Genomic DNA, 44,123 nt, shown 5'->3' on the forward strand with positions numbered 1-44,123 from the left:
GCTGACCAGCGACAAGTCAACCTGGCCGCGCGCGGCGGCCTCAGCGATCATCCCGTCCATCAAGACCTGGAAGACGCCCTTGAGCGCCCAGGAGTAGCTGGGGCTCCACCCGGACCGGCCGGACGCCGGCGAGGACGAGGCCGGCGATGACGGACGTGTGCGCGTCCCGACCAACGAGCAGTTCCTCGTGCGGCCCGGTCGTAGGAGCGCTCGCCCTTTGGCGGCGTGTCCGGTGACGGCCTCGGCCAGGCCTGGGGCGGGGTCTGGCCGATGAGGTACTCGATGCGCGGGCCGTGGACACGCCCTACTGCGGGGTGGGGGCGGTCAGCGGGGCGAAGGTCTGCCGGAGGTCGACGACCGTGGTGGGGCCCTTCACCCAGGCGAGCGGGGCATGGTGCACCCGGACTCCGGCCGGTTCCCGGAGCAGCGCTTCGCCGGCCGCGTTCTGCGGCCACTCCACCGAGCCGGTGGCGGTCCGCGCGGGGATGAGCCAGTAGTCGCCCCGGGTGTATTCGCCGCCCGGCCGGAAGTACACCTGGACGCCGTCCTCCAGGTCGAGCCAGGCGCCCTCCTGGAGCTGCAGGGCGCCGCCGGCCAGCGGCAGGGCGTCCCGGCCGCGGGGCGCCCGGTGGTCCCAGCGGCGCAGGAACGGGTGGCGCTCGGCCAGCCGCCCGACCTCCGGCACCGGTTCGGCGGACAGCCGCACCCGGCGCCCCGGCAGGTCGGTCTCCTCCACCTGGAGCAGGTTCGCCGCCTCGCCCCGGCTGACGTACGCGCTGTCCGCGACCTCGACCCAGTCGCCGACCGAGAGGCTGAGCTTGTCGTCGTCGCCCAGTGTGGTGAGGTCGGCCCAGACGCCCTCGATCGAGGCGATCGGCAGGACGACCGAGCCGTTCTCCCGGGACCACTTGAACGTGGCGCAGCCCTCCGCCGAGCCGCCGTGGTGGACCTCCACCCGGTACAGCTGGTTCTCCGGGCCCCGGTAGCCGGCCTCGGGGTGGGCCAGGCACGGGTCCTCGCTCGCCCGCTCCGGCCGCCGGGCGCGCGCGGCCAGCAGCCCGCCCGGCCGCTCGTGCGCTTCGGCCCACGCGTCGAAGGCCTCCCGCACCCGGGACGCCCCGCCGTCCGGAACGCTCAACTCCGAGGCGGGCAGGGCGAGTACCTGCCAGACGAGCTTGGCCCGGGCCGCCGTGTCGGGCATCGCCGCACCGAGCGCGACCTCGCGGATCTCCGGGTCCTCGACGGCGGTGACGCTGCGCTCCCAGACCTTCAGGTAGACCAGGAACGGGAATTCGCCGGGCAGCCGGTCGCCGTCGCGCTCCTGGTCCCGGTAGGCGTCCGGCTGGTCCCAGTACGTCCAGCCGGCGGGTGCCTCCCGGGCGTCGCCGCCGTCGCCCTGGCCGCCGTCGTGGGGCACGGCGATGCCGGGCTCGGGCCGGTCGGCCTCGCACAGGATGCCGTCCACGTAGTAGCGGCCGCCGCCGATGGTGAGGTCGTCCACGTCGTGGTTGCCCGGCAGGTAGCCGATCGCGAATCCGGCCGCCGCGGCCGGTCCGCCGCGGCGGCCGATCAGGTCGGCGGCGAGCGTGCGCAGTTGGTACCGCTCGATTGCGGCCTGCTCGTTGGCGTCGGCGTCGAGCTGGACCCGGCCCTGCTGGGTCAGCACCGCGGAGTAGTGCTTGCCGGGCCGGAAGGTCAGGCGCGAGAAGTCTGCGTGCACGGTTTCCCTTTCGGATTCACTCGGGGCGGGTCGTCGGAGCGGGTCAGGAGGCGTGGAAGATCCCGGCGTCGGTGCCGGCCGGGGTGTACTCGGCCAGCCGGGCCCGCAGGTTGTCCTCGCGCTGGGGCTGGAACAGGTCGTGGAAGGCCCCGAGTTCGGAGCGGTCCTCGGCGCCGCGGGTGATCTCTGGCGCGCACCCGGCGGCCAACTGGCCGTAGCCGGGCGTGCCGTACCGCAGGCTGGTGAACAGCGGGCGGACCCGCTCGGCCTCCAGCTCGCGCAGCCGGGCGGCCTGCGCCGGGTCCAGCTCGCCGCGCTCGACCAGCTCGGTCACCGCCGAGCGCACCAGGTCCGGCTGGCACTCGTACCGGCGCGGGGTGCGCGAGCACGGCGGGACGTAGCAGAACCGCAGGCAGCCGAGCGAGCGGCGGGCCACCCGCAGCCGCCCGGTGAACACGCAGTCCTCGGCGATCGGCACCGCGTGGGTGTGCACCTCGCCGACCACCGTGGACCGGTGGGCGTGCAGCAGGGCGTAGGCGTGCTCGCAGTCGGGCCCGGAGAGCGCCGGGCGCTCGGGCCCGGTGGCGTCCAGGATGCTGTCGGCGAGGTGGATCTCCAGCGGGTCGGTGTCGACCTCGTCGCCGACGACCTGGATCGTGCCCAGGATGCTGCGCTCGATCGTCACGCAGGCGGTGGTGTGGTCCAGCACGAGGCTGGGCTCCTGCGGCGAGTGCGGTTCGCAGTGCGGCTCCAGCGACCAGCCCGGCACCAGGGTGCAGTGCCGCAGGGTGACGGAGGCCAGCGGTCCGGTGACGTTGACGCCGCGACCGGTGATCAGCAGCCCGTCCAGGACCAGCCGCCCGCCCGGGCGGACGCCCCGGACGTTGAGCGCGTCCGGCCGGTTGCTGTACCAGTCGAGCAGCCGGATCACCGGCCGGGTGCCCTCGGCGGCGCGCAGTTCGAGGCGGTCGTCGGCCGCCAGGTCGAAGTCCAGCTGTTCCTGGTAGGCGCCGCTGTGGGTGATCTCGATGATGGCGGCGCCGCCCGCGCTGCCGGACTCCTGGTCGGCGCGCCACTTCTCGTAGGCGTCGTTGATCCGCTCGTACGGCCCGCCGGGGCCGACCCGGTAGACCGTCCGGTGCCGGGCCTCCGGGCGGTCGCGCGGGTACTCCCCGCCGCCGGTGTCGTCGCCGGACGCGTAGTGGTAGTCGACCCAGACGCCGCGGCGCGGGGCGGAGCGGGCGCCGAATGCGATCCGGCCGAGCAGCGGGTCGACGGCGACCTGCCCGCGCTTGGGCCGGTACGTCCAGCCGCTCAGGTCGGCCACCGTGATCTCGGCGGGCGGGACCGGCTCCTGGGCGCCGTCGCGCCAGATGGCGAAGCTCTTGCCCGGCCCGTAGTAGTCGGCCAGGCGCTCGGAGAGCTGCCGGCGCCGGATCGGGGCCGGCACGTTGTCGATCGTCGCGAGGTGGGTGGTCGACGGCTCCGGCTCGGGTTTGGTGACCAGCTGGGCGTCGTTGCCGAGGACCGAGAAGGTGAAGAGGTTCCTGGCCCGGTCGATGCAGTACGCGGGCGCCCGGGTGACCGGGTACGGCTTCAGCCGCCAGACGTACAGGGCGACACCGGCCGGCGTGTAGCCGCCCTGGCGGCGGGTGGAGGCGGCCCGGCGGACGTCGGCGGTGTGCGCCTGCCCGTCGAAGGGCCCGCCGAGCAGGTCCAGCTCGGCGCCGCGCCGCACGTCGACCAGCCGGCCCCGGCTCAGCCGCTGACGGTCGGCCGGCTCCTCGTCCGGGCGCAGCAGCCGCACCGGCTGGGTGTCGCCGAGCAGCCGGGAGAGCTCCACGGCCCGGGCCGGCCAGTCGGCGACCGAGGCGGACAGTTCCTCCAGCAGGGCGAGCGTGCCCTTGCGCCGGCGGTTGGCGACGGTGTTCGCGACGTCGTGCCGCGGCGCCAGCCGGGCGGCGAGCCGGTCGCGGGCCGCGGCCCGCTCCGGGGAGGCCCCGCCGTGCAGGCCGGTGGCGAGCACCTCCTCGTAGCCGGGCAGGATCCGGTAGCCGACCAGGTCGCCGAGGTAGGCGACGGCCCAGTCGGCGGCGGTCTCCACGAACCAGTCCTGGTAGCCCTGTTCGACGCCGCTGCGGACGACGTCGACCTGCTCGGCGATGACGGCCAGCAGGGCGCGCAGCGGCTCGCCGGCCTCGGCGTCCCGCAGCCGGTGCCACTGCGGCAGCAGCTCCACCAGTTCGTCCGGATCACGACTCATGCGCCCACCTCGCTTCGCTCGGCAGGGGCATTCGCCCACACGCGCCTCTTGACGGTTCGCTCTCCCCCGGCCTCCGGCCGGGGGGACCCCCACCGCTCGCTCATCGGAGCACCTCCTTGAGGATCAACGTGTCGGGCAGGTTCGGTGACAGCAGGGCGAGTTGGGCCGGGCGGATGCCGCGGAACACCGTCACCACGCGGCCGGGCGGCAGCGGCCGGGTGTCGGTGACGGACGGGTTGAGGCGCAGCAGCTCGGCGACCGAGACGCCGTTGCGGGCGGCGACCTCGGTGAGGGTCTCCGCTTCGGGGCCCCGCACCCGGTACCGCTGTTCGTCGAAGCGGGCGAGTCGGGCCGGGACGGTCGGCTGCGGCTGGGCGAGCTGTTCGGACAGGTGTTCCAGGCCCTCCGGGGTGAGGCTGCCGGGCACGCCCGTGAAGGCGTCGGCCTCGACCCAGTCCACGCCGGGGACGGCCTGGGCGGCGGTGAGCACCTCGGACAGGTGGGCGCTCTGGCCGAGTCGGCGCCCGGCGTAGCCGAGCCGGTCGAGCAGGGCGCGGCGCAGCGCCGGTTCGACCAGGTCCCAGGAGTGGTCCGGGTCGACCTTGACGCTCAGGGCGACGACCAGCAGGACGAGTTCGCGCGGCGCGACCTCGACCGGCAGCTTCGGGTCGCCGTAGGTGGTGAGCGAGGACCGCAGGGTGCGGATCAGGTCGGAGTCGGCGGTGAGCGGGATGTCGTCCACCCCGGCCACTGTGACGTGGACGAGCTCCCGCCTGCCGTCCGAGAGCCGGGTGGCGCTCGCGCGCCCGATGCCGGCCCGCGAGCGGGTGAAGTCCTCGTAGTCGGGCACCGAGACCAGCCGGTCCAGGGCGGTGACGGCGAGCGGGATGGTGCGCCTGGCCAGGCCCGGGCCGTCCGGTCCGGCGCCGCCGGTGGCGGGCAGCGGGTTGACGACGGCGGAGACGCCGAGCGGGCGGGTGGTGAGCTGGGTGATCCGTCCGGCGCCGACGTTGCCGCTCTCGCCGATGCCGATCCGGTAGCGGGCGCGGACGTTCTCCCGGCCGGTGGGCAGGCGTGAACCGTGCACGCCGTCGCCGAAGGTGACGGTGGTGCGGCCGTCGGTCGTGGTCGCGCTGACGTAGACCTGTTCGTCCGGGCCGCGCCCGGCGAGGCTGTCGACCTCGTGCCAGCGCACCCCGTCGACCCGGACCTCCAGGGTGCTGCGCGCGCCCCTGGGGGTGTCGGCGGCGAGCCAGGTGAGCGGCGACTGCCAGAGCGTGAAGCGCTGGCCGGGGATGCCGGCGTCGCCGCTGCCGATGGCCTCGTCGCGGGTGGCGCCCTGGGTGGCGCGGACCACGTTGCCGAGGACCTGGACGGTGTCGCGCCGGTAGCGGAAGGCGAGGCGGGCGCTGAGCGTGATGGCGGTGCGGACGGTGTCCCCGGGCAGGCGCGGGTCGACGCTCTGCCCGACGCCGGCGATCATGGCGAGTTCGGTGCCCCGGACCCCGGTGGTGTTCGGGATGTCGGTCCGCTCGCCGCTGACCGCGATCCACCGGCCGGGGGTCAGCCCGTCGTAGAGCCGGGCGAGTTCGATCCGGTCGCCGTGGACCTCCTCGGTGACGGGCTCGTCGGCGAGTCGCAGCGACTCGCCGCGGGCGTAGACGGTGGCGTCCCGGATGTCCGAGAGCTGGGTGTCCTTCTCGTCCAACCACGGCTGCTGCAGGGACAGTTCGGTCACCTTTCCGGTGATGCCGAAGTCGGCGCGGGAGATCACGCGTACGTCGGTCACCCGGGTGATGACCTCGGCGAGGTCGCGGCTGCCCGGGATGCCGCCGTCGATCCCCTTGCGCGGGCGCTGGATGACCACCCAGCTGCCGGGCGCGATCTGGTCGTACACGGCGTCGAGGGCGAGGACCGTGCCGGAGACCGGCTGCAGCTTGGTGGTGAACACCACCTCGACCGCGGGCGGCGACTCGTCGGTCGCGGTGTAGCGGTGGACCCGGACGTTCAGCTCGCCGGACTCGCCGGTCTTCTCCTGGCCCGGGTCGAGCTGGTAGTCGAGCGCGGCGCCGGGCCCGCCGTCGACCTTCACGTGGATGCGGCCGTCGGCCTGCGGGCGGGACACGACGACGGTGCGCTCGGGCAGCTTGGCCAGGAACTTGGCGCTGACCCCGGCCTCCTGGTCGGGAGCGGGCACGGCGGCGCGCACGGCGGCGGCGTGCGGATTCGGCGCCGGCGGCTCGGTGGTGACCACCTTGACCTGTCCGGGCCCGAAGGGGAAGGTGTGGTCCCACGGCAGCGAGAAGGCGTTGTGCGTCAGGCTGCCGGCTTCGACGTACGTGAAGTCGGCGGTCTTCGGGACGGTGCCGGCGGTGTCGAAGCCGACCCGGACGCCGATCAGCGTGCTGCCGGAGAGCGGCCAGTCCACGTAGCGGTCGATCCGGCCGTCGTTGCCGTAGACGGGCTTGAGCGGCGCGGTGGCGCCGAACGGGGTGGCGACCACCCGCATCGCCTGGATCTCGTGCACGGCGAGCGGCGCCGTCAGGTCGACCCGCCGCCAGGCGGGGTAGAGGCCGTCGCGCAGCCGGGGGTCGAGCGCGGACAGCAGCTGCACGCCGAGGTCCGAGCCGGGCGCGAACAGGCGCTGCGGGTCGCGGGCGAGGTCCCGGGCGCTCAGCGGGGGCCGGGTGGGGGCGGTGCGCAGCGCCGCCAGCACCGAGCCGAGTCCGCGGACGGCCGGGTCGGCGGTGCCGATGCCGGGAGGGTGCGGTCCGGGCTTGTCGGGAGCCTGCGGCGGCTCCAGCTGGTGGCCGCGGTCGCGCAGGCCGGACAGCTCCTCGCCGAGGCGTCCGAACCAGTCGGCCACCGGCTGCTGGGAGCGCGCCAGTTCGGCGGCCTCGGCCGACCGGGAGATCACCGGGGCGAGCCGCTCGGCGAAGTCCGCGGGGGTGCTCAGCGGGCCGGACGGCCGGTCGAGGTCGGCGCGCAGCGGGGCCAGCACCTGGTCGTCGAAGTCCCGGACGATCCGGCTGTGCCCGGGCCTGGGGTTCGGAGCGTTCTCGGTGACGGTGATCCAGTCCGCCAGCTCGGCGCGCAGGTCCTTGAGGGTGCGCAGGTCCCGGGGCAGCCCGATCACCGTGACGTCGTTCTCGCGGTCGAGCCGCACCTCGGGCACCAGCCGCAGCACCCGGTGGACCGGGTCGGCTGCCTTGTCGGCGCTGAACACGAACAGCAGCCGGTCGCCGGGCTTGATGTTGTTGGCGGTGCCGGCGGCGAACAGCTCGGCCCGGCCGCCGGGGTTCAGCTGTCCGGGCGTCAGCTGGTACGGGCGGCGGCGCAGCACCGCCAGTTCGTTCCAGGCGGAGCGGGCGGCGAGGTCCTCGGCGGTCTCGAAGGACTGCGGGTCCTCGCCGGGGCCGGGGACGCTCTGGCTGCGGGCGCCGCGCGGGATGGTCACGGTCGGGTCCTCGGCGGCCCGCGGGTCGTGGTCGAGCGTGTAGGCGAGGTAGGTGTCGGCGGCGACGCCGGGCCGGGGCCGGTGCCCGACCAGCCGGCCGAGCAGGGTGAGCGAGCCCTCCTCGGTGGCGGTGCGCAGGTAGCCCTCGTTGGCGATCCGCTCCGAGTAGAAGGTGAGCACGTCGGCGAGCACGGCCCAGGAGTCCAGCAGCGCGATCGCCGGGTCGTCCGGGGTGCGGACGGTCAGGTCGCGCAGCGCCGGGTAGGCGGGTCCGGACAGCCGGGCGAGCAGGCTGTCGAGGAACTCCCCGTAGCCGCCGACCCGGTAGCCGATGGCGTCGAGCCCGGGCGGGTTGAACAGCGGTACCGGCGTCGCGGTGGCGGTGCCCGCGCAGCCGCAGGTGCACTGGCCGCTCATCGGCCACCTCCGATCACGATCGAGAGCCGGCCGTTCTCCGGCCAGTCGGAGTCGTTGTCGCAGCCGGCGATCTCCAGCCCGCCGAGCCGCAGCAGCCCTTCGGCCAGCTCGCCGTCGTCCCGCCCGAACTGCCGCCGCAGCCGGGTGACCCGGGCACTGACCACGCCCGGTACGGCGGCGGCCGCGGCCACCAGCCGGGAGACCCGCACCGGCTCGCCGAAGCCCAGCGCGTCCGGGTGGAAGAAGCCGAGGCGGCCGTCCGGCAGGGCGCGGTTGCTCAAGCCCCGCCGCAACTCGGCGAGCACGTGGCCGCGTTGGTAGCCCGGGGCGGCGCAGACCTGCAGTTCGAGGTCGAGCGGCACCACCAGGGCGGGGCGGACGACCAGGTCGTGGCCGATCCGGCGGTACGCCTCCAGGCCGTGTCCGACCGCTTCGAGCAGGGCGGTGTCCGCGGTGGCGTGCCCGTACGGCTCGACGGCGACGTGGACCTCCTGGACGCTGCCGGTCCAGCGGAGTTCGGCGGCGGCCCGCCGGACGCCCGGCAGGGTTGCGGCCAGCTCCGCGTAGTCGGCGGCGGTGACGGCGCGCAGCCGGGTGCGGCTCAGCGCGAGCGGGGCCGACTGCCGTACCTGGTCGAGCGGTTCGGGATCGGTGCCGCCGCTCGCGGGCATCGGGTTGCGGACCCGGAGCAGCGCGTCCTGCGGCGGTACGACGGTGCTGCGCCCCCTCGGGTGGGGCGGCTGGTCCTGGCAGACCACCAGGTGGTTGATGGCCTCCGCGCCGACGTTGCCGGCCGTGCCGTTGCCGATCCGGTAGGCGACCCGCAACTCCGCGCCGGGCCGGGGCGGCTGACCGTGCCGCCCGTCGCCGAACCGCAGCGCGAGGTGGCCGTCGTCCTCCGGCTCGCCGACGAAGTGCCGGTCGCGCGGGCCGTCGGCGAGCAGGTCCCGGCGGGGCGTCCACTCCTGGCCCCCGGCGGTGGCCCGGACGGCCGGCAGTGCGGCACGAGGGTCCTGGACGGCGATCCCGGACGCCGGGCCGGCCAGCGCGGGGGAGTCGGGGTCGAGCCCGGAGGCGTACCGGCCGCCCCAGCTCTGCGCCACCTCCCAGACGCCGGGCCGCCGGAGCACCCCGCCGGAGCGGGCCCGGGCGGTGAGCACCTCGAGGCGGCGCAGTTTGGCGGCGAGCAGGCGGGTGCGGCGGGCCAGCAGTTCACGCAGCCCGGCGGCGGGCCGTTCGGCGAGGTGCAGCTCATGGACCACCTGGGCCCCGAACAGCAGGGTCAGTTCGGCGAGTTCGGCGCGGGAGAGGGGGTGGCCGCAGTCCGCCCGGTGCCACAGCTCCTCCAGCCGCCGGCGGACCCGTTCGGGGATGCCGGCGAGCAGGGCGGCCTGCCGGGCGCAGACGTGCGCCCGGTCGGGGTAGGCGGCCGCCTGGGTGACCGGCGCGTAGCGCAGCACCGGCCGGAAAGGCTGCGGCAGGACGGGGTAGCGGGTCTGGTCGAGCAGCGTCTCCAGCGTCGCCGCCTGGGCGTCGGCCGTGGGCGGCTCGACCACGCTGCCCTGGCCGTCCTCGCCCTCCGCGCTCGCGCCCGGCGCGAGCTGGATGCTCAGCCCGGCCCGCCGGACCGCCGCCTCGCCGAGCAGCGCGTACAGCTCGCGGACCTGCTGCGGGCCGAGCTGGCGGCCGGTCCTGGTCCGGTCGAGCAGTTCGTGGATCGCCTCCGCGGCGGGGCTGCCCCCGGTGCGGTCCGCGCAGCCGGATCCGTCCGGCCCGCAGGGTGCCACCCGGACCGGCTCCGGCGGCACCGCGAAGGTCTCCGGGGCTCCGCCGCAGAAGGTGAGCGAGCGGCCGTGGTCGACCAGGACGACGTTGCCGCGGGCGACGCTCACGTCGGTGATCGGGCCGCAGTCGCTCCCGCCGTGTGCGGACAGGCAGACCGGGAAGGAGAGGGCGTCCTCCGGTGCCCACTCGACCTCGACCACGGGCTGCCGGTACAGCTCGTCGACCAGGTGGGTGACCGAGGTGAGCCGGACGGCCTGGCGGTGCGCGGGGTCGGCGTCGGCGGCGGCGCCGGTGCGCGGGCCGAGCACCTCCTCGACGACCAGCAGGTCGCCGGGGCGCAGCGCCAGGTGCCGGGTGCGGTCCTCGGGCCGGTCGGCCTCGTGCCAGTCGTCGCGCAGGGTGGCGGAGGTCGCGCCCTTCGGCAGGACGCAGTCCTGGTCGCCCCAGGTCCAGAACCGGATGGTGTTGTGCTCGGGGCGCAGCACCAGGTCCGTTCCGCCGAGCGGCTCGAACACCTCGACTGCCGCGGTCCGGCTGAGCGCGTCCAGTTGCTCGTCGGGGATCACCGTGGACAGCTCCGGGCGTTCCTGCGGGCCGAGCCGGCTGACGTCGACGGCGGCGAAGCGGAAGCCGCCGGGGTGGAGGGTGAGCGGGCGGTCCGTCGCCAGGGCGACGAACGCCCGGGCGTTGCAGCCGTCGTGCACGGCGTAGTCGATCAGCCGGACGTGCCGGCGTACCGAGACCCGGCGTCGGGCGGTGTCGAGGTACGCCTCGGTGGCCACCGCGTCCTGCTGGTAGGAGAGCTGGTCGGCGGTGTGGGCGAGCAGCTCGACCAGGGTGATGCCGAGGTCGGGCAGGTGCCGCTCGGTCCAGCCGGGGGTGGTCAGGCTCATCCGGTCCAGCACGAGCCGGCGCAGGCTCTCGTAGTCGCGGGCGGTGTAGTCGATGACGGCGGACGCCGGGGCGGAGGGCGGGCAGCTCTCCTCGGTGCGGCAGTCGTAGGGCGAGGGGCAGTCGGCGCCGAAGGAGAACCCGGTGCTCGCGTACCTCGGGTCGAAGCCCGGGTACGGTCGGGTGCCCGGCCGGCCGTAGGCGTCCGCCTCGACCACGGTCAGCCGGTAGCGGGAGGTGTCGCCGGCCCGGTCGAGGGTGACGTGCATCCGGTCGTCCAGCTCCGGGTCGTCCGCGCGCTCGATATCGACCGCGAGGGCGCGCAGTCCGGTGATCCGGCGGCCGCCGTCGACGCGGATGTTCTCCAGGCCGAGCTCGCCCGGCGCCCGGCCGAGGAAGGTCACGGTCAGCGTGCGTCCGTCGTCCTCCGGCTCGGCGCCGTCCAGGCCCAGCAGGTGCGCCGCGCGCACGTCGGCGCGCCGCGGGTCCGCCCCGCACTGTGCCGTCGGGCGTTCGGATCGCCCGGTCATGCCGCCACCCCGCCCTCGAACACGTCGTGCCGCTGCGTACCGGTCCGGCGGACCACGTAGGCCAGCTCGACCCGCACCACGTTGTCCTCGCTCTCCACGTCGAGCCCGGCGACCTCGATGACGTCGCCGAGCCACCGCTGCAGCGCCGCCTGGACGGACAGCTGCAGGGTGGCCGCCAGCTCCGGGCTGTTCGGCGCGAAGACCAGGTCGAGCAGCCCGCAGCCGAAGTCCGGGTGCATGACCCGCTCACCGGGGCTGGTGAACAGCAACTGCTCGATCAGGTCGCGCACATGGTCGTCGTACGCCGCCTCGGCGGTGCGCCCGCGGCTGTCGATCCGGAACGGGAACGCGAGGTCCGTCCGGGCCGGACCGGGCAGCGGAGCCGTCGGCCCGGCGCCGGGCCCGGGCTGCTGTGCGGCGTGCGCACCCCCGGTGTCCATGGGCCTGGTGTTCATGGGCCTGGTGTTCATACGCCCTCCGCCCGCTGCTGGACGACGGTCACGACCGGCGGCCCCTGCGGGACCTGCTCGGCGCTCTGGCACAGCCCGATGGCGGACTGCGGCAGCGCGGGGGAGCCGTTCACCCGGATCCGGGCGGACGGCAGCACCCAGCGGACCGTCACACAGGGCTGCGGCTTGCCGGCCACGTTGAACGGGCAGCCGGTCACGGTGTACGGGTCGGCCGTACTGGTGACGGCCTGGCCGGCGACCAGCACCCGCGCCTGGGCGGGCCGGGCCGTCGCCTGGGCGCCGTGCGGGCAGGTCACCGTCGCATTGACGTGCAGCAGATTTCCGGTCATGACGTTCTCCCCCGTCAGGTCACGCTCAGGGCGTCCTGGTTGATGGAAACGGTGGCGCCGACGAGCGAGATCGAGGCGCCCTGGCCGTTGCTGATCTGGATGCCCGAGTCGTTGATCACGATCGAGGCCCCGCTCGGGGTGCGGAGCGTGATCCCCGTGGTCGGGTCGTCGGACAGGACGATCACCCGCCGCCCGGTGGTCTCCAGCACCGTGTTCGGCGCCCCCGGCGGGCCGGTCGTCGCCTCCACCGGGACCTCCGAGGCGGAGCCGTACCAGCAGCCCGTCCAGATCGGGTAGCTCTGGTCGCCCTGCTCGAACTCCACCCACACGCCCGCCCCGACCGGCGGGACCGCGTAGTGCCCCATGCCCGGACCGGCCACCGGGAAGCAGGGCATCGCCCAGGTCGACACGGCCTCGCCCAGCACGTCGGGCACCTGGGCCTGGATGCGGCCGATCCCGAGCGGGTCGGCGTTGTTCACCACCGTCCCCCGGAACTTGCCGAGGTAGCGGGTCGGTTCGGCCATGCGGGCAACTCCTGCTGCGGTGTTAGGGGATGACGGTCGGCTGGAGGGCGATCAGGCCCTCGCGGGTCAGGGTGAAGTTCTGGGTGTACGAGCCGCGCTTGAGGTTGTGGGTGACGCTCTTGACGAAGTAGAGGCCGTCGTAGGTGAGCCCGGCGCCGCGGACGCCGACCAGCTCGCGCGGGCGCAGCACGTGCCCGTAGCGGACGACGTCGAGCTGGCCGGAGCCGGAGACGGCGTCCGCCGACTGCATCGCCTTGGCGATGGTCTCGGCGACGGCCTGGGTGGTGTCCTTCTTGGCGGTGTCGGCGATGACCTTCTTCTTCAGCGCCGGCGCGGGCTTGAGCGCCAGCGGCGGGCGCAGGACGCTGACCTCCGGCACCGGCAGGACGGAGGACACCTTGGTCGCCGGGAGCTGGATGCGGGCCTCCGGCTCCTCGCGGGCCGTGCCGTCGAAGGCGAAGGTCAGCTGGTCGACGTTGGACAGCGCGTCCATGTTCACGTTCAGCGCGTGCTGCGGGACGCCGAGCCGGTTCTCCGGCCCCCAGTAGGCCCGGCTCATCCCGGGGACCGGGCCCGGGTCGAGGTAGAACACGTAACCGTTGGCCTTCGCCAGCTCGCTGACGTACCCGAGGTCGGTGCCCTTCTGGAAGTCGATCCGCCGGGTGGGCATCGGCGTCTGCGGCACCAGCTCGGGGACGACCAGCGGCAGGATGCCGTACTGCCCGTACTTTCCGATGATCGCGGCGACCCGGGCCGCCGGGGACATCGCGGGGAAGGGCACCCCGGCCTGCTCCTCCAGGTCCATCAGCACCGTCAGGTCCTCGCCGGTGACGGTGAGCGTGGACTGGCCGGGCTGGTTGCTGATGCCCACCTCCTGGCGGATGATCACACCGTCCATCAGCACGGTCGGGGTGCCCGTGACGGTCACCATCAGCACGACCCTGATCTTCGGGTCGAAGAAGCCGCCCGGCAGCAGCGCGGTGTTGATCAGACCCTGCTTCGACAGGTCGAAGGCGAGCTGGAACCCACTGCGCTGCCCGGACGCCACCGTGACCTGCGCCGACAGCAGGGCGTCCGTCACCGGCTGCGGCACCGGCACCGGGATCTGCGGACCCATCAGCAGGCTGAGGTGGATCGACCCGACCGGCCCGCCTCCCGTGACGGCCGAGAGGTCAGGCATTGCCCACCCCCGGCACCGCACCGGGCAGCGCGATGGTGATCCGCCGGCCCGGCGTCGCGGTCAACTCCCGCGGATCGACCACCGGGTTGGCGTCGGCGATCCGCCACCACTGGTCGGCGCTGCCGAGGTAGCGGTTCGCGAGCAGGTCGAGGCGGTCGCCGGCGCTCACGGTGTGCTCGGCCAGCGGGGTCAGACCGTCCGCGCTCGGCAGCAGCCTCCGCCGCAGGTACGGCACCTGCCGCCCGTCCGGCGTCGTGTGCAGGGCCACCGGGACGCCGTGGTACCGGCTGGTCAGCGGGTACGGCGAGGGCGCGGGCAGCGCGCCGGACGCGGGGTCGACGGTCATCGGAGTCCCCCTCCCAGGCCGAGCACACTCAACCGGCCGTCGGCCGCGGCGCCGACCAACCGCTCCTTCTGCGCCAGGTGCGCCAGGTACAGCTCGGCCCCGCGGTGGCCGGTCGGCAGATCGGTGACGGTCAGCACGCGCAGGCCGATCGCGACGGCGGCCCTGATCGGATTCAGTTCGATGTCGAACGCCTCTTCGGTGATGGTGAGTTCGGTCAGCCGCACCGGCAGGATCCGCTTGCTGCCCCAGGTGAACAGCGTCAGCGGCGCCTCGACCGGCGTGATCTCCAGGGTCCCCGCCGCGGCGAGCGCCTGATTGGTCCTCAGCTGTGCACTGGCCGGCTGCACCAGCAACTCCAGCGTCGCCAGCTGCGGATGGATCCCGTTCGGCGACGGCACGTCCAACTGGTCCGTCGCGTCCAGCTCCGCGGTGAACTTCCACGTCTCCACGGCCGGCCCCTTCAGCCGCAGCGCCTCCGTCCGGTCCCCGCTCCCGTCCGCCCCCGCCACCTGCGGCGCCAACGACCGCTCCAGGCTGTCCGGATTGAACTGCAGCACGATGACCCGCTGCGGCGTCCCCCGCTGCGGATCTACGATGACCAGCCCGGACCGCACGGGCCTGGGAATGTCCGCGTAGGGCATCAGGAGTCGCCTTCCGTTCGGGCCAGACCCTCCAGCAGGACCCGGGCGTTGTGCCGGACGTGGTCCACCGGGTCCGTCCGGCTCAGCTCCTCCACCACGGCCACCAGGCCGGGCCAGGGCAGGTACCCGGTGGCGAGCACCACCGCCTGTCGGACCGCCGGATCGTCGTCCCGGGCGGTGTCGGCGAGCGCCTCGACCACCGACCGGTCCTCCGGGCCGTCGGCGGTCAGCGCGGCGGCGTAGAGGGCGATGAGCTTGTCGTTCCGGTCGGCAGCCTGACGCAGGGCGGTCAAGGCCTCGTCCAGGGCCCAGACCCGGCAGCGGGACCGGAGCTCCGCCTCGGTGTCGGCCGTGCCGTCGCCCCGGATCGTGACGTACCGCATGCCGATGATCCCGTCGTCGACGTAGTGCACCTCGGCTCCGCCGCCCGGGGTGAGCCAGCTGTCGACGACGGCGCCGTCCTCCTTCCGTCCGAGGTCGAGGAGGTCCCAGAAGAGGTCCCAGACGACCAGCTTGAAGTCGTGCTCGCTGAAATCGGGCGTGAGGACCAGGCGGGTGAACGATCGGGACATGCGAGTCTTCCTCTTATCTCAGGCCGTAGAACTGCAGCAGGAACTGTTGGACGAGGTTCTCGCCCTTCTTGACGGTGTCCGCCTCCGTCGTGGCGGCGATCCCCACGCCGCCGGTCTTGGCGAGTGCCCAGGCTTCGCCGAGCTGCAGTTCGCGGAACCTCAGCTCGTTGCGATCGGCCGCCGTGCTCTCCAGGTTGGTGAGCAGGCCCGCCTCCTCCTGCTTGAGACCGCGCGCCGCGGCTGCGGCGCCCCTCATCGACATCGGGAACTGCCCCCGGTCACCCCGGCGGTTGCCCTCGTACTGGGCGAACGCCTGGTTCCGGTCCAGCCCGCCGGCCTGCGGTCCGCGCGCCAGCAGATCGGTCGTCATGGCCGCGTAGCCGAGGTTCGCGGGGCTCCGGACGGATTCCCGGACGAACATCAGCCAGTGAGCGTTGCGCACCAGGGCCTGCTGCTCCGGCGTGAAGGAGGGGGGCAGGTGGCTGTTCGTGCTGTAGGCCCTCAGCGCCATGGCGAAGTTCATGTCGGTCAGCCCGACGCGGGACAGGTCGGCCGCGATCTCCGGGTACTTGCCGACCCCCTTGGTGACCGCGTTGCTGCCGGCGCCCCGGTTCTGCTCCCTGACCGCTCCCCCCTCCGGGCCGACCGTGTAGTGCTCCATCTTCCCCCAACCGACCTTGTAGGGCGGGACGATGAGAGGACCGCCCTGCGCGGTCGAGACGTCGAGGTCCGTGCCGCGGTTCCGCAGGTAGTGGACGACGCCGGGTATGTCCTGTGCCCCCTGTGTCCGCAGCGCTTGGTTCACGGCATCGGCACCGGCCTGGTGCTTGAGAATCCGCATGTGCGTCGCGACCTCGATGACGTCGGCCCGGTCCAACAGGCCCTCCGCCTGCTTGCGGATGATCCCGCGGATCTCCTCGGCCGTCAGCTCGAAGCCGCCTGCGGCCCTGGCCGTCGGGTTGAGCTGGGCATCGATGGTGAAGGCCGGACTGCCGACCTCCGCCAGCCCGGTGAGCCGGTACCAGGCCCGCATCCCGGCCAGGAGGGGCCGGAGCACCACCTGCCGGACCCCGCGTGCCAGCAGGCGCTCGATCCGCGGCCGGATGCGGGCCACGATCAGTTCGAGGCGTTGCTTCTTCGCGTCCGGGGAGTTCTCGTGCTTGCGGCGGTCCGCGCGCTGCTGCTGGCGCTTCTGGTGCCAGGCGCGCAGGCGGTCGCGCTGTTTGCGGTAGGCGTCGCGGATCTTGTGGGCGCCGTTGGTGAGGGCGCGGCCGAGCTTGCTGTCGAGGAGCTTGCGGCCGAGGGTGCGGGCGGCGACCCGGACGCGGTTGAGGGCGGCCTTGACGGTCTGGCGGGAGGAGTTGAGCGCGCGGCCGACCGCCGAGACGGGGCGGCGGGGTGCGGAGGACTTCGGGCGGGTGACCTCGCGGCGCGGGCGTCCGGGGGTGGCCGAGGGGTGGCGCTCGGCCTGCCGGACGGTGTGCCGGGCGGGGCCGGTACGGGCCGGGCGGGCGCGGCCGGGGAAGGGCGGCTTGCGCAGTGACCGGGTGGCCCGGCGCAGGCTCGCGCGGGCCTTGTTGACGGCGGTTCCGGCGGCCTTGCGGGCACCGCGACCAGCCTTGGCCAGGCCCTTGAGGATCTTCTGGGCGATCCCCTTGAGCTTGGTGCCGACGGCTTTGCCCGCGCCCTTGAGCTTGCTGAGCAGGAAGTTGGAGATGAAGTCGAGCAGCGCGACCACGCCCGCCGCGACCGCGTCGGCGAACAGGCAGGCGGCCGAGCCGGATTTGACCGCCTTCAGGAAGGTGACGAACTTCCCGATCGCGGCGACGATCTTGCTGATGGTGTTCCACGCCGCCACCAGGCCCTGGATGATCGCCATGATCGCGCCCGCCGCCGGCACGATCAGTGACACCAGCTTCTCGACGACGATCGAGACGATCATGCCGGGCAGCGAGGCGACGATCGCCTGCCAGGCCATCCGTCCGATCTGGGCCATCGAGATGCAGCCCTTGACCAGCACGTTGACGATCGTGGAGGTCAGGCCGACCACCGACTCGACCTTCTCGTTGAACCAGGTCCGCACCGCGCTCTTGATCGCACCCCACAGGTAGTGCTGGATGCCGTCGATCGCGGCGGTGCCGAGCTTCTTGAGCCAGCCGCCCGGGTCGGAGGCGATGTCGCCGATCAGGACCGCGAACTCGCCGAAGATCGCGATCGCCTTCTGCACGAAGTCGATCGCGTCCATGACGGCCTTGCGGACCGCCTCGATGGCGGCCTTGAGCCCGGCCTCCAGCGCGTTCAGCAGGGCGTTCAGTCCGGCCGCGAGCAGGTCGAGCAGCTTGTTCACGGCGTTCTTGAGCCTGTCCGCCCACTCGTTGACCTTGGCGACGGCCTTGTCGCGCCACTCCTCGATCTTCTTGCGGAACCTGTCCCGCAGTTCGGGGAAGGCCGCCAGCAGGACATCGCAGATCTTGATCAGCGCGTCCGCGAGCTTGTCGATCAGGTCGACGGCGAACTTCCGTGCCTGGTCGATCGCCCAGTCCGCGAACTTGCGGAAGCCGTCGATGATGTCGTTGACCAGGCCGCGGAAGTAGTCGAAGACCTTGGTGACCGCCTCGACCAGCGCGTCGAAGGCCGCCTTGACCTTGGACTTGACCCAGCCCCACCAGCCCTCGGACTCCTCCTTCTTGCGGTCCTTCTCCTTCTGCGCCTTCTCCTCGGCCTCCTTCCGCTTGTCCTGGATCTTCTGGTTGTCCTGCTGCTGACGGTCCTGGACGTCCTTGTCGGCCTCGGTGCGCTTCTTGCCGATCCGGCCGCTCTTGTCCTGGTGCTCCGCGTCGGAGTCCTGGTCCGCGGTGGTGACCTTCCGGTCCTGCTCGGTGCGCCACTGCTCGCGCTCGGCCTTGACCTTCTCGGTGGCCTCACCCCGTTCGCCGGCCTGGGCCTGGGCGTTGTCGGCCACCGCCTGGTCGACCTCGGCCTGGTTCTGCCGGCGCGCATCGGCCTCGCCCTGCTTCTGCTCGGCCTGTTCGGAGCCCAGCCGGCTCTGGCCCTGGCCGACCGCGGCCTGGATCTGCGGGCCGCGCTCCTGCTGGGTCACGATGCCGATGCCCGGCTGGGTGTCGACCGCGCCGCCGGCCCTGGCGCCCCCGCCCTTGCCCCCGCCGCCCGGTACGGAGGCGGTGAGGGTCTCCTTCGGCACGTCCGGGTAGATCCGGTCCTCGCCCATCGGCTTGGCGGCGTCCTCCCGGCCGACGCCGAGGATCTTTGTGGAACTGTCCTTGAGCTTCGCCGCCTGCTGGTCGGTGCGCGCCGGGTCGCTCTCCCCGGTCAGTTCGACCCTCGGCGCGGGGCCGACGGTGGTGTTCAACGCCGGGTCGGTCGTGGGCACGTCGCCGACCGCGCCCTGCACCTGCTGCACTTCCTGCGGCGAGACCTGGTTGCTCGCGTCGTCGGCGACGTGGGGCGCGGCGACCCGGTCGCCGGGGTTCCGGCCCCCGACCTTCTTCTGCTCGGCCTTCTGCTGCTCGCCGTCCGCGGCCTGCGGGCCGACCCGCTCCAGCCGCTCCGTCACCGCCTCGGCGGGCGGCGCGGCTTCGGGCGGGCCGGACTGGGTCTGCGGGGCGCCGGACGGGCGCTGGACGGCCGGTGGGGCGGCCTGCAGCCGGGCGTGCTGCTCGCCGACCGTACGGTCCACCGAACCGTCCACGCCGTCCAGGGTGGCGGCCATCCGGTCGGGCGGCAGGCTCGCGGCGGTGGCGAGCGCGCTCTGCGGGTCCTGGGCGGAGACGTCGGGCGGGGGCGGCTGCTCCTCCCGCTTGGGCGGGGCGCCCCCGGCTGCGCCGCCCGCCGCGCAGCCGCCACCGGCGCCTCCGCCGTTGCCACCGGCACCGTCCGGCTCCGCCTCGGTGGTGGGCTGCTGCGGGCCCGCGCAGGCACCGCCGCCGGACTCCAGTGAGGCGTCCGGGGCGGGCTGGGTGGCGAGTCCGGCGGGCGCGTCGGCCTGCTCGGCCGCCGGGCCGGGGGCGGCGCCGGCGTCGCGGCCGGTGTCGGGAGTGGCGCCGGGGCCGTCCGGGCCGTCGCCGCCGAGCGGACCTGCCGTGGTGGGGGCGGCAGCGGTGAGCTCCGGGCCAGGGCCCTGCGGCTCGGGTGTGGCCGCGGGCTCGGCCTCGCGTGCCTCCTCGGCGGGGGCTTCCGGCTGCTGCGGCTCCGCAGGGGCGGGCGCGGCGGCGGCCGGTGCCGCGGGTGCGGTCGGGTTCGTGGTCGGGTCGGGGCCGATCTCCTGCTCGACCGGCTGCTCCGGCTGGAGGTCACGGGCGCTCCGGTCCTCGGCCTCGGCGGCGGGGCCCGGCTCGGGGGCAGCCACGGGCTGTGCCGGTTCGGGCTGGGCCGGGTCGGGCCGGGCCTGCTCGGGAGCCGTGGGCTCCGTCTCGTCCTCGGGCCGGCTCTCCCGCTCGGCCTGCACCTGGTCGGCCTTGGTCGCGGGCGGCGCCGGGAACTCCGGCGCCTCGGCATACACGGGGGGCGCGCCGTCCGCGGCCACCTGGACCTGATCGGTGGTCGGTACACCGGACACGTCGAGGTCGGCCGAGGGCAGGAAGTCCCCCGGGTTGAGCTCCGGCCCGGGGGCGGCCGACTGCGACTGCCGGTCCTCGCCCGCGGCGGGCGAGTCGTGGACCTCCGCGTCCGCGCCGGGCTCCATGCCCAACGGCCGTTCCTCGTCCCGGGTTTCGCGCTGCTGCTGGTCGCCCTCCAGCAGCCCGTGCCGGGCGAGCGGGCTGTCCTCGGCCCGCGCGATCGCGTCCAGGCGCTCGGGTTTGACGGGTGCCGGCTGCGGCAGCGGCGCGGCGGCGGGCTCCTGCGGCTTCGTGCCGGCCGAGGGCTGGGCGGCGGCGTCCGTCGGTCCGGCTTCGGGCGAGCCGGGTACGGAGACGGCAGTCGGCTGGGCGCCCTCCTCCGTCGTGGCGGCCTGCTCCGGCCCCGCGTCGGCGGTCGTCCCGGGCGCCTCCTCGACGGCGGGAGGCTGTGCGTCGGCGGCGGGCCGGGCCTGACCGGCCTCCGGCTGCGGAGCCGGCTGCGCGCCCGGTGGAGTCTGCGCGGCCTCGCCCTCCGCGGGCTGGGCCTGCTGCTCGTCCTGCTGCTCCGGGCGCTCCTGGTCGTCCTTGCCGCCGTGCCCCTTGCGGCGCTTGCGCCGGCCCTTCGGGTCGTCCGACTGCCGAGCCTCCTCGTCGAGTCGATGCTTCCGGTCCTGCGCGTCGAGGTCCTGCTTGTCGAGGTCCTGCTTGTCGCGGTCCTGCTCGTCCGTCTGCTCGCGCTCGTCGGTGGCTCGGTCGGAAGCAGTCACCGGATCGGTGACCGGCTCGGGCGTCTGCGCGCCGTCCACGTCGGCCGGGCGGTGCTCGGCGGCCTCGACCAGCTCCAGCACCCGAGTGTAGTCCGACGAAGGCAGCCGGTCCGCCAGTCGGGCGAGTACGGAGGCCTGCAACTCCGGTGCGAAGCGGGCGAGTTGCAGGCGGACCCGGCCGGAGGAGTCGGTCGGGTCCCCGCGCAGCGAGCGCAGGATGCCGGCTGCCAGCCGGTCGACCAGGGTGGCCGGGTCGAGCCGCTCGGTGCGGAACCGGTCGGCGTCGACGGTCGCGTAGCGGAGCCAGCCCGGCGTGGCACCCGGCGTCGCCGCCGCCGGCCGGTCCTCGCGCGCGCCGTGCTCCGCCTCCCGTTCGATTGCGTCCTGCGGCAGGCTGACCGCGCCCAGATCGCGGCCGGCCCGCAGCGCGCCGAGCGGGTTCGGGGCCTGGACGGTGTGCAGCAGCTCGTGGGTGAGCAGCCGCCTGCCGTCCTCGCCGGCCGGGCGGTACTTGCCCTCGCCGAAGAAGAGGTCCGGACCGACGGCGACGGCGTCCGCGCCGATCAGTTCGGTCAGCGCGGCGGAGTCCCGGTCGGTGTGCACCCGGACCCGGCTGAGGTCGTGCCCGAGCCGGGCCTCCAGCTCCCGCCGCAGGCCCGGGTCCAGCGGCTGGCCCGCGCCGGAGACGATCTCCTTCGGCTCGGGCGTACGGGCCTTCGGCGCCCGCGTCTTGCGCCGGCCCTCGCCCTGCTTGGCGTTCGGCCCGGAGTCCCGGGCGGGAGCGTTGAGTCGACTCATGTCCGCCCCCGCTCCGGCGCCCGGCCACCGCCGGACAGCCCGGTGTGCACGGCGCGGGCGAGTGCCTCGCCGAGCCGCTGCGCCGAGGCGCCCGCGGGCAGTGGCGGCAGTCCGGAGAGCAGGTCCAGCGCACGGTCGCCGTCGACCGCGATCGGCACCCCGCGCGCCTCGACCAGGCGGGCCAGCTCGCCCCGGAACGCCGCCGTCAGCCGGTCGTGGTCGATCCGCGCGAAGCCGTCGAGGACCAGCTCGCCGATCTCGACCTCGATCCGCCCGGCACCGCCCGTTCCCGCACTGCCCCGCCCGGCCCCTGGCCCCTCGGTCAGATCCATCCGGAGACCTCCGAAGGCGACAGCGAGCGCTCCAGCTTGAGGTACTCGGTGCGCGCGGCGGCCAGCAGGTGCCGCATCTGCATCGGGCAGTCCTCGTCGGCGGCCAGGAAGGCGGCGGACAGCGCGATGTTGCGGATGGAGCCGCCCGCCACGGTGAGCTGGGCGAGCCGCTCCGGATCGACACCCCGGCTGGGGGTCTGCGCGGGGATGACCCGCCGCCAGATCTCGGCGCGCTCCGGCACTCCGGGGAACGGGAAGTCGGCCACGAACCTGATCCGCCGCATGAACGCGGGGTCCAGCGCCTTCTTCATGTTGGTGGTGAGCACGGCCAGGCCCCGATAGGACTCCATCCGCATCAGCAGGTAGCTGACCTCCAGGTTGGCGTAACGGTCGTGGCTGTCCTTGATCTCGCTGCGCTTGCCGAACAGCGCGTCGGCCTCGTCGAACAGCAGCAGCGCGCCACCGCGCTCGGCCGCGTCGAAGACCCGCCGGAGGTTCTTCTCGGTCTCGCCGATGTACTTGCTGACGACCTGGGAGAGGTCGATGACGAACAGGTCCACGCCGAGCTGCCCGGCCACGACTTCGGCTGCCAGCGTCTTCCCGGTGCCCGACCCGCCGGCGAACAGCGCGGTCACGCCGAGGCCGCGGCGCAGCACCGACTCGAAGCCCCACTCCTGGTAGACGGTGCCGCGCCGGCGGACGTGGGCGACGATCTCGCGCAGCGTCGCGCGCTGGCGCTCCTCCAGGACCAGGTCGTCCCAGCCGGCGCGCGGCTCGACCCGCCGGCCCAGCTCGTCCAGGGAGATCCGGGCTTCCACGAGTCCGGCGTGCCAGGCCAGTCGGCTGACGTCCGTGCCCTCCCCGCCGGCCGCACCCTCCCCGCCGTCCCCGCCGTTGCCGGTGGACTCGGCGGCCCGCCGGGCGGTCGCCGCGGCCGAGCGGATCACATGGCCGGGCAGCGAGAACTGCGCGGCCAGCGCGCGGAGTCCGCCCTCGGTGACCCCCGGCGCACCCTCCAGCGCCTCGGCCCAGATCCCCAGCTGCTCCTCGGGGCCGAGCGGGGGCACGGTCAGCCTGGTACGGTCCGAGGCCCCGGCGGGCGGGGGCTCGTCGCCGGACACGACCAGCGGCACCGCGAGGCTGGCGAGGAAGGCCTCCGCGCCGTTCGGGGCCTGCGGACGCTCCCGGCCCGGTTCCCCGCTCTCCACCAGCAGCGCGGCCGGGATCAGGATCGCCTCGCGCTGCCACAGCCGGGCGAGTTGCTCGCGCTCGGCGGGCTCGGTGGGCAGGTCCTCGCGGTGCGCGGCGTAGAGGCCGAGTCCGGCGCGGTGGGCCGCCTCCGCCGCGATCTCCCAGCGGGTGCGGCGGTCGGCGCCGGTCAGCTCGGTGTGCGGCGGGCCGGACAGCGCGGCCGAGGTCCACCCCCGCGCCAGCTCGGCGGCGCACCGCTCGTGTGGGCCGGGTAGCTCGCCGGGCGGTCCTACCCGGGTGAGCAGGCCGTGCAGCCGCACGTCCAGGTACGGCACGCCGACCAGGAAGTGCAGCACCCGCTCGTCGATCCGCAGCCGGGAGGCGGTGAGCGCCGTCTCATCGTCCAGTTCGACCAGCCGGAAGCGGCGCAGCGGGCCCACCGGGGTGAGCGCGCTCCAGTGCGGCTGGTCCAGGGCGGCGAGGGCGAGGGAGAAGGTCGGGTACGCGCGCCCCGGGTCGCCGCCCGCCGCGGCGCACCGGGCGGCGGCCGTGGGGTCGATCGCGGGGGCGGCGGCCAGCACGAGGACGTCGCGCTCGAACGGGGTGAGCCCGAAGGAAGCGGTGACTGCGTCCAGGGCTGTGGCGGGCTGGCGGCGCCCGCCCCGGCGGGTGCCGGGGGCCGAGGGGACGGCGGGCTCTGCCGTACGGCCGGCCGCGTGCGCGTCGACCCGTTCGAGCACGGCGGCGACCGCGGCGGACATCGACTCCCGGTGCGAGTCGTCCGCCGAGCCGTCGCGGCCCTGTCTCCGGCGCGTGCTCATCTCCAACCCCCCTGTCCTGCGGTCAGTGCGTCAGGTCCACGACCGGGCCGGTGAAGGCCCCGTCGCCGGACACCGTCAACTCGCTCGGCACGCCGTCCACCTGGATCCGGGCCAGGTACGCCGTCGGGCGGACGCCGACGACCGGCACCCGGACCTCGAACGGGTCGGTGCGCGGCAGTGGCGGCGCGGGTGCGCGGAACTGGTGGCTCGCCCCGGGCCGCCCGGCGGGCGGGCGCAACTCGTCCAGTAGCAGCAGGACTTGCTGGTCGTCCCGGAGCGGCAGGTCCAGCCGGACATCCAGCCGGGCCGAGACCCCGGCCGGTACGTCGCTGCGGTCCGCGGTGCCGATCGGCGCGACGATCCGCGGCTGCCGGGCGAAGGTCTGCACGTTGGACTCCACGGCGAGGTGCTCGGCGGCCGGTCGGCCGTCCAGTGCCAGCCCGTGCAGCACCTGCACGCGGAACACACCGGGCGGCAGGTCCTCCGGTACGGCGACCACCAGACGGTCGTCCCGGACACCGCCCGGGTCGACCGGCACCCGGCGCTCGCCGAGCCGGGCCACCACCAGGTCCGCGCGCAGGCCGGAGCCGTCCACCACCAGCTCCCGGTCCTTGGTCACCGGCCCTTCCGCGGGGGCGCCCTGGGACCCGGCGGGCCGGGAGAGCACCCGCTCGACGACCGGTCCGCGGGAGGGCACGGCCCGAACGGAACGGCGCAGCACCGGCTTGCCGGCCACCGGATCGGCCTTGCCCTCCACGAAGACGGCGGTGGCCTGGTAGGCGACGGACAGCGCGTACGGCGTCTGGAACAGCGTCATCCACAGCTTGGACATCTCGTCCACGTCCATCGGCGTGGGCGTGAAGCGCACCCGCTGCGGCGAGGCGGCCAGGTCCGTCCCCACCAGGTACGGCTGGGTGGCCGCCTCCTCGACCAACTGCCGGGACAGCAGCGGCTGTTCGGTCAGCGCCCGGACCACGCAGCCGAGCAGCCGCTGGCCGACCAGCTGGGTCTCCTCGCCGTAGCAGCTGATCAGGTAGTGCAGGTCCAGGGCGGCGGCCGGCCGGGTCAGCACGGTGCCGTCGGTCGCGCGGGTGGGCGCGTCGCGGTTGCGCAGCGAGGCGTTGGGCGTGACCTGGTAGAGGAAGACGGTGATGGTCGGGTCGGTGGGCGGCTCGGTCGGCGGCTTGCGGGCGCTGACCTCGACCGCGAACGGGATGTCGGGCGAGAGCGCTCGGGTGATGAGCAGCCGCAGTGCCTCGCTCACGGTGGCGATCGCGAGGTGGTTACTCATGGGCCCACCACCTGACTCGATCGGTCATCAGCGCTCCCGGTTGAGGTACGTGTCCAGGTTCAGGGCGGGCGAGGGGCGGGCGGCCGCGGGCTTGCGCGGTCCGGCCGGGGTGGGCTGGGCGGCCTTGACCTCGACCCGCCCGATCCGGACCCGTACCACCCGCTCGACCGGCCGCTGCTGGCGGCGGGTCCCGGTCCCGTGCGCCTGGCCCGGGGCAGCCGCCACGGCGGCCCGCCGTACGGACGCCGGCGCGGTGGCCGGTCGGACCGGTGCGGGCGGTGCCGCGGTCGGCAGCTCGGGGGCAGCCGCCCGGTGCGGTGCGGTGACGGGCGTCGGTACGGCTGCCGGGCGGGCGGTCTCCCCCCGCACCGTCGGCTCGACGGCCGGTGCGGCAACGGGCGTGACCGGCGGCGCGATCAGCAGCGGCGTGCGCGGCAGCGGAAGGACGGGTGCGACAGCCGGCCGGTCCTCGCCGACCACCGCCCGCAGCGCCCTCTCGACGGGCGTCGCGGGCGGTGCCGGCGGCCGGAGGAGTGGTATGGGAGCGGGTAGCCCGACCGAGCGGCCCGGCCCGAACGACTCCCCGTCCACGGCCGGCAGCGCCGGAGCGAGCGCGTCGAGTCGTTCGAACGGCCCCGGCAGGCGCGGGCGCACCCGTACCCCGGCCCGGAACCCGTCCGGGCCGCCCTTCGTCACCAGGCGGTCGAAGTGGTCAGGCATCTGCACACAGCTCCAGGTAGTAGCGGCGCCGCAGCGGGCTGAGCGCCAGGATCTCCGCCTCGCTCCAGCCGTAGGCGGTGGCCAGGAGGTGGACGTCGAGCAGGGTCGACCGGGCCCAGTCGTCCAGCTCCTCCCAGAGGTAGGAGGCGATGTCCAGTTCGGCGAGGGCCTGTTCGCCGCACTCGGGGCAGCTGAGGTTCAGCCGGACGTCCGCGCAGGGGTCGGCTGCGGCGGCGGCCTCGGCCACGCGCCGCTGGACCGGTTCGGGGAGCTGCCGGGCGGGGACCGGCTCCCCGCCGTGCTCGGCGGTCAGCACGCAACGCTCCAGCACGACGGCCCTGGCCTGGCCTGCGGGGGCCTGTTCGGCGGCGGCCAGGTCGCCGGGGGTGGGCAGCCGGAAGCCGACCTGCCAGCCGTCCAGCTCCACCCGCAGCGGGCCGTCCGCCGGCCGCGCGGCACCGACCAGCTGCCCGGCGTCGAAGGCGAACTCCATCTCCTCCGCGCAACTCGGGCAGCCGACCCGCATGTTGAGCCGTTCGCCGAACAACTCGGCGCGCAGGACGAACAGTTCGGCGTCCCGTCGGCCGAGCGGCAAGGCCAGCAGCTCCTCCGTCCCGGCGCCCGGACGGGCGACGGTGTGCAGCAGCAGGGCCCGCCCGGTGCGGCCGGCCGCCAGCCCGGCCTCCCAGGCGGCCAACAGGGCGGCCTCCCCGGCGAGTTCCATCGGTCGGCCGCTCAGGCCGGCTGCTGGAACGACGGCTCTTCCGGCTCGGGCGTCTCCTCGTCCCGCTCCCAGCCCTCCACCTCCAGCTTGAGGCTCTGGATCGCCACCGCGTTGGCGTTGGAGTCCAGTTCGCCGAGCACCTGGTACTCACTCGGCCAGGCGCGGTACAGCTTGTGGGCGACCGCCACCTGACCGGACTCGTTGAGCACCTGGATCACCAGGTCCTTGCGGAAGTCCCGCAACGAGACCTCCGCCCCGCGGCCCGCGCCGACCATCCAGACCTTGTTGGCCCAGCGGTCGAACTCCGGGTCGTGGGTGACCCCGCGCTCCAGGGTGACCGCCTCGAAGTCGGTGCGCCCCGGCGACTTGCGCGGCGCGCTCGGATCGCCCCCGCTGCGGTGCTTCACCACCTCGGTGGTGCGCTTGAGCGGGCTGATCTTGCTGACTCCGGCGACGACCCGGCCGTCCCAGACGACCAGGAACTTGAAGTTCTTGTACGGATCGAACCGGTGCGGATTGACGGTGAACTCGACCATGGAGATCCTAAACCTCGAATTGTCCGGCGAGCTGCTCGATCTTGACGATCACGAATTCCGCGGGCTTGAGGGGCGCGAACCCGACCACGACGTTCACCACACCGCGATTGATGTCGTCCTGCGTGGTGGTGTCCTTGTCGCACTTGACGAAATAGGCCGAGCGCGCCGACGTGCCCTGGAACGCGCCCTGCTGGAACAGCGAGTGCAGGAACGCGCCCACGTTCAGCCGGATCTGCGCCCACAGCCGCTCGTCGTTGGGCTCGAACACGACCCATTTGGTACCGCGGTAGAGGCTCTCCTCCAGCATCAGCGCCAGCCGCCGCACCGGGACGTACTTCCACTGCGAGCTGAGCGCGTCGGCGCCCGCCATGGTCCGCGCGCCCCACGCCACCGGGCCCACCACCGGGAACGTCCGCAGGCAGTTCACCGCGAGCGGGTTCAGCAGGCCGTTCTCCCGGTCCGTCAGCGGGACGGTCAGCGCGCGCACCCCGGGCAGCCCGGCCTCGGTGCCGGCGGGGGCCTTCCACACCCCCCGCTGGCCGTCGGTGCGCGCCATCACGCCGGCGATGGTGCCCGACGGCGGGAAGCTGCGCAGCCGGCCGGTGAGCGGGTCGACCAGCTCCAGGTGCGGGAAGTACAGCGCGGCGTGGTCGTTGCGCACCGAGTCGAAGGCGGACAGGCCCGCCCGGGCGGCGTCCAGTGTCGTCCACGCCTGCGGCGAGTCGACGATCAGGAACATCCGCTGCTCCGCGCAGAGTGCCTGGGCGGCCGAGACGACCGTGACGGCGTCGTCCACGCTGGCGTAGCCGGCCAGTTCCGGCAGCACCAGCAGGTTGACGTCCGGCACGTCGCGCAGGGCCTGGATGCCGGTCTTGCCGGCCTCGCTGCCGATCAGGTCCGTCATGCCGGGGGCTCCGCCGTCCTGGCCGCCGGCGAGGGCGAGGACCGGCGGGTTGACCGAGCCCTCCAGCCCGAGGTTGTTGGCGGCCTCACCGAGGAAGCGCACCACGTCGGCCGGGTCGGTGGAGCCGGCGACGACCTGGAGCTGCCGCCCGAACACGCTCACCCGGGTGCCCGCGAAGGCCCGCTTGCCCGGGGCGTCGGGCAGGGCCCGCAGCTTGCGCTCCAGCAGCAGGGCGAGTTCGGGGACGGTGGTGGGCGCGGTGCCGTCCGCGGCGGGGTCGTAGATCTTGACGGTCCGCGAGACGTCGGCGATCTTCACCTGGATCTCGTGGGTGAGGTCCGGCAGGGCGGCCGCGAAGGGCTTGGAGACGGTGCCCACCGGGTCCGGTCGGCTCTCCGCCAGCACCTTGACCCGGACGACACCCGAGCCGCTGTTCACCACCGTCTCGGCGAACCGGGGGCTGGCGGCCCGGACCGACAGGTCCGCGAAGGACTCCCGGACGGCGCCGGAGGTGTCGAAGACCTGGAGGTTGAAGGTCTCGTCCGGGGTCGGCGTCCGGTAGTCCACGGCGACCCGCAGCCCCCCGCCCCAGAGCCCCGGCTCGACGGCCGTGACCTCCAGGGCCGGGGTGGCGGTGGAGGTCTGCGTCGAGTTGAGCGTGACGCCCGCGGCGGCGCCGGTGCCGGCCGCCGCGACCCGGACCACGATCCCGACCGAGCCCCCGTTGAGGAAGAACTGCTGGACGGCGTAGCTGACCGGGCTCTGACTCGCGAGTCCGCCGAAGCGGCGTTCGAAGTCCGCGAAACTGGTGATGGTGACCGGCTGGTTGAGCGGGCCGCGCCGGGTGGCCCCGACGAAGGCGGTCACCGAGGTGCTCACCGCGGTGATGGTACGGACGCCGCTGGGAAGCTCTTCGATGTAGACGCCCGGGTAGGTCGGTGTCGTCGGCAATTCCCCCTCCATTCACTTCGTGCATCAAGAGGCCGGTAAATGGGGTCCGGATGCATTGGTGGCAGGGTCAGTTTCGGGTTCAGGTGACAATTCGTCAAGACCTGAACGGGAAATGCTTGTTGTATTACTGGGCCTTTTCGGGGGTTGCGGAATTGGGTATTCCGCAACCCCCCTGTGCCGGTGCCCGTCAGCCGCCTTCGGGCAGGTTCCGGTAGTCGGGTCGGGCCGGCGTGGGGTCCGGCGGCGTCGCTGCGGGTGCGGGTGCGGGTGCGGGTGCGGGTGCCGGCGCGGGCTCCGGAGACGGCTCCGGCGCGGGCGTAGGCGTGGGTGCAGGTGTGGCCAGCGCGGGCGTGGGTGCGGCGGGCGTAGGTGCAGGTGCGGCCGGCGTGGGCGTGGGCGCGGGCGTGGGCGCGGGGGCCGGCGGCTGGTAGGACGGCGGCCGTGCGGCCCCCAGGAACCAGCCCCAGCTCGCGCCGAACCGGTGCTCCAGGAACCGGAACGCGGCGTAGTAGACCGTGCCGAAGCCGGTGACCAGGGCGGAGGTGACGGAGGCGTTGTCCAGGTGGATGCCGAGCCGTGCGGCCTGCACCAGGAGGAACGCGACGATGTAGGGCACGCACGTGCGCCACAGGGACAGGGCGAGTTGGTACATCTGTCCTCCTCGGCCGACGTCAGCCGACGACGGTGAAGCCGTGCGCCTGGCCGAGCCGGGTCAGCGAGTTGATGCCGGGTATGCCGTCCGCCTGCTGCCCGCTGTACCCGTACCGGCGCTGCAGCGCGGAGTAGGCGGCGATGGTCTGGGTGCCGAACGAGCCGTCGGCCCACTTCCGGTCGAGCAGCTCCTCGGTGACGAGGGCCCGCTCCACCGTGTACACGTCGTCGGCGTGCGTGGTGGCGCCCTGGGGCGCGTCCGGGTCCTGGCGGGCCGCCGCGACCACCCGCGACTTCGACACCTCGGCCAGCAGGATCGGCCCGCCGAGCAGCCGGCGCAGCGAGGACTCGCCGGGCACGCCGTCCGCGTCCCCGCCGGAGTAGCCCAGACTGCGCTGGTAGTCGGCGTAGTTGAGGGTGTCGGCGTCGGTCCAGTCCGGTCCCGGGCCCTGGCCGTAGTGCGAGCCGAAGCCCGCCGCCACCAGCGCCTCGCCGACGACGGTGACCTGCGGACCGTGCGCGCCGTAGCCGTACGACAGGCCGCCGACGTCCTTCCGGTACCGGGCCGGGGTCGGGTCCGGTACCGGGTCCGGCTGGGGCGCGGGCTGTTGCGGCGGGGTGACCACCGTGCCGGAGGGGCGCGGCGCACCCGACGTCACCCAGGCGTACAGCGCCGGGCCGGGGCAGTCGGTGGAGTAGCCGTCCTGGTGCCCCTTGATCTCCGGGCCCGCCGGGCCCTGCTGCTCGCAGTACTCGATCGCGTCCCGCAGCCCGTTGAGCTGTTCCGGGGTGGGCACGGTCGAGCCGGAGGAGCCGACCAGCCCGCACACCGCGTAGTGCGCCTCGTTGAGCGGGACGTCGCCGTTGGCGCTGTTGCGCCGGTTCAGCCCGCGGCCCTCGAACACGTGGCCGTGCTCGCAGACCACGAAGCTGTAGCCGATGTCCGACCAGCCGTCGTCGTCCATGTGCGAGGCCTGGAGGCGCCGCACGTAGGCCGGGCAGGTGTCGTGGCTGTCGAAGGTGTACGCCGTGCCGAGGTAGTGCACCTTCACTCCGGCGCGCGGACCGGCGTACGGGATCGAACCATTGGGCTCGCGCCAGGGTCGCGCGCCCCACTGGTCCCGGTCCACCAGCCGCAGCCCCGGCCAGCCGGGCGACTGCGGCTCCGGGGTCGGCGCGGGTGGCTCGGGGTCCGGGGCCCGGCCGGCGCCGGCCCACGCCCGCAGTTCGTCCAGCGAGCCGTTGAACACGTCCGCGTCGAGCGGGTCGTCGCTGTACTGGTGGAAGCGCCAGGACGCCTGGATGCGCGGCGAACCCGCGGACACGTAGTCCGCTATCCACAGGAAGTCACCGGCGTTGTCGTCCGTCCGGAACCAGTAGTCCCGGTTGGTGTAGAGCCCGACCAGGCGGTCCGGGTAACGCTGCTTGACCGCCGCCAGCCACCGGTTCTTCGCCTCGGTCGCGTCGCCGTCGCCGACCGACTGTCCGTACGGCTCGAAGTCCAGCACCAGCAGCTCGCCCGCGGGCACCTGCCCCACGACCCGGCAGAAGTGCTCCACCTCACCCTCGACCGGGTTCTCCGCGTGCAGGAAGTGGTAGTGCCCGACCACCAGCCCGCGCCCCCGGGCGTCCGCGAGCTTGTCGGCGTACCCCGACTGGCCGGTGTGGCCGCCTTCGGTGGCCTTGATGAAGACGAACTCCGCGTCCCCCGGAATGCCCGACTGGAAGTCGGAGACGTCATAACCCTTCGCGTATGCCATCAGGATGCTCCCCCTTTGCGCCGATGGCAGCCACGGCCGACCGGCCCCAGCCCCCGGGGCCCCCGGCGCCGGCCAGGGCGCCATGTTCACTCCACAGTACAACTGACTTAACGTCAACTCCCGTGATTTGAAGGTGTTCTGTTGGTTCTGCGTGCCTCCTGCGGCGGCCTGTGCCGTAGGCCTGTGCCACTGGCACATCCACCGGACGACACGCCGCGGCGAGGGTGTTCGGGGTCCTGTCCGGTGGCCAGGGGGCCATGGTCCGGCCCGCCGGGGCGGCGCCCCGGCCTCGACCGCTGCGGCCCCACCGTCATCTGTGACGTCCGCACCCCGTGGCTGGACGACCCGGCCGGTCCCGACCGGGGTTCGTCGTCGGTCAGGCGTCGAGCGCGCCCAGGGTGTCCCAGAACAGGTGCTCGTAGGACTGGAGCAGCAGCCCGTACTCGCGCGCGGCGGCCAGGGTCGGCTCGTCCAGCGGGTCCGGTCCGAGCGCGTCGGCGGCCTGCTGCTCCAGCTCGGTCGCGGGCTGGGCGAAGAAGTCGAAGAACGCGCGGGCCTCGTCGGAGAAGCCGTAGTGGCGGCGCAGCGACTGCCCGATGGTGGCGCAGTAGCCTCCCCAGAGCGCGTAGTCAGGCGCCTACCTCTGGATGCGGGCGCGCTCCGTTTGAAGGAGCGCGCCGCGGAGAGACCGTACGAGTGGCGAGCGTCGTCGCTCACAGACTGGCCGACCTGGTCGTAGCGGACTACCGCTACGACCAGCTGGCCGCTGCCTCCCACGCTGTCGACGCGACCGCGTACCCGTCGTTGCCACTGCTTCGCTGGAAGAACGGGAAGGCCGCGCGGCCCAGGTGCGGGCAGTCGCAGGTCGCCGCGGGCTTCAGGACGTCCTGGACCGGCGTCCGGGCCGGGGGTTTGACGGCCGCCTGGCGGCGGTGCCGCCTGTGGGTCAGGCCCCCAGGAAGCAGACCGCGTAGACGTAGAGCGTCTGGTTTCCGGTGCCGGTGTTCCTGGCGATCGCTGACCACCCGCCGTCGCCGCTCCCCGGGGTCACGGGAAATTCCACGACACTGGAAGCCTTGATGTCCCAGGAGGAGTCGGGCTCCGTGGAAAAGCCACCGCCCGTGACCACCGTCCCCGCCGGGCACCTCACGGCTGCCTCGACGAGTTCTCCAGGCCCGCCGGTGGCATTCGAGTTCACGACCTGGCGGCCGGTCAGGCCGTCGTTGCCGGACGGCGTGGTGCCCGTGGCGGAAGCGGACTGACTGCAGCCGACGTTCTGGGTGCCGGTCGAGGTGTTGCCCTGGCCCACCTGTCCCGAGGGGAAGCACGCGAGGGTGATGGAAGGCGTGTTGAGCAGGCCGAGGCCGAGCAGTCCTCCGTCGCCCTGGGCGTGGGCGGGGGTACCGCCCAGGAGAGCGGCTACGGCGACGGCGGCGCACAGGGCGCTGAAGCGTTGTCGGCAGCTCAAGGTGGCCACGGCGAGGCGGCGCTGACGCTGGTCTCCGCCATACTCGATCAAATCGTCCGCAAGTATGCCGAGCGCCTCGAGAGTAACTATGCAAGCTCGATACCGCCGAACAAGGGGAGGCGCGGTCCTGGACTGGTCCTGCTGTCGACATGGCAGGCCGCGAAGCCCACGCCCAAGACCTTCCGCAGCTGGCAGTTCATCGAGTGGCTGATCATCGCGGGCATGCAGTACGTGTTCGCCCCGAGCGACGAGGCTCCCAGCCACTACAACCGTTACAGGGTCGCTCACCTGTTGGACGGGGGGGCTCTGAATGAGTCGTACGTCGTGCCAGCCCTGCTTGTGGCCCAGGGCATCCTCCGGCACTGGGAGGATGTGCTGTCCGTGGAGGAGAGCGAAGACGAGGAAACCGATCTGGCCGACTCGTAGCCGGATCCACAGATGGTCCCGTGGGCCCGCCCGGGTCTCCTGCTTCCGCGCGCCCTTGACGGGCTGTCAGTGGAGGGGAACGGTGAAGGCGCAAGGATCCGCAACGGGCTTGGCAGGAGGAGCGGTCATGGCACTACGGTTCAGGGGCATCGATCCGGACACGCCCAACGGTGGTTCTCCGACCGTGTGGTTGGAGGACGAGAAGGCGGAGATCGTCATTCAGGGCTGGCTGCCCGAGATGGAGATGTACCGCGTGATCAGCGAGACCGAGTGGGTGGAGGGCCACGCCACCGGCGTCCCGGACCACGAGGGCGTCGTCCGGATCCCGGTCCGGATGATCCCGTTCCTGCGAAAGGTGTGCGATGAAGCCGAGCGTGCCGGACTTTGGCGCCCTGCTGAGGAGTGCTGAGCGTTCCGCGTGCCACCTGGAGATGCGCGACTCCTACATGGACGACCCGGTGTTCGCCGACTGGCGCGCCGGCCTGCCGGTCGAGCGGCCCGAGGCGTACGACCTGCCCGAGGAGTACACGCAGTGGGCGGCCTTGGTGCGGGAGACGGTCGGCCGCGGGGTGGTGATGCGCCGGGCCCGGATCGTCTCGGAGCCGGTGACCGCCTACATCCGGTGGGAGCACGCGATCACCGAGCGGCACAACGTCGCGCTGGGCGAGCAGGTCCGTTGGCTGCCCCGGTCGAAGGCCTCGGACCTTGCGCTGCCGGGTAACGACCTGTGGCTGGTGGACGAGCGCCTGGTGCTGTTCCACTGGTTCACCGGTGACGGCGAGTGGGCCGGCCACGAGGTCACCGAGGACCCCGCGGTGGTGAAGATGGTGACGGGCGCCTTCGAAGCGGTGTGGGAACGGGCCGTCCCGCACGCCCGGTACACCGTCTGACCGACACCGTCCATCACCACCCCGCCGGGCAGCCAGCACCATGTCGTCGTCCCTGTCGTCCAGCGTCATCGAGGCCCGCAAGGCGCTCGCCGGCCGCCTGGTCGGCCTGCGCAAGGACGCAGGCCTGACCGGCGCCGAGCTGTCGGCCCGCTGCGGGTGGCACCCGGCGAAGACCTCCCGGATCCAGAGCGGCAAGTCCGCCCCCTCCGAGGACGACCTGCGCGCCTGGTGCACCGCCTGCGCCGTCGGCGACCAGGCCCCGGACCTGATCGCCGCCGCCCGCGCGGTCGACTCGATGTACACCGAGTGGCGCCGCATGGAGCGCACCGGGCTGCGCGCCGCCCAGGAGTCCGTCGCCGCCCTCTACCGCCGCACCCACCACTTCCGCGTCTACGCCAGCCGCGTCATGCCCGGCATGGTGCAGACCCCCGAGTACACCACCGCCGTCCTGCGCTCGATCCAGCGCGCCCGCGTCGAGGTCGACGACGTCACCGACGCCGTGGAGGCCCGGCTGGAACGCCAGCGGATGCTGTTCTCCGGCCGGCACCGCTTCGGCCTGCTCATCGAGGAGTGGGTGCTGCGCGCGGCGGTGTGCGACCCGGAGACGATGGCGGGCCAGCTCGGGCACCTGCTCGCGGCCTCGGCCAGCCCGTTCGTCAGCGTCGGCATCATCCCCACAGGACCCGGGCGGCCGCACCTGCCGGTCGAGGACTTTTACATGTTCGACGAGGCCGAGGTGGCGGTCGAGCTGACCTCCGGCTATCTGCGGATCACCCAGCCTCGCGAGATCGCCGACTACGCGCGTACCTTCAACGGCCTGGCGTCCACCGCGGTCCGCGGGGCGCGAGCCCGTCAGCTGATCACCGCCGCCATCACCGCTCTCGGGTGAAGAGGCGCAAGATGGCACAACCTGATTGAGGGCCAGCCCCGTTACTTCTTACCGTCGTTGATGCCGCCCGGCGCGGGGAACCGACCGAACCCCGTCGGCACCGTGGACGCTCCGGGCGGCGCCCAATCCCCCCGCACGCGCTGGAGTACCGCCATGCCCGCGAGCAGACCGCATCTGAGACACCCCGGCGGCGACCTGGTGGTGACGGTCGACGGCAGGACGGTGGTCCACATCGCCAACCACAGCGTCGCCTACCGCCGAGCCTGGCTGTTCCGCGAGCTGCGCAGCCGGGCCGCGCGGTGAACAGCGCCGACTTCGTCCCTCCGGAGAAGCGCCGGCGGGGCCTGACCATCCGCACCTACCGCCTCGGCCCTGACGGTACCCGGTCCCACGACACCGGCCAGGTCACCCTCGACCCCGACGACGTGAGCCCCGACGCCCACCATCCGTCAGCCACCTGGCCGATCTGCGAGTGCCACATCCATGGAGGAGACCGTGCTCACTCAGGTTGACGGCCTCCTCGGCCAGCGCGGCATGAGCTCGCCCATCGAGTGGTCGACGCCCGGCGCGGCGCGCGGCCGAGCTCGTGGCCTGCCTGCCGTAGGACGGCGGGCAGGGTGACCAAGTCGATCAGCCCGGTCACCTCCGGGCGCACGCTCTCCACGTCGAGCAGCACCACCTCGCCTTCCGGGCGCCGGCGCAGGTTCTCGGGCTTGAGGTCGAGGTGGGCCCAGCCGCACCAGGTCGGGGCTGTAGGCGTCCGCGTGCGCGGCCAGCACCACCAGCGGCGTCGACAAGTGGGGTCTGGGGGGACCGGTACCGCGGCGACGCGGACAAGCTGACCGGAGGGGACGAGGTGCCCGGTGACCGCCGCCGTGGAGACCCTGCCGCGCCCCGAGGCTGCCGACCACGCGCGAGCGCTGCTGCCCTACGAACCGCAGTCCGCTGGCGCGGCCCGCCGCCTGCTGCGCGCCACCCTTCCGGGTGGGGGCTGGACGACTTGGTCGAGCCCGGCGAACTCATCGTCAGCGAGCTGGTCGACAATGCCGCGAGCCCCAGCGGCTCCTGCTCGCGATGACGCGGACCGGCGAGGACATGCCCCTGATTCCATGCCCAAGTACATGAGGCTGAGGATCATCTACCCCTCCACGTGGATAGGCTGAGGGTCGGGGGAGGTAGAGGTGGCAGACACAGCATCAGGGGGAGAGTTCTCGGTCGATCCGGACGTGGTGTTCCGGGCATCACTGAGCTTTCTCGGATCGAAGGACTTCGTCTACAACATCGCTTCCGGGGTGGCGGGCGATCTGGTGTCATCGGCGGGGATGGCCGGCGACGACACCATCGCCCACAGCTTCGCCCAGAAGTACGAGCCGGCGGCCAAAAGCGTGGTCAAGGCCATCGGGACTGCCGGGCAGGGCATGGCAACGATCTCCAGCCGACTGCTGACGATGGCCGCCAACTACCTGGCGGTCCAGGATTCGGTGGCCGCAGCATTCACCGGGAAGATCAACACATCGTCGCCGCTGGCCAAGGGCGCCCAGCAGTGCGACGAGAGCGAGGCGCACACCACTCTGCCGATGGTCACCGGCTCGAAAGAAGTCCACGAGATCCCAGTGATCGGAAAGTTCTGCCCCCAGGGAGACCCGAAGCGCCTGCGCAGCGCGGCCCAGGTGTGGGCGGAGTGCGCGTCGGTGATCGATACGGCCCAGCGCAACGCCGGCCAGCATGCCGCGGGTGTGATGGCGAAGTGCACCGGGGCGGCGTTCGAGGGCTTCAAGTCGTACGCCGCCACGGTGTACGACGCGTGCCCGCCGGGAGGTACGGCGGTGTCGGCCTCACAGCCGCTGATGGTGAACATCTCGGCGGCGTGCCGGGAGCTGCAGGCGATCTGCGAGCAGTACGCGCAGGCGATCGAGGCCTGCCAGGACAAGCTGATCGAGCTCGGGGTCGCCGCGGGCGTCATCACCGCGGCCGGACTGATCTTCACTTTCTTCACCTTCGGCGGGTCGGACGCAGCCGCCGCTGCCGCGGACGCGGCCCTGGCGGCGGACGCCGCGCTCGCGGCCGAGGCACTCGCCGCTGCGGAGGCGGAGCTGGCCGCAGCGACAGCCGTGGCGGAGGCTGAAGCGATCGTGTCGTCTCTGGCCTCACGTCTGGTCGTGCTCGCCGGGACGGCCGCGGCGGCGACCGCGGTGGCGGGTGTTGATTCGGCGAGTGCGGCGACTGCGCCCGACCCAGCCGGGCAGCAGCCGGGCGGGGCGCCTGGCGCAGCTGGGCAGAGCCCGTTCGCCAACCCCCTGGTGGGTCCGGTTCCCCCACCCAAGCCGCCGGCATACCCGCTGTACGACGCGGCGCAGCAGATGGCGGCGAAGACATGGATTGAGGGGCTGCCCGAACGTCCGCCGAACTACGGCACGGCGGAGGACCGGGCATACCAGGTGTACGCAGCGGGCAAGCCCGAGCGAAACGCCAAGAGCGCCGATGGGACGGAGAGTGTCTGGGCGGACGGCTTCCGGCCGGCCGACGGCGCGTTCATCGATGCCAAGAACGTCCGCAAAAAGGGTTGCAGCCCGCGGTCACTGAAGGGCATCCAGGAGGACGACTTCCGTACCGGGTGGATGCTGGAGGGGGACGACGACGAGATCAGGCGTTACAAGCTCGCCATCGACAACCCGGCCAATCACGCCCAGTATCTGGAGATCGATACCCCTGACGACGCGACGGTCGGCTACTGGCAGTACCTGGCCGCCAAGAACCACGTGAAGAGCAACGTACGTGTCGTTACGATGCCCCCGCCGCCTCCAACCCAAGAAGGCTGATTTGGACACCATCCACCTCGGCGCCGCGCCGGGGACTGCCTGGGCTCTGTCGCCGCTGGACGCCGAAGACCACCTTCGTGCCCGCTTCCCGGACCTGCAGGCCGGGCAGGAGCACTCGCCGTCCACCGGCAAGAACTACGTCTCTTTCTATGTCGAGCTCGACGGCGAGAGCCGGCACGGGGCGTACTTCGAGCGCGGCCACTTGGTGTTGCGGGATGGTGACGCGGACATCTGGGCAGATACGGCAGCCTGGTTCCTCGGCCTCCTGCCCGCTGACGCAAGAACGGTGGCCATGATCGAATCGAATCCTGACAGCCTGCGAACCATCCCGCCGGGCGCTGACGCCTCAGACCTTCGCGAGATCCTCCAGTCGCTCTTCGACGTCGAGTAGCCGGCATATTCGAGGTCCATCCGTACGACACACGCCCGCACGACGGCGGGCCTGTCCTGCCGTCAGCCAGGCGTCATGCCCGGGGCCTTCGTCGGCGTCGGGGCCGAGCCGCCAGCGCCCCTGCGCCGGGCCGGAAACGGCCTCCGGGGCCGCCGGGACGGCCGTCCCACCGCGCCCGTCCCGCGCCGCTGCCGGGCTGTCTGCTGTTCGTCCGCGCTGTCCCGGGGACCGGTCCACAGCGGGCGCCGCTGATGTTCTGTCACCGCGCCAGCATTCCGGGGCCCGGCCCGCGCCGTCGCCTCCGGCGGACTGCCTGCCCCGGCCGGGCCGGTTGTGGTAGGCAGGGCAGTCGAGCAGCGAGGAGGCCTTCATGACGACCACCACGGCCGAGGGGCCGCCCACCGGAGACGCCGCCCAGCTATGGCGGGTGGGCATCGACACGGTGTACGTCCCCCACACGACGTCTGGCCGGCCTGGTGGAGCAGGTGAAGCTGCTCCACCGGCGGCACGGGCTCGACCTCGACGAGGAGGTCCCCTACGAGACGAAGCTGTACACCACGCTCCACCAGGCCGAGCAGGCCGCCGACGGCGAAGGCTTCACCCCCGGTGAGGGTGCACCGGCCACCGTCCGCGAGGCCGCGTTCCTGACCACCGACTCGTTCCGGCTCCGGCTGGTGTTCAACGCGCTCACCACGCCGAACGTCTTCCTCGCCGGGAACGCGGTCGCCTTCCGGCGGCACACCGCCCGGGCGGAGTGCACCGCCGCCCGCCTCGCCCGCACCCTCCACGGCGCGCGGAAGGTGACGGTTGGCCAGGCCGCCGAGGCCCTGCTGCACGCCCCGGACGGCCGGACCGGCAAGGACTACCTCGGCTACCTGCACCCCGCGCACCTGTATGCGGTCCTGGCCCGGGGCTTCGCCGACCTGGCCGCCCGCGGCTCCTACAGGGCCACCGCGGCGGGGGAGTTCCAGCCCGCGCGGTGAGCGATCCACTCGCGACCCGCGGCGGCGGCCCGGGCCCGGTAGGCGCCGAGCGCGCCGCCGGGCCCGGTGCGCTGCTGCCACGCCCAGAACCCGGTGATGGCGACCGCGAACGCCGTCACCCCCTCCGCCGGGGCCTCCCGCCAGGCCGGCACCGCCTCGGCGAGCAGCCGCTCGGCACCGGCGGCAGTGTGACCGGCCAGGACCAGCTGCGGCAGCAGGAACGCGGCGTCGACCCAGGTGGCGCCGCGCGCGAACCACGACCAGTCGATCACCCTCACCCGACCGCGCGCGAGCAGCATGTTGTCCGCGCGCAGGTCGCAGTGCAGCAGGGTGTCGCCTTCGGTCGCCTGGCCCAGCGCGGCCGGATCGTCGAGCTCGGCAAGCTCGGCGGCGTGCTCCAGGTCCCAGCCGTCCATGCCGTCGCGGACCAGGCGCTCCCAGTGGCCAGCCAAGGTGTCGGCGAGTACGGAGAACGTCCCGGCCTCCTCGGCCGGACACGGGGTCAGCAGCTCACCGAGCTCCGCCACCGCGGCGAGCACCGCGCCGAGCTGCGACGATCCGGGCGCGAGATCGGGATTCGTGCCGTCGACATCCTCGAACCCGAGGACCAGCCAGCCCCCGGTTTCCACCGTCCACAACAGCGCAGGGGCGACCCTAGAGGGAAGGTGTGCTCCGACGGCGGCCTCCGCCCGGTACATCGTCGCGGCCCTGTCCGCTGTCGGAACGCCCTTGATGAACACCTGGGTGCCGTCGGCGAGCCGCAGGCGCGCGGCGATGCCCGGGGTGAACCCGCCCGACGGGTAGTCCACGCGCATCACCCGGGCCCGTGAACGCTCCTCGACAGCCGTACGGACAGCGGGCGGCAGATCGTCCCAACCGGGACGGCCGGCAGGCGGAGTGGACACCATGACGGCCTCCGGGGTCGACGGGTGGGCCGACCGTACCGCGCGCACCGCCGTGATCGCCGCGAATTCTGGGCCGGCGACGGCCCGCACGGGCGCTGTCAACCCTGACCGTCACCACCACCGCCACCGACCCGCGTGAACGCATGGCTTGTATCGCCCCGGCCCGGTCCGTGGTGCGCACCGTCGCCACCGGCTGGGGCGTCACCGGCAGCACGCTGGACGGGGGCCCTGCCCGGCTGCAGGCTCGGCTGTGCTGGAGCCGGACGGGCACCGACGTCCAGGGCTGCCGCGGCCGCGAGCGGTGGGATCCGTACAGGCCGCTGCTCGCTGACCCGAACCGGTCGACCTACGGGATGTGCGATCAGGACGCAGAGCGCAGCCGCTTGCCCGCACGCGGTGTTGGGCCGGCGGGCGTCGCCGCCCTGCTGAGCCCCGCTCGGAGGCGACACGGCGACGCCCTACCGGGCGCCTGCGCAGCGGCCCGTCGACCCAAACCACGAGCGCCCGCGCGATCGCGGGTCAGCCGGCCCGGTCGTCGTCCTTCAGGGTCCGCAGCCGTATGGCCGCCTCCCGTGTGGCCTCGTGCGCCCGGGACGCCTGGGCGTGGGCGGAGTCGACGGCGTCCTCGACGGTCCGTACCCGGCTGTCGGCCCGGGCGAGGGTGTCCCGGGCCCGGTCGTCGCGTTCCTGCGCGTGGCTAAGTTCGACGTTGGCCTGGTCGGCCTCACCCTGGGCGCCCTGCCGGGCCGACCTGGCGGCGCGCAGCTCCTGTTCGGCGGCTGCGGCCCGCTCGGCGGCATCCCGCTCGGCTGCCTCAGCCGCGGCCATGGTCACCTCGACCTCCTCCCGTTCGCGTTCACGCGCACGCTCGCGTTCGGCTCGGGCCCGCGCGGCCGATCCCCGGTCTTCGGACGGCTCGCCGGCAGCACGGGCAGGAGTACGGCCGGAGCGCTCTGCTCGCTTGCGGCCCGTCGTGCCCGAGCCCGCGTCGACATCGTCCGGGACGTCGGGTTGCGCGGTCTGCGTCCCGCCGGGGGCGGTGCCCGGCCACAGCGGCGGTTCCAGGGCGGCGGTCAGCCGGCCTTCGGCCAGGGCCTGGGCGGCGTCCGGGTCGGCGAGCGCGGCGGACAGCGTGCGGTCCAGGTCGGCGGCCGCGTCCGCGCCGAGCGGGTGGCCGGCGGCCGCAGCGTTTCGGCGGGCCTGCTCGGCCAGCGACCGCACCAGCTGGCGGCGCTGGTCGGCGAGCGCGCGCAGCTGGTCTCCGGCGAGGTGGTCCTGGGCGTCGCGCAGGGCCTGCCCGAGGTCCAGGAGCTGTTCGACAAGGTCGCGGTGGCGGCGGGCGAGGGCGTTGGCCGCCCACGCGGTGAGGGTGGGCCGGTGCAGCGCGCGGATGCGTTTGGCCAGGGGCGGGTCGGTCTTCTTGACGTCGTCGGCGCGCGCGTTGCGGGCGGCGGTGAAGTCCGGCGGCGCGAGGGCGTAGAGCGTGTCGGCGATCTCGTCGAAGTCGTGCGGGCTGGCCACGTTCGGACTCTACGGCCGGCCCGGTGTCCGGGCCCGCCCTGAGGACGCCGGGCCCGGGCGCCGGTCTACCCGTCGTCGTCCGTGCGCGTGCGTGCCCGGGCCGAGGCCGAGGAAGTAGGCGAGCGCCTCCGGAGCGCTGTCAATCATGGCCTGCTGTTCCTCCGCCGTGCCGCGGTCGCGGTCGAAGCACCCGATCGAGCAGGCGAGCCACGGGTTCCAGGGGGCCCTGCGGCCGCAGGCCTCGCACATCATCGTCGCCGTCTCGGGCATGGGCACCTCCGAGCCGCTGATCTGCCTTCTTCTCCACGCTAGCGCGGGCGGCCGTCGTCACCGGGCCAGTACCGACGAGCCCGGGTCGGCCTGCTCATCGGTGACGGTGGTCGTTGGGGGGCCTTCGGCATCGTCACCTCCGGGGTCCGGTCCTGCCCCTTCATCCCCTCGTGCTCGTGCCGCGGGGGTCTGGAGCGAGATGGCTGTGACCTGGGGTATCGCGGGGCGAACGACTTGAATCGAAAATCCGTTCGATCTAACTTGGGGGGTGTGACCGCCGACGTTCCGTTCTCCCTCGCCCCCCGCCCCGGGGCTCTGCCAGGTGATGCTGAGCGGGCGCCCAGGGAGCTGATGACGCTGCCCGGGTACTACCAGGACACGCGGCGGTGGCGTCTGGTGGAGATCCGGGTGGGAGGCGGCTGGCAGCCGGCCATGCTGACCGTGTGGCGGCGCCCGCCGGGCAGTGCGGTGTGGGTGGTGCATGTCACCTGGGGCGCCGACGATTCCTGGGGCTGGTTCCTGTTCGACGAGCGCACGGTCAGGCTGCTGCCAGAACCACAGGACGAGCCTCCTGCCGGGTCACCGTTCTTCGGGCGGTGGCGGGACACGACCGTCGTCCCGGCCGAGCTCGCTGGCCAACCTGCCCAGGACGGTTCCGACGGCTGCTGGCGTCTGGCGTGGGTCCGTACGGGCGGGCGGTGGTGCTCCGCCCTGGTGACCGCCCGGCGCCGCCCCGGGCCGGATCTGCCGTGGATCGTGAGCGCTCGATGGGGCGAAGACCGGCAGGCGGCGTGGCTGATCGCGGACCCTGTCACCCTTCGCCCGGTCGTCTCGGCGGAGACGGGCCCTGCCCGTCCCTCTGCGGGCGCGGGTGGCTCGTCCGGGCCGGCGGAGGTCTTCGGGACCGGGGGAGGGCGGTGAGCGCGCGGATCGCCCTCGTACCGGATACGGCGGAGTCCGTACGCGGTGAGCGGCTGGCGATCCTGCTGGAGGAGACCAGTCCGGCCGCCCGTCGCGCCCGGTTCGAGGCCGCTTCCCGGCCGGTCCTGCCCGCGCTGGAGCCGCTGTTGCCGGGCGGCCGGTTGCCGAAGGGGGCCGTGGTCGAAGTCCTGGACGCCAGTCTGCTCCTGGCGGTGGCGGCGGGGCCGGCCGCCGCGTCGACCGGCGTGTGGACGGCGATCGTCGGCTGGCCGGAGGCCGGGTTGGCTGCGGCCAGGGCCTACGGCCTGCCGTGGGAGCGCACTGTGCTGGCCGATACCCCAGGAGAGCACTGGGTCGAGATCGCGTCCGTCCTCGCCGACGCCTGCGACACGATCATCCTGCGCCCCACCGGCCCGTCGGCCCCGCGCCAGCTCGCCCGCCTCGAACAACGCCTGCGCACCACCGGCGCCACGCTCCTGACCCCGCTCCCCTGGCCCGGCGCCGCCGAGCTGCGCCTGACCGTGAGCGGCTCCGCCTGGAGCGGGCTCGGTGACGGGTACGGCGCTCTCGAGTCCCGGACGGTCACTGCCCGCTGCGTCGGCCGGGGCCGTGCCGCCCGGGCGCGAGAGGCTTTCCTGCAGCTGCCGGACGAGCACGGTGGCGTGAGCGCCGCGGTCCCGGTGCCGGCTGTGGCGCGTCCCGGCGGCGCGGAGGCCGTTGCCGCAGTGGCCGCCGTCGGCTGACAGGGGGTTGGACCGCCCGGACGGTCTGTCAGCCCGTACGCGGAGCGGGTGAGCGGGTTCGGGCAAGAGATCCGCATACAGAAACAGTGATGCTGGTCACATTTATTACCGAAAGTGGCCAGTCGGCTACTCAAAAGTAACGGGCGCGAGGCCCGGTTGAAGCGGGTGGACCCGGCTCGCGGCACGTGTCATTGTCACGCTGCGTTGCCGTTCTCGATCTTTCCGTGAAATCCTTCTAGATGGATGAGTCCAAGGGATCCGGGATGGCCGCAACGAGGTTGACTGCGCCTGCTCAGTTCAGGCGCCGCCGGTAGTAGGAGATCGTGACGACCACGAGCAGTGGCCCCCATAGCAGCAGTGGTGCGTAACAGGCGTCCATCACGACGAGCGCCGGCCCGGTCGGGGCTCCCTGAGCCCCTCCGAAGCCGCCCGCACGGGGGATCGTCAACAGCATCAGAACGGCCGCGCCGAGCAACGCCGGAATCACCGCCGCCAGCGGCGCGACACGCTTCCCTCCGATCAGCGGGATCCAGCCCGGCACCACCTCGCCCCAAGGCTTGACCAGCCCAAGTGTGAGCAATGTGAGCCCTTCGGTACCCAAGCTCATCGCGATGCACATGGCGCTGAACCAGCCAGGGATGTCCAATCCCGTGGCGGAAGATTTCAAGTCCAGTGAGACGGTCGTGACGCTATGAGGTTTGTGGTGCGGGTTCCCTGCGCTTGGCCGGGTCGTTGATCCACGCCGTCTT

At 73.5% G+C, this 44,123-nt stretch carries 36 protein-coding genes and 1 pseudogene; 10 read left to right on the forward strand and 27 right to left on the reverse strand.

Going from position 1 to position 44,123, the window contains the following annotated elements; all coding sequences use genetic code 11:
* Positions 1-97: 97 nt before the first annotated feature.
* From ACZ52R_RS39585 to ACZ52R_RS39695, 23 genes and pseudogenes are all read right to left on the reverse strand, one after another.
* Positions 98-199 (reverse strand): annotated as a pseudogene (locus ACZ52R_RS39585) (aminotransferase class I/II-fold pyridoxal phosphate-dependent enzyme); the annotation flags it as partial.
* A 105-nt stretch (positions 200-304) separates the two neighbouring features.
* On the reverse strand, positions 305-1,720 hold the full coding sequence (locus tag ACZ52R_RS39590; protein ID WP_465626070.1) for a DUF6519 domain-containing protein: 1,416 nt from the start codon (positions 1,718-1,720) through the stop codon (positions 305-307).
* Between the two features lie 43 nt (positions 1,721-1,763).
* The gene (locus ACZ52R_RS39595; RefSeq protein WP_465755220.1) at positions 1,764-3,983 is read right to left on the reverse strand and encodes a hypothetical protein; all 2,220 of its coding nucleotides are present in this window, start codon (positions 3,981-3,983) and stop codon (positions 1,764-1,766) included.
* Positions 3,984-4,083: 100 nt separating this feature from the next.
* Positions 4,084-7,857: a putative baseplate assembly protein gene (locus ACZ52R_RS39600; RefSeq protein ID WP_465755221.1), complete on the reverse strand. Its 3,774-nt coding sequence runs from the start codon at positions 7,855-7,857 to the stop codon at positions 4,084-4,086.
* A complete protein-coding gene (locus ACZ52R_RS39605; protein WP_465626064.1) occupies positions 7,854-11,063 on the reverse strand; it encodes a putative baseplate assembly protein in 3,210 nt (1,069 codons plus the stop codon). Before ACZ52R_RS39605 ends, ACZ52R_RS39600 begins: the two co-directional genes overlap by 4 nt.
* Positions 11,060-11,518, reverse strand: a complete 459-nt coding sequence (locus ACZ52R_RS39610; RefSeq protein ID WP_465755222.1) for a GPW/gp25 family protein — start codon at positions 11,516-11,518, stop codon at positions 11,060-11,062. Before ACZ52R_RS39610 ends, ACZ52R_RS39605 begins: the two co-directional genes overlap by 4 nt.
* 11 nt (positions 11,519-11,529) lie before the next feature.
* A complete protein-coding gene (locus ACZ52R_RS39615; protein WP_465626060.1) occupies positions 11,530-11,862 on the reverse strand; it encodes a hypothetical protein in 333 nt (110 codons plus the stop codon).
* A 14-nt stretch (positions 11,863-11,876) separates the two neighbouring features.
* Positions 11,877-12,386, reverse strand: coding sequence for a phage baseplate assembly protein V (locus tag ACZ52R_RS39620; RefSeq protein WP_360262629.1), 510 nt, complete (start codon positions 12,384-12,386; stop codon positions 11,877-11,879).
* 22 nt (positions 12,387-12,408) lie between these two features.
* Positions 12,409-13,566, reverse strand: a complete 1,158-nt coding sequence (locus ACZ52R_RS39625; protein ID WP_465626058.1) for a hypothetical protein — start codon at positions 13,564-13,566, stop codon at positions 12,409-12,411.
* Complete coding sequence (locus tag ACZ52R_RS39630; RefSeq protein ID WP_465626056.1) at positions 13,559-13,912, reverse strand: LysM peptidoglycan-binding domain-containing protein; 354 nt, start codon at positions 13,910-13,912, stop codon at positions 13,559-13,561. The genes ACZ52R_RS39625 and ACZ52R_RS39630 overlap by 8 nt, the downstream gene beginning before the upstream one ends.
* Positions 13,909-14,556: a CIS tube protein gene (locus tag ACZ52R_RS39635; RefSeq protein WP_465626074.1), complete on the reverse strand. Its 648-nt coding sequence runs from the start codon at positions 14,554-14,556 to the stop codon at positions 13,909-13,911. The genes ACZ52R_RS39630 and ACZ52R_RS39635 overlap by 4 nt, the downstream gene beginning before the upstream one ends.
* On the reverse strand, positions 14,553-15,125 hold the full coding sequence (locus tag ACZ52R_RS39640) for a HEAT repeat domain-containing protein (RefSeq protein WP_465626054.1): 573 nt from the start codon (positions 15,123-15,125) through the stop codon (positions 14,553-14,555). Before ACZ52R_RS39640 ends, ACZ52R_RS39635 begins: the two co-directional genes overlap by 4 nt.
* Before the next feature lie 13 nt (positions 15,126-15,138).
* Complete coding sequence (locus ACZ52R_RS39645; protein ID WP_465755223.1) at positions 15,139-21,267, reverse strand: eCIS core domain-containing protein; 6,129 nt, start codon at positions 21,265-21,267, stop codon at positions 15,139-15,141.
* Positions 21,264-21,599 carry a hypothetical protein gene (locus tag ACZ52R_RS39650; protein ID WP_465626050.1) on the reverse strand — a complete coding sequence of 112 codons (336 nt, stop codon included), beginning with the start codon at positions 21,597-21,599 and terminating at the stop codon, positions 21,264-21,266. The genes ACZ52R_RS39645 and ACZ52R_RS39650 overlap by 4 nt, the downstream gene beginning before the upstream one ends.
* The gene (locus ACZ52R_RS39655; RefSeq protein ID WP_465755224.1) at positions 21,590-23,611 is read right to left on the reverse strand and encodes an ATP-binding protein; all 2,022 of its coding nucleotides are present in this window, start codon (positions 23,609-23,611) and stop codon (positions 21,590-21,592) included. The genes ACZ52R_RS39650 and ACZ52R_RS39655 overlap by 10 nt, the downstream gene beginning before the upstream one ends.
* Before the next feature lie 22 nt (positions 23,612-23,633).
* The gene (locus tag ACZ52R_RS39660; RefSeq protein WP_465626046.1) at positions 23,634-24,902 is read right to left on the reverse strand and encodes a Pvc16 family protein; all 1,269 of its coding nucleotides are present in this window, start codon (positions 24,900-24,902) and stop codon (positions 23,634-23,636) included.
* Between the two features lie 27 nt (positions 24,903-24,929).
* Complete coding sequence (locus ACZ52R_RS39665) at positions 24,930-25,622, reverse strand: hypothetical protein (protein ID WP_465626044.1); 693 nt, start codon at positions 25,620-25,622, stop codon at positions 24,930-24,932.
* On the reverse strand, positions 25,615-26,346 hold the full coding sequence (locus ACZ52R_RS39670) for a T4 family baseplate hub assembly chaperone (RefSeq protein WP_465626042.1): 732 nt from the start codon (positions 26,344-26,346) through the stop codon (positions 25,615-25,617). The genes ACZ52R_RS39665 and ACZ52R_RS39670 overlap by 8 nt, the downstream gene beginning before the upstream one ends.
* Positions 26,347-26,357: 11 nt before the next feature.
* Positions 26,358-26,882, reverse strand: a complete 525-nt coding sequence (locus ACZ52R_RS39675) for a phage tail protein (RefSeq protein WP_465626040.1) — start codon at positions 26,880-26,882, stop codon at positions 26,358-26,360.
* Between the two features lie 7 nt (positions 26,883-26,889).
* The gene (locus ACZ52R_RS39680; protein ID WP_465665148.1) at positions 26,890-28,737 is read right to left on the reverse strand and encodes a phage tail sheath C-terminal domain-containing protein; all 1,848 of its coding nucleotides are present in this window, start codon (positions 28,735-28,737) and stop codon (positions 26,890-26,892) included.
* Positions 28,738-28,924: 187 nt separating this feature from the next.
* Positions 28,925-29,389 (reverse strand): hypothetical protein, encoded by a 465-nt coding sequence (locus tag ACZ52R_RS39685; protein ID WP_465755225.1) that lies wholly within the window; start codon positions 29,387-29,389, stop codon positions 28,925-28,927.
* A gap of 19 nt (positions 29,390-29,408) precedes the next feature.
* Positions 29,409-31,148: a peptidoglycan-binding protein gene (locus tag ACZ52R_RS39690; protein ID WP_465626034.1), complete on the reverse strand. Its 1,740-nt coding sequence runs from the start codon at positions 31,146-31,148 to the stop codon at positions 29,409-29,411.
* A 946-nt stretch (positions 31,149-32,094) separates the two neighbouring features.
* Positions 32,095-32,616, reverse strand: coding sequence for a hypothetical protein (locus ACZ52R_RS39695; RefSeq protein WP_465665150.1), 522 nt, complete (start codon positions 32,614-32,616; stop codon positions 32,095-32,097).
* On the opposite strand from ACZ52R_RS39695, the gene ACZ52R_RS39700 reads away from it, so the two are divergent.
* The 8 genes from ACZ52R_RS39700 (at position 32,602) to ACZ52R_RS39735 (ending at position 39,014) form a co-directional block, all read left to right on the forward strand.
* Entirely contained in the window at positions 32,602-33,042 is a 441-nt protein-coding gene (locus ACZ52R_RS39700) for a hypothetical protein (RefSeq protein WP_465755226.1), read from the forward strand. The genes ACZ52R_RS39695 and ACZ52R_RS39700 overlap by 15 nt on opposite strands.
* A 127-nt stretch (positions 33,043-33,169) precedes the next feature.
* Entirely contained in the window at positions 33,170-33,451 is a 282-nt protein-coding gene (locus ACZ52R_RS39705) for a hypothetical protein (RefSeq protein WP_465626028.1), read from the forward strand.
* Positions 33,405-33,932, forward strand: a complete 528-nt coding sequence (locus tag ACZ52R_RS39710) for a DUF6879 family protein (RefSeq protein WP_465626027.1) — start codon at positions 33,405-33,407, stop codon at positions 33,930-33,932. The genes ACZ52R_RS39705 and ACZ52R_RS39710 overlap by 47 nt, the downstream gene beginning before the upstream one ends.
* 40 nt (positions 33,933-33,972) lie before the next feature.
* On the forward strand, positions 33,973-34,821 hold the full coding sequence (locus tag ACZ52R_RS39715) for a helix-turn-helix domain-containing protein (RefSeq protein WP_465755227.1): 849 nt from the start codon (positions 33,973-33,975) through the stop codon (positions 34,819-34,821).
* Positions 34,822-34,974: 153 nt separating this feature from the next.
* The gene (locus ACZ52R_RS39720; RefSeq protein WP_465626024.1) at positions 34,975-35,124 is read left to right on the forward strand and encodes a hypothetical protein; all 150 of its coding nucleotides are present in this window, start codon (positions 34,975-34,977) and stop codon (positions 35,122-35,124) included.
* Between the two features lie 878 nt (positions 35,125-36,002).
* Positions 36,003-37,640, forward strand: coding sequence for a restriction endonuclease fold toxin-2 domain-containing protein (locus ACZ52R_RS39725; RefSeq protein ID WP_465755228.1), 1,638 nt, complete (start codon positions 36,003-36,005; stop codon positions 37,638-37,640).
* 1 nt (position 37,641) lies between these two features.
* Positions 37,642-38,031: a hypothetical protein gene (locus ACZ52R_RS39730; protein ID WP_465626020.1), complete on the forward strand. Its 390-nt coding sequence runs from the start codon at positions 37,642-37,644 to the stop codon at positions 38,029-38,031.
* 485 nt (positions 38,032-38,516) lie between these two features.
* Entirely contained in the window at positions 38,517-39,014 is a 498-nt protein-coding gene (locus ACZ52R_RS39735; RefSeq protein ID WP_465626018.1) for a hypothetical protein, read from the forward strand.
* Here ACZ52R_RS39735 and ACZ52R_RS39740 read toward each other — a convergent pair.
* The 3 genes from ACZ52R_RS39740 to ACZ52R_RS39750 form a co-directional block, all read right to left on the reverse strand.
* Positions 38,972-39,823: a phosphotransferase family protein gene (locus ACZ52R_RS39740; RefSeq protein WP_465755229.1), complete on the reverse strand. Its 852-nt coding sequence runs from the start codon at positions 39,821-39,823 to the stop codon at positions 38,972-38,974. The two genes, ACZ52R_RS39735 and ACZ52R_RS39740, sit on opposite strands and share 43 nt — an antisense overlap.
* A 615-nt stretch (positions 39,824-40,438) precedes the next feature.
* Positions 40,439-41,440 carry a hypothetical protein gene (locus ACZ52R_RS39745; RefSeq protein WP_465755230.1) on the reverse strand — a complete coding sequence of 334 codons (1,002 nt, stop codon included), beginning with the start codon at positions 41,438-41,440 and terminating at the stop codon, positions 40,439-40,441.
* 9 nt (positions 41,441-41,449) lie between these two features.
* Positions 41,450-41,710: a hypothetical protein gene (locus ACZ52R_RS39750; protein ID WP_465755231.1), complete on the reverse strand. Its 261-nt coding sequence runs from the start codon at positions 41,708-41,710 to the stop codon at positions 41,450-41,452.
* A 351-nt stretch (positions 41,711-42,061) separates the two neighbouring features.
* On the opposite strand from ACZ52R_RS39750, the gene ACZ52R_RS39755 reads away from it, so the two are divergent.
* The gene (locus ACZ52R_RS39755; RefSeq protein ID WP_465755232.1) at positions 42,062-42,631 is read left to right on the forward strand and encodes a hypothetical protein; all 570 of its coding nucleotides are present in this window, start codon (positions 42,062-42,064) and stop codon (positions 42,629-42,631) included.
* Positions 42,628-43,374 (forward strand): hypothetical protein, encoded by a 747-nt coding sequence (locus tag ACZ52R_RS39760; protein WP_465625823.1) that lies wholly within the window; start codon positions 42,628-42,630, stop codon positions 43,372-43,374. Before ACZ52R_RS39755 ends, ACZ52R_RS39760 begins: the two co-directional genes overlap by 4 nt.
* Before the next feature lie 292 nt (positions 43,375-43,666).
* Here the strand turns inward: ACZ52R_RS39760 and ACZ52R_RS39765 are convergent, their stop codons facing one another.
* The gene (locus tag ACZ52R_RS39765) at positions 43,667-44,041 is read right to left on the reverse strand and encodes a hypothetical protein (RefSeq protein WP_465755233.1); all 375 of its coding nucleotides are present in this window, start codon (positions 44,039-44,041) and stop codon (positions 43,667-43,669) included.
* Positions 44,042-44,123: the final 82 nt, after the last annotated feature.

The organism is Kitasatospora sp. NPDC034023, from assembly GCF_055575795.1.

Excerpts from the sequence above, each read along its gene's own strand:
- ACZ52R_RS39655 (WP_465755224.1), bottom strand. The coding sequence starts at position 23,611 with ATGAGCACGCGCCGGAGACAGGGCCGCGACGGCTCGGCGGACGACTCG.
- ACZ52R_RS39610 (WP_465755222.1), bottom strand. The coding sequence starts at position 11,518 with ATGAACACCAGGCCCATGGACACCGGGGGTGCGCACGCCGCACAGCAG.
- ACZ52R_RS39645 (WP_465755223.1), bottom strand. The coding sequence starts at position 21,267 with ATGAGTCGACTCAACGCTCCCGCCCGGGACTCCGGGCCGAACGCCAAG.
- ACZ52R_RS39755 (WP_465755232.1), top strand. The coding sequence starts at position 42,062 with ATGACGCTGCCCGGGTACTACCAGGACACGCGGCGGTGGCGTCTGGTG.
- ACZ52R_RS39650 (WP_465626050.1), bottom strand. The coding sequence starts at position 21,599 with ATGGATCTGACCGAGGGGCCAGGGGCCGGGCGGGGCAGTGCGGGAACG.
- ACZ52R_RS39690 (WP_465626034.1), bottom strand. The coding sequence starts at position 31,148 with ATGGCATACGCGAAGGGTTATGACGTCTCCGACTTCCAGTCGGGCATT.
- ACZ52R_RS39595 (WP_465755220.1), bottom strand. The coding sequence starts at position 3,983 with ATGAGTCGTGATCCGGACGAACTGGTGGAGCTGCTGCCGCAGTGGCAC.
- ACZ52R_RS39615 (WP_465626060.1), bottom strand. The coding sequence starts at position 11,862 with ATGACCGGAAATCTGCTGCACGTCAATGCGACGGTGACCTGCCCGCAC.
- ACZ52R_RS39720 (WP_465626024.1), top strand. The coding sequence starts at position 34,975 with ATGCCCGCGAGCAGACCGCATCTGAGACACCCCGGCGGCGACCTGGTG.
- ACZ52R_RS39750 (WP_465755231.1), bottom strand. The coding sequence starts at position 41,710 with ATGCCCGAGACGGCGACGATGATGTGCGAGGCCTGCGGCCGCAGGGCC.
- ACZ52R_RS39670 (WP_465626042.1), bottom strand. The coding sequence starts at position 26,346 with ATGGAACTCGCCGGGGAGGCCGCCCTGTTGGCCGCCTGGGAGGCCGGG.
- ACZ52R_RS39705 (WP_465626028.1), top strand. The coding sequence starts at position 33,170 with ATGGCACTACGGTTCAGGGGCATCGATCCGGACACGCCCAACGGTGGT.
- ACZ52R_RS39660 (WP_465626046.1), bottom strand. The coding sequence starts at position 24,902 with ATGAGTAACCACCTCGCGATCGCCACCGTGAGCGAGGCACTGCGGCTG.
- ACZ52R_RS39665 (WP_465626044.1), bottom strand. The coding sequence starts at position 25,622 with ATGCCTGACCACTTCGACCGCCTGGTGACGAAGGGCGGCCCGGACGGG.
- ACZ52R_RS39685 (WP_465755225.1), bottom strand. The coding sequence starts at position 29,389 with ATGTACCAACTCGCCCTGTCCCTGTGGCGCACGTGCGTGCCCTACATC.
- ACZ52R_RS39620 (WP_360262629.1), bottom strand. The coding sequence starts at position 12,386 with ATGGCCGAACCGACCCGCTACCTCGGCAAGTTCCGGGGGACGGTGGTG.
- ACZ52R_RS39675 (WP_465626040.1), bottom strand. The coding sequence starts at position 26,882 with ATGGTCGAGTTCACCGTCAATCCGCACCGGTTCGATCCGTACAAGAAC.
- ACZ52R_RS39710 (WP_465626027.1), top strand. The coding sequence starts at position 33,405 with ATGAAGCCGAGCGTGCCGGACTTTGGCGCCCTGCTGAGGAGTGCTGAG.
- ACZ52R_RS39640 (WP_465626054.1), bottom strand. The coding sequence starts at position 15,125 with ATGTCCCGATCGTTCACCCGCCTGGTCCTCACGCCCGATTTCAGCGAG.
- ACZ52R_RS39600 (WP_465755221.1), bottom strand. The coding sequence starts at position 7,857 with ATGAGCGGCCAGTGCACCTGCGGCTGCGCGGGCACCGCCACCGCGACG.
- ACZ52R_RS39630 (WP_465626056.1), bottom strand. The coding sequence starts at position 13,912 with ATGACCGTCGACCCCGCGTCCGGCGCGCTGCCCGCGCCCTCGCCGTAC.
- ACZ52R_RS39715 (WP_465755227.1), top strand. The coding sequence starts at position 33,973 with ATGTCGTCGTCCCTGTCGTCCAGCGTCATCGAGGCCCGCAAGGCGCTC.
- ACZ52R_RS39625 (WP_465626058.1), bottom strand. The coding sequence starts at position 13,566 with ATGCCTGACCTCTCGGCCGTCACGGGAGGCGGGCCGGTCGGGTCGATC.
- ACZ52R_RS39605 (WP_465626064.1), bottom strand. The coding sequence starts at position 11,063 with ATGACCGGGCGATCCGAACGCCCGACGGCACAGTGCGGGGCGGACCCG.